The sequence below is a fragment of the Mucilaginibacter sp. PAMB04168 genome (genome assembly GCF_039634365.2).
In the GTDB taxonomy this organism is placed as follows: domain Bacteria; phylum Bacteroidota; class Bacteroidia; order Sphingobacteriales; family Sphingobacteriaceae; genus Mucilaginibacter.
The window spans coordinates 2,595,217-2,652,887 of sequence record NZ_CP155079.2 but is presented as its reverse complement, the minus strand read 5'-3'; the positions used below and the strand labels follow the sequence as shown (position 1 = coordinate 2,652,887).

Sequence of the window (57,671 nt, the reverse complement as noted above, 5' to 3'; positions counted from 1 at the left end):
AGCCGCGTATATACATTTTTACGCAGCAGTTTGTAAGTGTTATAACTAACGGTTTCTCCGGAAAGTTTTTGGTACAAAGCGTCTAAGTAAGCGTAATTGGCGTCAAGCACGTTATTAAGGTACCGGCTTAGATTATGCTTTTCCCAAACCGGGAAGATGTATGACGCCACAAGTGCAATTGCACAGCCAATTAGCGTATCATAAATTCGTTCAAATATAAAAGCAGTTTTTCCCTCACTGTAAATATGCAGGCAAATCATAACCATAGGCGTTATAAACATTACGCTGAGCGCATATTTGGTGCGGCTGAACGTAAAAAAACCCAACAAGAGAAAAAGCGAAATGGTAAGCAATACCGCTGTGCTATTGATAAATGCAATGAGCAATAACCCGACAGCCACACCTGTAAGCGTGCCAATGAGGCGCTGTTTATTGCGCTGCCTTGTAATGCTATAGGCTGGTTTCATGATTACTATTACAGTAAGCATGATCCAGTAACTGTACCCACCTAACGGAAAAGCACAAGTTAGTATGTAAGCAAATGTACAGGCTACCGCCAGCCGTAAAGAAAACCTGAACACAGGTGACCTGAAGTTGAGATGCATTTTAAACTGACTAAAGGTGCGTGGCCTGTAGGTTAAAAAATCCGGATAACTCAGGGCTTCGTTTTCAACCACTTCTATTTCTTCCTGACCGGCCATCAGAGCCTTAAGCCGGGTTATACGCTCAGAAACATCTTCAATGTTATGCTTTAAATGCCGCAACAGGGCCTGATTATTTGCGTTTTCCTTCTCTATAATATATTGCAGACGGCTATGCAGGTAAGCCACTTCTTGGCTGTGATGATTAGGCGTTACACTTTTGTTCAGATAGAATGCATTACCAGCCTGATCAATATCTAATGCCATAATTTCGATAAGCCGGCTTATAACCTCTGGCGCGCCGCTCATACCCAGTGCATCTCTAAAATGCTGATAGTCGAAATGAACTGTGGTAATATGTTCATAAAGGTCAATCACCTGCGTGGCAATTCTTAATAATAACTGCCCTTTCTTATTATCTGATCGCATGGCCAGTTTGTCGCGAAGTAAGAGGTCGCGAACGTTTTCATGCTTTTCATTTACCAGTGTATGAAGCGGTATAATATTATAGTAACATTCTTCGAGAGGAATATTGCGGTTATAAAAAGCTGTACGGGCTTGCATATACGTTGAAGTAGCTTTTATACATTCGGTTACCGCCTGGTATAACGAGCGAAACGGCCATAACCATGACTGCAGTAAACTGATCATGTAATAGCAAACCCCTCCTGTAAGTATGTAGGCGCTGAATTCGAATCCATTAAGTGGCCGCATTCCGCTGATGAATATGCAAAGCGCTATGGCTGTAGTGCCAATCATCGAAAAACGATTGCCAAACGTAGTTAGCATAGCAAAGCTAAAACAAAACATAAATAGCATAATACCCAGCAGCCAAGGATGCTGCCAGCAAAACGAGGTAACCAGTGTAACAAAAAAGAAAAGACCAATGCTAACCAGTGAACCCAACTTTTTATCACTATAGGTACCAGAACTATCGGTAAGGCTGGTTAATAATGTACCAATACCTACGGCAACGGCAATATCCGGTTTACCTAAACTAAACAACAGCCATACAGGTAAAAAAATGCTTATAGTTGTGCGTAGCGCATCAGTAAAAAATTCGCTCGATAGAAAAAAAGAAAGCTTCTTTTTATTGGTTAACCAAATCATCTAACACTAAATGACACTTATGAGAATGTAATACATAGGATGTTATTTTGTTTTACCGTTGACTATTATAGCTCTAACTGAATAGCATATTTCCAATCACGCACAGGTCTAAATACTGCCCGCTTGTACTGGTTTTTCATCATCACTCAAGAGGCAGTAAGTTCCTTAGACCGAAAACGCGTACCTGCTTTTAACAACTCACTGGTGATAGAACGTGTATAGTTTTGAATCTCTGACTGAAAATCAGCTACGGAGGCTCCTGAACGAATCTCTTCTAAACGTTTTTCCCAATTGCCGGTCAGTTCTGCTTGTGCAATTTGCTTGTCTTTAACTATACCATATACCGACAGTCCTGTCTCAGTAGGCACCAGATTCTTCTTTTCACGAATTACATAGTCACGCTTAATAAGCGTTTCAATGATGGCTGCGCGGGTAGCAGGCGTACCCAGGCCGCTTTCTTTCATGGCATAACGTAACTCCTCATCTTCAATTTCTTTACCGGCCGTTTCTAGTGCTTTTAATAATGAGGCCTCGTTGTAGAGCGGCTTAGGCTTAGTCTGCTTTTCCAGCACGGCTTTATTGGTAACGGGCAGGCTTTCACCTTTTGTTACTTTTGGTAGTGATGCATTCTCCTCATCTTTCTTTTCCTCATCCTTATCATTAAAAACTGCACGCCAGCCAGGCGTATTAATTACCGTACCGCTTGCCGCAAACTTAACGCCCGACTGTACTGTAATCTTAGTGATCTCTTTAATACAATCCTGATGAAATGCTTCCAGCATTCGTCCAGCCACCATATCATATACTGCTTGCTGATCGGGCGTTAGCTGACGGGGGGCCTCACCTGTGGGCAGTATAGCGTGGTGATCGGTTACCTTTTTAGCATTTACGCTGCGCTTGTTTAGCTTAGCACTGGTTAACAACGTAGCCTGCTTACCAAAATTTTGATGATCTGTAAGCTTTTCAATTAAACCCGGAACGGTGGCAAACACATCATCGCCAATATAACGGCTGCCTGTACGCGGATAGGTCACTAACTTATTTTCATACAAGTTTTGCAGTATACCCAACGTTTGATCTGCTGTAAAGCCTTTACGTTTGTTAGCTTCCTGCTGTAAGCTGCTCAGGTCATGCAATAAAGGTGGCGGCTCTTTACGGGGTTTAGCCTCCACATTAATAATCTGTCCGCCTTGCGGAAAGCCGGCAGCAGTGTTTTCTACCTTTTCAAGTACCTCTTGCGCCTGCTCTTTTGTTTTATAATTCTCTGTTGATATGGCTCTGAATAATTGACCATCCTTGTCTACCTGTATAGCAACCTGGTAGTAAATTTGTGGCACAAAATTTTTATTCTCAAGGTAACGGGAACAGATCATGGCCAGCGTTGGCGTTTGTACTCTGCCTAACGATAATACAGACCGCGTACCAGCAGCAAGGCTAAGTGCCTGTGTGGCGTTCATCCCAACAAGCCAGTCGGCCTGTGAACGGCAATGTGCTGAGTTAAACAGCGTATCATATTCGCTGCCGGGTTTTAAATTCCTAAAGCCTTCTTTGATGGCGGCATCTGTTTGTGACGATATCCAAAGCCTTTTAAATGGCTTTTTGCATTTAAGATAGTAATAGATATATCTAAAAATAAGCTCTCCCTCACGCCCGGCATCCGTTGCTACAATAATTTCACTTGCTTCTTCAAAAAGCGTATTTATGATGTCCAGTTGCTTTTTTACCGAAGGATCATCCACCATACCTTCTTTGCTTTTTACCTTACGGATGGCCAACTTAAATTTACCGGGTAACATAGGCAGGTTTTGAACGCTCCAACCATAATAACCATATTCTTGAGGAGTGGCCAGTTGTAACAGGTGTCCAAAGGCCCAAGTGAAGGTGTATCCTTTACCTTCAATATACCCCTCACGTTTGGTAGTAGCGCCAAACACCTTAGCTATTTCCCTTGCCACAGATGGCTTTTCGGCAATAATTACTTTCATTGCAGAATATTTATATCCGGAAGCGTAATGAGATAGCTTTTCCAATGGCATCGGCAAGCCGGTTGAAATCTTTATCGACGCTGTTCTTGAATTGCCAGGTATCACCTTCCCGAATAAGCACCTGCTCCTCACCCGAAAGCAAAATAGCCAACTCGTTTACAATCCGGTCGGCGGGTAAAGCATTGCGTAATTTAAATGTGTAATCTTTATTTTCAAAAGTAATCCTTAACAACTGTCCCATATCGGTGCCGAAATTACTTAAAGCATATTCGTGCAGCAATGGTTGTTGAAATTTAGATTTTGCCCTGACTTCGCATTACCCATAATTGGTTTTGCCATCGTAGCATATCTCATTATTAAAAAAGGCTCCCTTGTTCAGTATCAACCCCTGTTAACTCTTGTTGATAAAGCCGTATCATTGAAATAAGTTCGGCACCGTATTGCAGGGCTTTTTGTTCGCCTACGCCTTTGGTTTGACTGAGTGCTTTTATGGTTGCCGGCAGCCTCTCTGCAATAGTAGCCATTGTTTTTTCTGACAGTATCATATTCGGCATTACCTTCTCTTTATCAGCAACATTTTTTCGCCATTCTCCAAATTGCTCATACAGCTTTTCATTAGGCTTAGCGTTCAAGGCTTTTAAATATGATCGGGAAGTATCACTTTTAACTCCTGCCCAGACATCGCGTTTAATGGCTACATAAGCTTGTGATGTAAAATTGATGTTGGTGAAGTAGTCCATCAGTTTAATCTTCATCATAATGTAGCGAATCAATTCATCCGCCTTGCCAGCCAGTTCTTTCGACTGGCCTATTAGGCCGGGTAGCTCCGAATGCAAACTGTTAACCAGCGTTTCGAGCTTTTCCTTGAAATAAATTGCAGCTTTTTGAATTCGGTCTAAAGGATAGGCAGACAGCTGACGCTGTAATTTTTCCGCAACTTCAAAAATATCTTTTTGCAAACCGGTTATTAATGCTTCAAAGCCTTTGCTCTTTCTCTTTAAAACATTAAAATTAAACAATTCAGACAGCATAAACTGCCTGTGTAGTTCTATGTCGCGCTTTAAACTGGCCTCATCGGGGTTGAAAGCTTTAGCCTTTTCATTAAACCGCGATACAGCCGGATCTCCTATAATATTTTCGGGGGCTATAGGGTTGCGCAGTACCATACCAGCCAAGCTTCTACAACGGCTCAGTGCTACGTAAGCCTGCCCATGCGTAAAGGCTCCGCTCACATCAATAATAGCCTTTTCAAAAGTTAAACCCTGGCTTTTATGAATGGTGATTGACCAGGCCAGTTTTAAAGGTATCTGTGCAAAGCTGCCTGCATTTGTTTCGCCTATTTGCTCACCTTGCAGTTGGTATTTTACGTTGGTCCATTCCTGGGCTTGTACAGCCAGTTCTTTATCTTCATGCCCGCAACGTACATAAACGGTATCTGTTTCTAAACGCGTTACAGTACCAATTTTACCGTTGTAATACAGCTTTTCGGCCGAGTTATCATTTTTAACAAACATCACCTGAGCACCTACCTTAAGCTTTAGGCTGGTTTCAGTCGGGTAAGCATCTTTAGGAAACTCGCCGCGTATAGATGCCGCAAATTCCATTTCCTGTCCTGCCAATACGGTTATAAATTCTTCATTAATTTGTCGGGTAATACTATTATGTGTAGTTAAGGTAATGTATGGATCATCTACAGGTGGACGAAAGTCAGGTATGTACCGGGCGTTCAACAATGCAAGGTTTTCCTGGCTGATGCTTTGGTTACGTACTTCATTTAAAATTTCCACAAAAGCCTGCTCCTTTTGCCGATATACATGATCAAGCTCAATACGAACGTAAGGTGCTTTTTGTAGTACCTGGCTGCTAAAAAAGTAAGGTGTTTCGTAATAACGCCTCAATATTGCCCACTCTTCATCCTTAATGATCGGACTTAGCTGTGAGAGGTCGCCAATCAGCAGCAATTGTACGCCGCCGAATGGAAAGGTATTATCTTTAACATTTCGCAGAATCAAATCAATCTGATCAAGTACATCAGGCCGTACCATGCTCACTTCATCAATCACCAGTAACTCCAAACTGTTGAGTAATTCTTTTTTCTCGTTGTTATAATGTACCTCAGGCCGTTCAGCACCTCCAGGCATGATGGGGCCGAAAGGCAATTGGAATAGAGAGTGAATAGTCATTCCGCCGGCATTAATAGCCGCTACCCCTGTTGGCGCAACAATCGCCATCTTTTTTTTAGATTCCTGCCGCACCTGCCGTAAAAAAGTAGTTTTGCCTGTACCGGCCTTTCCCGTCAGGAATACAACCGTATTGGTTAATTCCAGATAATCATGTGCCAGCCGCATAGGTGCATTCATTCTGCAATATTAAAACTATCATTGAAAATTTCGTCCTTTATAAAACACCTCTTTTTTAACCGCACCCCGTTGTTGCTCTGGCGGCGGCAAGGTGGTTTCATCACCACGTGCCAGTGTAAGTAACGGTGCCTGATCCTGGTTAGCGGTAAGCTTACGTAACAAACCGTTCATATTAAAGCAGCGTTTAACTATTACATGTATTACCTGGCCTTCTATTTGTAATGTTCCTTCTACCATCATCAGTCGCGATTGGATTATTTCCTTTCGATACTCATCAAAGAATTTGCTCCAAACCACCAAGTTGGTAAAGCCTGTTTCATCCTTAATGGTGATAAACAATATGCCTTTTGCTGTACCCGGCCGCTGGCGCACAGTAATCATTCCGGCCACTTTAACCGGGTCTCCGTTTTTCATGGTTTTGAGCTTGGCCGTTGTTACTACATGCAATAAATCCAGATCTTCACGTACAAAGCTTACCGGATGAGCCTTTAGCGATAAGCCGGTAACGGCAAAATCCTGCACTACATGTTCACTTAACCCCATCAGTGGCAAAGCCATTTGCCCTTCCTGCGCACTTTCTGAAGGCTGTCCTTTAAATAACCCGGTAGGCTTATCGCTCAGCGCCGGTACTTCCCATAGCGCCTGCCTACGGTCCATTCCTAAAGAACGAAAGGCATCAGCATCGGTTAGTTTTTCGATAGCAGCCTGGAGCAAACCTGCATCGCTAAGCTGTTGAATAGTTTGATACCCCTGCCCACGCTTAGCAACCAACATATTCATATCTTCTTCGCGTAATCCTTTTACCTGCCTGAAACCCAAGCGCAAAACAAAATATTTACTATCCTTTTCTTCAAGTGTATTGTCCCAGTAAGAATAGTTTATATCTACTGGCCTAACCACAACACCATGCTCCCGGGCATCATCTACAATCTCTGCCGGCTGGTAAAAGCCCATAGGCTGACTGTTAAGCAGCGCCGCAGCAAATACATCAGGGTAATAGCATTTAAGCCACGAGGAAATATAGACTAAGTGTGCAAAAGAAGCAGCATGACTTTCTGGAAAACCATAGGAACCAAAGCCTTCCAGTTGCTTAAATATTCGTTTAGCAAATTCTTCGTCATATCCTTTTTTGGTCATTCCGTCTACCAGCTTCTTTTGAAACTGGCTTACTAAACCCTTTGCCTTAAACGTAGCCATGCTTCGGCGCAACTGATCAGCTTCGGCCGGGGTAAAGCCTGCTGCCACTATAGCAATTTCCATGGCCTGTTCCTGGAAAAGAGGGACACCTTTTGTTCGACCTAATATCTTTTTCAACTCTTCTGAAGGATAATCAATAAGACTTGGATCTTCCCTGCGCCGCAGGTATGGGTGTACCATGTCGCCTTGAATGGGTCCGGGCCTTACGATGGCTACCTCTATTACCAGATCGTAGAACACACGCGGCTTTAGCCGGGGTAACATAGACATTTGCGCCCGGCTCTCAATCTGGAAAACACCAAGTGTATCTGCCTTACAGATCATATCATAAACCTCTTCCTTGTCCTGCGGTACACTTTCCAGGGTATATTGCTTGTTATAGTGCTGCTTTAATAGATCAAAAGCTTTGCGGATGCAGGTTAGCATACCTAAGGCCAACACATCAACTTTTAAAATGCCCAATGCTTCCAGGTCATCTTTGTTCCATTCCAGTTGTGTGCGGTCGGCCATTCGGGCGTTCATCACCGGGCACAGGTCCGAAAGCTTGCACTGCATAATTACCAATCCGCCTGTATGCTGGCCCAATTGCCGTGGAAAGCCCATTAACTGATCTGTGAGTTGCAATACTTTTTGTAAATGAGGATCATCGGGGTTTAAGCCTTGCCCTATGATACGCTCACGGTCAAACCCTTCGTCGGAGAAACTCCAGATAGCACCGCCCAAGCGCTTAATGGTATCTTCGGATAAGCCCATGGCTTTCCCTACATCGCGGATGGCGCCTTTATGCCTTTCCTGTGTTACGGTTGCTACTATGGCTGCATGGTCCCGTCCATAAGTCTCGTATATCCACTGTATAATTTCTTCTCTCCGTTCATGCTCAAAGTCTACATCCACATCAGGCCATTCATCCCGTGCGTCTGACATAAAACGGGAGAATAACAGATTGGACTTGGTAGGATTTACCGGGGTTATACCCAGGCAAAAGCAAACCGTGCAATTGGCCGCCGAACCACGCCCCTGGTACAAAATACCCAGTTCTTCTGCTTTTTGTGTATATGCAAATACCCGCAAAAAATAAGGAGCCAGTTTCTTTCTGGCAAAAAATGCCAGTTCGAATTCGATTTGCTTTGACACTTTTAAAGGCACCTCCTTACCGAAAAATTTCCGTGCGCCAATTAAGGTATGTTCTCTCAGGTGCTCATCTGCCGTACGGCCATCAGGACTTACCCACTCCGGTTCGAGGTATTTGAGCGTATCTAATGAAAAGGTACAGGCTTCGGCAATTTCCAGTGTACGCGCAATAGCGTCCGGATATTGCCTGAAGAGGCGTTGCAATTCTTCAATAGGTTTAAGATAGCGCTCAGCATTGGCATGCAGCTTAAAGCCAGCCGTATCAATTGTACACTTTTCGCGAACGCAAGTTTGTATATCCTGTAGTTCGCGCCGTTGAGGCTCATGGTAATGCACATCATTAGTTGCCACCATTGGAACGCCTAATTGTGAGATACGGTACAAACGCTTGCTGTCATAACCGCTGTAAGTACGGCTGGCGGCCACATATAAAGATTCACCAAAAGCCACCCGGTATTCTGCTACTTCAGCTATAAATTTATCATCAAAGTTAAACTGCCTGTTTAGCTTGGCAGGTGGTATAATCATAAATTTAATCCCTGCCTTATGATTGTACACGTCCTGTTTATACAACTCGCATTTGCCTTTCTCCGTGCGCAGGTTACCAAGTGATAACAAGGCGCATAAACGCCCCCAGGCTGTAATGTCTGTTGGGTAAGCCAGCAAACTTGGCCCATCAATGAGATCTAGCCGGCAGGCTGGAATAATGCTAATACCTTTGGCCTTAGCTGCAATATGTGCCCGTACTACGCCTGCCACGCTGTTACGGTCGGTAATGGCAATTTTTGTGTAACCTAATTCGGCTGCACACCCGGCAAGCTCCTCAGGGTGCGAACCACCCAGCATAAAGGTAAAATTGCTTGTTACTTGTAATTCTGCATATTCCATTGTAACTCCTCTCAGGCAAAAAAACCATGTATATACCACTCCGAGCTTTCTGAATTATAATGCCCTGAACGGAAAAGCCAGTAACGCCGCCCTTCCTGGTCTTCAACTACATAATAATCCCGGTGCTGCCCCTTGTCACGCCACCACTCCCGTTCAATCCGTTCAGCATCATCTGCTTTCCGAATAATATGCCGTACACCTTTATAAATAAATAGCATAGGCGGATTATCGGGCAGCAGGGCAGTTACTTCAATCCTTTCTGGTTTGGGCAATAAAATGGTTGGCCTGGGTTTACCAATCCGCCAGTTTGCCTCAGTTCGTTCTGTAAGTGTGTTGGCTAAGCGGATAGTATGTTCGGGCCAGTAGCGTTCCTGCGGCAGGTATCGCTGTATACTACCTGTACCTAGTTTATTGGCCAACCGATCCAGTAATTCGGATAGAGCTATTGTATTCAGCCCACAGCCGTCTGAAGCCCACAGGGCTTCCTGATCGGCTGATAAGTCTTCCACCCGGGGCGCATCCAACGTGAATAATTCGATACCTAAAGCCGGCTCAATTTGTGGTATTTTCAGCTCAAATAATTTGAATAAATGTTCAATATGTACCACAGGACGATTGGTGCCAATAGCTATGTTAACCAGCTTACCATCTATCCTATAGCCTTTTAATATAGCCGAACGTAACCCTTTGCCTTCCTGTCTTAGCCGCAAGCACATCATTTCCAATAATTTCAGAATGGCTTGTGCAATGGCTTCCGGCGTGCGAATAAGTTCCAGAAAAGGTAACCTGACATGATACGGCTCGGGCGGATTTAATGGCTCCAGGTGCTCCTCTTCATGACCGAAGGCCTGATCCAGGCGGAGCAGCAATTCCATTCCAAAACGCCTTTGCAGCGCCCGGCGTGGCAAAACGGCAATTTTTTGAATGGTGTAAAAGCCTAACTTATGCAGTCGTTCTAAAAGCAATGACTCCAGTCGTAAGGCAATTGGGGGCAGTGCCAACAGCGCAGTAGCCTGGTCTGCGGGAGGGATGATCAGTTTATTTGAGCCATAGCGTGCCATAGCCCAGGCTGCACCGATAGTACTAGCCATTGCACCACGTACATGATAGCCTTTATTTTTTAAGGCGGTTAAAATAGCTTGAAGATAAGCTTCTTCGCCTCCCCATAAATGTGCACAGCCAGAGGCATTTATGATGAGCCCGTTTGGCAGATCGATTGCTACTACCGGCGAATAGCGGATACACCACCCTCCTGCTGCTTTTAATATTTTCTCGGCCTGTCCGGGCACTGCATCTATTACCAGCAAGTCAGGAATCACCGCTTTAGCATCTGCAGCTGTAGTGCCGGCAGTTATTCCTTGTGCTTCTGCCAAATTATTAGCCGCTATTATGACCATGCGGTTATGCACTGGCGCTGCCAACACAAAAGGTACTGCCTTCAATTCAGGCCGGCGCAGTGCCAGCCAATCTGTTAACAAGTGCCTAAACCATATGGAAATAAAACGTTTTGACATAACTAACCCACATTTAAATGTTGTTCGGGATATGCTGCCAGGTTTTCTTCAACCGGCATAAAACCCGTATCAGTCCATTCCAGTTTCCAAGTACCAGGGTTACCATTACGTACCCTAAGCAACTCTACCTGCCATTGTGGAAAGCCCACACCCGGCAATTCATCCTCCTGTCGGCTAGGCAATGGTTTGATTTGCCAACGGGCCACGCAAACGGTAGGGGTTAATTTTTTTAGGTTATTTCGTAAAATAAAGCCTGTTACCCGGCTTGCCTCTACAGCTAGCTGCAACCGCCTCGACTGCGCAAAACTAATTTCGGCAACTTCGGCAACTACGGCAGCTAATCCCTCACATTTGAGCGCTTCTTCTGCCGCCCAAAGTACATCCAGCTCACGCCGCGCATCAACAAATATGACCCGGTCAGCCTCTACTTCATAACCATTAAGCGATGTTGGAAAAAGTTTCCGCGAAGTACTGATCCATAGGCATACACCTTTGCCTGCCATAAGGGTAGCCAATAAGCCGCTAAGGAACCCTGCTGTAGAAGCCGTATGCTCGGCCGTAGGACAAAGCATCTCATGAATTGAACCTGTTGGAAAAACGCCATTTGGGAAAGCCAACTCCAGCGGTCCAAGCCCTATACTTTTTGCCTTGCCTGCTACCGGGGTTTGAAAACCTTGCCAACGCAAAATATCTCCTTGCAAGCGGGATATGAGACTTGCTCTACTATTTTCCATTATGCAATTTATTTTGTATGCAATAGTTTAAAAATTCAAAAAAATGTGCTTCTTATTGATAGCTTGTATATTAACGGTCACCAATAAAAAGCTTCCGATAATTATTTGTAAACTCATTTTTAAGCCTTTTTAATACTTGCTTATTATTTGTCTGGCGCGCTAAATCTAATAGTGTCATATCTGAAATTCTTTATGGTCAACAAAACTAATACTAATATTATTAGCATTTTGTTTACCTTTGAAAAATAATTTTCAACATATCTAATGGCAATAAAAACGTATTTAGACAGGGAAGCTAAAGCATGGTTAAAGCGAAAGAAAGGCCCTGATGAGATTCTGCGGATTGTACCAGACAGGTTAACCGACGGCCATATTCCTAATTATGCACTATTTACAGCGTTTGACGAAAACCCGGAATACTTAGGCTGCATTCTGTTTGATGCAAAAGGTTACTGGATTTATGATGGTGATGTATTGTCGGTTACTGAACAGGAACAGGTTGCCAAGTTTATTATAAATTATACCGAAAGGCTTTAACAATAAGATAATGGAGCAGCTATGTTTTTTTCCGGAAACAGGACAAAGTAAAGATTTACCTAACCACCTGCTGGAGTACAAACCAGGTGTATTTAACCTGCGCCAGAGCGATGCCTTGCTAAAGCAGTTTATTACTCAAACACCGTGGAAGCAACAGGTACGCATGATGTATACCAAAGAAGTAATAACACCAAGGCTTACTGCCTGGTACGGAGACCCTGAAGCATACGATTACCAGTCACTTGGAAAAACCAAGCCCTATAGCTGGACACCCGAACTGCTCCTCATTAAAGATGTGGTTGAGCATATAGCGGGCGTTACTTTTAACAGCGTGTTACTGAATTATTACCGAGATGGCAACGACTCGGTAGCCTGGCATTCAGACAAGGAGGAGATTTTAGGAAAAAATCCCATTATAGCTTCGGTTAGTTTTGGGCAGGTGCGCAGCTTTGATATCCGTAATAAGGATAATCATCATGCTAAATATTCAGTTAAACTTGAACATGGCTCATTTTTACTGATGAAGGCAGGCTTGCAAGAAAACTGGGAACACCGTATAGCCAAATCTGTAAAACCTATGAAGCCACGGATTAATTTAACTTTCAGGATAGTGAAATAATAAAGCCATGATGTTATGTATTAGATATTATAGCTACCTGGTAAGCGGTTAAAACAAAAGAGCCGGTCAGTTTATAGCTGCCGGCTCTTTTTGTTTTTCGGGTAGTGGTTATTTCCAACCACCACCTAAATATTTATAAACGTTAACGACAGCGTTAAACTGTTCTTTTTTAGTATCTATCAGTTCAAGTTTAGATTCCAGTGCATCACGCTGGGTCATCAAAACCTCCAGGTAATCGGCCCGGGCAGATTTAAATAGGTCATTAGATATATTAATAGACCGGGTTAGTGCATCTACTTGCTTCGATTTCAGTTCGTAACTTTTACTCAGGTTACTGATGTTTGATAATTGAGTAGAAACTTCCATGTAAGCGTTCAATATGGTACGCTCATAGTTATACATGGCTTGCAGCTGCCTTGCATTGGCGCTGTAAAACTCAGCTTTAATAGCACTACGGTTAACAAGCGGCCCGGCCAGGTCTCCGGCTAATGAATAAAGTAACGACTCAGGAAACTTAACCAAATAAGATGGTTTGAAAGCCTGGAAGCCTAAAGCCGCTGAGATACCGAAAGATGGATAAAATTCGGCCCGTGCAACTTTCACATCCAGCTTTGCAGCTACTAACTCTAACTCGGCCTGTTTAATATCCGGACGGTTAGCTAACAATTGCGACGGTATACCAGAATTGACTACCGTAGGCGTTAAAACCAAAAAGTTACTTCTATCCCTAACTATCTCCTGCGGATAGCGGCCTAACAGGAAGTTGATTCTGTTCTCAGTCTCCTTTATCTTCTGATGAATTTCAAACTCCAGGCTTTGAGATTTTAGTACCTCAGCCTGAAATTTTTGAACAGCCAACTCATTTACCCTGGCGGCTTCTTTTTGCACTTTTACAATCTCAAGGGCATTTTTTTGCAGGCTGATGTTTTGCTGCACAATTGCCAGCTGGTTATCCAGGGCCAGTAATTCATAATATGAATTAGCCACCTCGGCAACCAAATTAGTAAGCACAAAGTTCTTGCCCTCTACTGTAGACAAGTATCTGGTTATAGCGGCCTTTTTAGCATTGTGCAGCTTTTTCCAAATATCAACCTCCCAGTTCGCATATAGCGCAGCTGTAATGTCGGTTAAAGGGTCGGGCACCTCTCTGCCAGGAGCAATGTCCGTTGAAGCATCGCCCGCTCCCTGACTGGTGTACCTGCCTACTTTTTCTACACCAGCTCCAACCCTGTACCCAACTGTTGGTTGTAGCGGCCCTTGCCTCAAACGAATATCGTTCCTCGCAATCTCAATATCCTGCAGGGTAATCCTCAGCTCCTGGTTATTTTTCAGTGCCGTATCAATTAAGCTGACAAGATTTTGGTCATTAAAAAAGTTTCGCCATTGTATGGTCGATATATTGGTAGTATCCCGACCGGTGCCAAATGATTCGGGCACCGACCGGTTTTCAGTAGTCTGTATAATGGCCGGGGCCTTACAGCTTGCAATGGCCAGGCAAATACCTACCAGGCCAATGCATTTATGTAGGTTATATTTATACATTGTGATCGATTTCTTCGGTTAATGGATTCTCTTCTTCATCTTTTATGAGCACATGTTTTGCTGCGATGGTGCCAAACACATAGTACAATCCGGGTATGATCAAAACACCGAAGACAGTTCCAAACAGCATACCTCCAGCAGCCGCAGAGCCAATAGTCCGGTTACCTATGGCACCAGGACCAGAAGCCAGCACCAATGGAATTAAACCTGCAATAAAAGCAAATGAGGTCATGAGGATTGGACGGAACCTTACAGCCGAACCTTCCATCGCTGCTTTAAGTACCGACTCACCCGAACGATGTTTCTGAACAGCAAACTCTACAATTAGCACGGCATTTTTACCTAATAAACCGATGAGCATTACCATGGCAACCTGGGCATAAATGTTATTCTCCAAGCCTAACAGTTTCAGCAACAAGAAGGCTCCAAAAATACCAGCAGGAAGTGAAAGAATAACTGCCAAAGGCAATATAAAGCTTTCATACTGCGCAGCCAGAATGAGGTACACGAACGCCAAACAGATAAGGAATATATAGATGGCTTCGTTACCACGGGCAACCTCGTCCTTAGATATACCTGCCCAGTCTATACCGAAACCCCTTGGTAAGGTTTTTTGAGCAACCTCATTAATAGCGCTAATGGCTGCACCGCTACTGTAACCCGGTGCAGCTGCACCACTTATTTCAGAAGCATTGTACATGTTATGCCGGGTGATCTCTGATAAACCGTATACCTTCTCCATTTTCATGAAAGCCGAAAAAGGAACCATTTCATCGCGGTCATTTTTCACATACAGCTTCAAAATATCCTCGGGTAAGGCGCGGTATTGTGGTAAAGCCTGCACCATTACCTTGTACTGCCGATCATATTTAATGAAGTTGGTTTCGTAATTACTACCAACAAGCGTAGACAAAGTGTTCATGGCATTTTCAATAGTCACCCCTTTTTGCTGTGCAATATCATTATCAACACGTAGCATGTACTGCGGAAAACTGGCACTATAAAAAGTAAACACCGACGACAGTTCTGGACGTTTGTTCAGCTCCCTCACGAAATCGCGGCTCACCGTTTCCATTTTTTTGAAGTCGCCGCTTCCAGCTTTATCCAGTAGGCGTAACTCGAAACCACCGGCAGCGCCATAACCCGGAACAGCAGGTGGCTGAAAGAACTCGATAGTAGCACCGGTAATATCCTGCGATTTCTCTTCCAGCTCTTTAATAATATCCTGAACCGAGTTTTTACGATCTTCCCAGCTTTTTAGGTTAATTAAACAAGTTCCGGAGTTGGCGCCGGTTCCTTCAGTTAACACCTCATAACCTGCCAGCGATGAAACAGATTGTACACCTTCAACACCTTCCGCAATCTTTTGCAGTTTTTCGGCTACCTGGTTAGTTCTTTCCAGTGATGATCCCGGAGGCGTTTGGATGATAGCGTAAAACATACCCTGATCCTCGTTGGGGATAAACCCTGAAGGCAGGCTGTTATTCAGGAAATAGATACCGGTACAAAAAGCGATTAAAAGACCGAAAGTGATCATCCGCCGGTTAACAATAGACCCGAGTATCCTTTGGTACCTGCCCGAAAGGCGGTTAAAGCCGTTATTAAAGCCACCAAGAAACTTATCCAGAACCGTTGCCTTTTTAGTTTTTCCATGATTATTTCTAAGCATCATGGCGCAAAGTGCTGGTGTTAATGTTAGCGCCACTATACCCGAAAGAATAATAGCTGTTGCCATGGTGATGGAGAACTGCCGGTAAAATATACCAACCGGCCCCGACATAAATGCAACCGGAACAAATACTGCGGCCATCAAAAACGTAATAGCAATAATGGCTCCGCTAATTTCATGCATGGCTTTCTTAGTAGCCTTTAGTGGCGAAAGATGAAACTCTTCCATATTAGCATGCACCGCTTCAATAACCACAATGGCATCATCCACCACCACACCTATGGCCAGTACTAATGCAAATAAAGTTATAAGGTTGAGCGTAATGCCGAAGAACTGCATAAACACGAACGTACCGATAAGCGATACCGGCACTGCGATGGCTGGAATTACGGTAGAGCGCCAATCGCCCAGGAACAGGAATACGACAATACCCACAAGGATAAATGCTTCTACCAGCGTGTGAATTACTTTTTCGATGGAAGCATCGAGGAACTTGGAAACGTCATAGCTAATCTCATAGTCAAGGCCTTTAGGAAATGAGCTCTTTTTGATCTCTTCCATTTTGGATTTAATATCCTTAATTACCTGGCTGGCATTACTGCCATAAGATTGCTTTACGGTGATGGCTGCCGAAGCATGTCCGTTCAGGTTAGAATAGATATCGTACATGGAGCTGCCAAACTCTATTTGAGCCACATCTTTTAAGCGAAGTATCTCACCATCTGAACTAGATCTTAGAATGATGTTTTCGTATCCTTCTTTAGTGGTATACCTGCCGGGATACTTTAATACGTACTCAAAAGACTGTGACCTTTTGCCCGAGCTTTCACCAGTTTTACCGGGCGAGGCTTCCAAACTCTGTTCATCAAGCGCTTTCATTACTTCTTCCGAAGAGATTTTATAGGCCAGCATACGGTCGGGTTTTAACCAAATACGCATGGCATACTCACGGTTACCTAAAATATCGGCAACACCTACCCCATCAACCCGCTTAAGTTCAGATAATACGTTGATGTCGGCAAAGTTGAACAGGAACTTCTGGTCCATGTGTGGGTCCTTGCTGTACAAGTTAATGTACATCAGCATATTCGATTCTTCGCGGGTTATCTTCACCCCTTCACGCACTACCAGCGGCGGCAATTTGTTAACTACCGATGCCACCCGGTTTTGGATATTTACTGATGCCTGGTTAGGATCTGTACCGAGGTTAAATACCACCTGTATGGTGGCCTCACCATCGTTACCAGCATCAGATGCCATGTATTTCATGCCCGGTACGCCGTTAATCGCACGTTCGAGAGGTATAACTACCGATTTAATAAGGAGCTCGCCATTTGCTCCGGGATACTCAGCCGTAATATTCACTTTTGGCGGCGAAATTGACGGAAATTGTGTTACCGGTAAGTGGGTAATAGCCAACACCCCCAGAAACACTATAATGAGCGATATAACTATGGAGAGGACTGGCCTCTGTATAAACTTATCAAACATTGATTTACTTATTTAAGGATTAAAGCGCTACTCGGCCTTTAATCGCAAATGAGAAATAACTTCATTAGGCGACACAAATTCACACTTGATCTTGTCATCATCTTTTACTTTTTGAACGCCCTCAAGCAGGATTTTATCACTTACAGAAAGACCGCTTGCAACCACATATAGGTCTGGCATTTCACCGGTGATGGTAATACTTCTTGATCTTACTACATTATTTTTGTCTACCACAAAGACATAAATCTTATCCTGAATTTCGTAGGTGGCCTTTTGTGGAATAACCAACGCGTTGCGAAGTGGAACGGTCATTTGTACTTTACCGGTTTCGCCATTTTTTAAAAGCTTATCAGGATTGGGAAACTTAGCCCGAAAGGCAATGTTTCCGGTTTCGTTATTAAACTCACTTTCAATAGTTTCCACATCGCCTTTGTATTTTAGCGGTTGGTTATTAGCTAACAGCAAGCTCACCTTGCGGTCTGCACGGCCTTTTGTATTCGTTTCATAATCCAGGTATTCCGGTTCAGAAACGTTAAAGTACACGTACATCTGACTGTTATCTGAAAGGCTGGTTAATAACTCGCCCTCGTCAATAAGGCTTCCTAACTTTTTAGGAATACGGTCTATCGTGCCATCAAACGGCGCTCTGATTTCAGTAAATGACAAATGCAACCTGGCAAGTGACGTTTCGGCTTTGGCTTGGTCAAGCTTAGCCTGCGCCATAGCCAGCTCATTTTTAGATACTACGTTTTTATCTGACAGCAGCTTTGTATTTTGTACCTCAATTTGCGCGGCTTTAGTTTCGGCCTGCGCTTTCAATAATTCAGCCTCATATAATTTAGGCATAATCCTGAACAGTAACTGACCAGCTTTTACAAACTGGCCCTCGTCAACATATATATTTTGCAGATAACCCTTTTCCTGGGCTCTTAGCTCAATATTTCGTACAGAGCGTATTTGCGATACATACTCCTTGGTAAAGGAGGTATCAATTCTTAAAGGACTGGTAACGGCATACTTACCTTCTTCTTCCTTTACTTCTTTTTTTTGTGTACAGCTGGTTTGGTACAATAAGGCCAACAGGCCTGTAAACATGAGAATTCTCTTCATGATGTTAAATGAATTAAGCAATTGAATAGCATGGAATTAAAAATTCCTTTGTATGGGGAAGATATCAGTTGCCGGATGTTACCTGAGTTGTTTACAGGCAGAGTCATATTAACATTGCATCCAGCGGATGTGCGCAGGCACACCTCAGTAACTGATGTATATTAAAATCAGAGTCTCAATGATCTTTGCAGGAGGTATTTATAGGAGCTTGAATAAGATAAGTGGCTGCAAAAAGGCAGACGCTTAACAAAGCTTATGTAGAAAAAATTTAAAACGAATGTGTAAGCGAGCAGTAGTGAATACTTGTCTAGCAGTAGATGCCTGCGGGCAAGTCCGTCGCTTTCGTCTTCATCTTCAACACTAATGAGGTGTTCATTATCCTCACTTAAGTTTGCTTGTTTTATTAAGGTGTTATCCTTATTGACAGCGCCAAGGCTTACTTTTTGTACTTTACTAACGTCTTGAGCTGACGAGTACTTGGCTCTTTTGAGGTGAGCACCGGTATAAGCATAGTTATCCCCTCCTAACAACAGGAAAAACAGGGACACTAGAAAGATATACACAGTTTTCATTAACGGCCTCAAATATAACACATCAAACAGAAACTTTATGCGTCATTGATAGCTATTACGCCAGAAATTTGTAAATATTTTATTCTATTGAAGATATTGGTTGTATTATGTGATTTTATTGGTAGTTTATATATTCACCTTATTGTATAAATATCTCTTTTTTGTCACATTAACACAGCACCTGATATTCGTTTTCATTTTTCAATTAAATTCTATAATTCTGTACCTTCATTTATAATTAAGGGTGAGTGTAGCAATGAGTGATAATTTTTATCAGCATTTATTTGAAAAACAACAAAATAGTAACGGCATACCTGCCAACACTGCAATTGCAGCCTGGGCTTTAAGTGTGATACACTTACTGTATCCGGAACAATCTAAAAAGCTTTTTGCTACTTCCCAGGAGCTTAAACTGCAAGCTTATAATTTACAACAAGAGTTATCGCAAATCATTAATACGGTAAGCAACTTTAATTCAGCACGGTCTGGAGAAGTTGCCGGTCTGTTTTTTGACCGGTTGCCAGAACTTTACAATATTTTAAATACCGATATACAAGCCATTTATGAAGGCGACCCTGCTGCGCGCAGCGAGTTTGAGGTGATTCGTACCTATCCGGGCTTTTATGCAATTTCCATTTACCGGATTGCCCATACTTTGGTATTGTTGGATGTGCCACTTGTACCGCGTATACTAACTGAGCATGCCCATTCTGTAACCGGTATTGATATTCACCCGGCAGCCAGTATAGGCGAATATTTTCATATAGACCATGGCACAGGCATTGTAATCGGCGAAACTTGTACTATAGGTAAATATGTAAAAATGTATCAGGGCGTAACCTTAGGCGCTTTAAGCGTGCGCAAAACTATGGCGGGCATCAAACGTCACCCAACGGTTGAAGACCGTGTGGTGATCTACTCAGGCGCTACCATTTTAGGTGGCGACACCGTTATTGGCCATAATAGTACCATTGGTGGTAACGTTTGGCTTACTCAAAGTGTAGCTCCCTACTCTACCGTTTATCACAACCCTATGATTACGGTTCAAAACATTATTGCAGACAGATAATTTATATTTTATGGCAGGCATTATTGATTTAGTGGGCAATACCCCTATGGTTGAAATAACCAAACTTAACCCTAACCCTAACGTAAAGATATATGCCAAGCTGGAAGGCAACAATCCGGGCGGCAGCGTTAAAGACCGCGCAGCCTTAAATATGATACGCAGCGCCTTGGGCCGAGGCGAAATTAAGCTAGGCATACGGTTAATTGAGGCCACCAGCGGTAATACCGGTATTGCCCTGGCCATGATTGCACGGTTATTTAATTTGGAAATTGAATTGGTTATGCCTTCCAATTCTACCCGTGAACGTACTTTAACCATGGAAGCATTTGGCGCTAAAGTTACTTTGCTTGAAGGAATTGAGGCCTGCCGTGATTATGCCGAAGAAAAAGGAGCAACTGATGAGTACTTTCTTCTGAATCAGTTTGCCAACGCCGACAATTACCTGGCGCACGTAAAAACTACCGGGCCCGAAATTTGGCGTGATACTGACGGCCAAATCACCCATTTTGTGAGCGCTATGGGCACTACCGGCACCATCATGGGTTGCTCCCGCTATTTTAAAGAGCAAAACAGCAACATCCAAATTATTGGTTGTCAGCCAACCGAAGAATCGTCAATTCCGGGCATCAGGCGCTGGCCGGAGGCTTATTTGCCTAAAATATTTGAACCAAGCCGCGTGGACCGGGTAATGGACGTTTCGGAGACTGACGCTACCGAAATGGCACGACAGCTAGCCAGAGTTGAAGGTATTTTTGCCGGTATGAGCAGTGGAGGTGCCTGCGTGGCGGCTACTAAACTTGCGCAGGAGCTAACTGAGGGCACCATTGTATTTATAGCATGTGACCGCGGCGACCGATACCTTAGCAGTAGTTTATTTGGTTAATACATTGCTAAAATTATTAAATTGATTTTATGAGTAACGAACAGAACCTTAAGCGTTTTTTGGATGCACAAGAAACAGATTACGCTATAGCATTATCTGAGATAAAGAATGGAAAAAAGCGTAGTCATTGGATGTGGTACATTTTCCCGCAAATTCAAGGCTTAGGTCTCAGCTCAACATCGCAATACTATGCAATTAAAAACTTGCAAGAAGCTAAAGCATATTTACAACACCCTGTTTTGGGTAAAAGACTGATAGAAATATCGAGCGTTTTACTTACAATTGGTGATAATGATGCGCATAATATATTCGGAAGTCCCGATGATATGAAGCTGAAGTCAAGCATGACGCTTTTTTCATCAATTGAAAATACATTGCCGGTGTTTAAGCAAATACTAGATTTATTTTTTGGTGGTGAAGCAGATCAAAAGACCAATAACGTATTAAACAAGGCACATTAGCGCATCATATTAAATTTACCTGTAAAATTGTCGATTGCTAAATGTACATTTACTCTGCTTTTTACAAGTTTACAACTTTGGCCATTAACCTAGCGGCTACTTTGTTTAAAATGTTTAAGATATGTAGGCGCAGCATGCAAGCTCTTCGTGCCTGATTTTTAAATGTTTAAACTTTTAATGCAAAGCAAACACTTTTAGTGGCAATGCTGGTTATTGCTTTGCTAAACAGGTATCAACCGCCTGTTGATTGTATAAGTACAAATGAAGAAAAAGAAATCTGGCGAACGCACCGTAGGCCGAAAGGCTGAGGAAGAATATTTACCTAATGAACTCAACTACGAGGATGAGGTGATTTCGCGTTTTGGTTTGATGCCAAATTTCTTCCGGACTTCTAATCCAAATAAGCCGCATGATCTATGGGCTTTTACCAAATCCGCTTATTTAGATAATCCGCTACCTGCAGTATTTAAAGAGAGACTTTATGTGCACTTATCGCGTTTTTGCAGGGCGAGATACTGCATTGTTCGGCATGCGGGCTTTTTAATGGGGTTAGGCAATTCTGCTGGCGATTCTAACGCGATTCCCGAAAGCATAAGCCATGTTATTACCTTGTTAAAACGCCCTACACCTAGTGCTACAACATATGATCAACTCCTTAACCGGCTCGAAGTACAGGAGCAACCTTTGCCTATACCCCTGCCCGGATCGCAAATTGAGGCCGATCTTTTCGATGCATTAACTGTAGTTTTTTTAGAACCCCACCGGGCAGAGCGTGTACGCCAGGCCATTTGCCAATCTTTAGGTACTGCAAATTTCGAAGCACTGATCCTGCTCCTTACTTATGTTCGTACGGCTCATTTCTGGATAGAAAATCATCCTGAAGTAACTTTTGAGCCTGATATGGTAGACATGATGGATAAGCATCCTGAGCTATCGCATTTGCTGCTGAATACCTTAGAGGCTGAGATAATGCAAACCAGTGAACCAATGAAGCAGGTTTTAGACGAATTAGCCAACGCTAAGGAGCTCGAAAATAAAACTGCTAAAGCATTATCTAAATATGAAGAAAAATACCGCTCCTTATTCAATGCTATAGATGATGGGTTTGTACTGTTGGAAATGATCTACAGTGGCAAACAAGCCGTTGATATGCGCTATCTTGAAGTAAACCCGGCCTTTAAAAAGCTAAGCAACCTCTCTGACATTGTTGGTAAAACAGCCTACGAAGTGAATCCATTAATGGAGTCATACTGGCTGCAAACAGCAGATGCAGTTGCGGCAGACGGAAAACCGGTAAAGTTAGAAGCATATGTTAAAGCATTGGACCGTTGGCTGAATGTGAGCTTTATGCGTTTGGACGACGACAACACACATCTTATTGCAGCCGTTTTTAACGATGTTACCGACCGCAAACGCTCAGAGATAAATAATGCTTTTTTAGCAGATTTATCTAACGACTTTGCTCACTTAAAAAGCCCAGAACGTATTTTAAGAATGGCCGCTATTAAGATAGCCTCGCACTTTAAACTTACCCGCTGCTTTTTTGCTGATATAAATCAGGCGAATTTTACAGGCCAAATTGCCTGCGATTGGCAACTTGAAGGTGTAGCAGGCGTCAACACCAAACGTTCGTTGCCTTTAAATGACCTTATTCCGGATGGCTGCTACGAAGATCTACTAAATGGCGAAGCAGTAGTTATAAACGATAGCCATTTAGATATAGGTAATAACTTAGGGGGAAGTGCATTACTAAACAGTCAATCCTACATCATAACTCCTATTATCAAAAGCGGGCATTTGTGCTTTTTAACTTGCATACTTTACCCTTTTGCACGTACCTGGCGCAAAGACGAGATACGGATGGTGAAGGAACTTACCGAACGCATATGGTTGCGGCTTGCCCGCGCACGCGCTGAAGAAGATTTACGGCACCGCGAAGCTGAGTTAACCAGAGTGCAGGAGATAGGCGGTGTTGGCGGTGTAGATATTGATATAAGTACGGGCATACGCACCTGGCACTCGGCCGAGTATTTACGGCTGCATGGTTTACCGCCAGGTACGAAACTCGAAACACACCAGGACTGGATTAACCGCCTGCATCCTGATGACAGAGACCAAGCCAGTAAAACGCTGCAAGAGGTAATCGAAAATCCGGAAAATACTTACCAAAGCGAATACAGAATCATTAGACCCATTGACGGACAAGTGCGTTGGATATTTGCCAAAGGTGATGTTGAATTTGACAGTGATGGGCAACCAGCGCGTTTAATTGGCGCTCATATAGACATTACCGATCGTAAATTGGTAGAAGAAACACAGCGGCAAAACCAGGCACGGCATGCTTTCTTAGTAAAGTTTAATGATGCCTTACGTTTAGTGGTAGACCCGCTTCGCATCCAGGCCGTTTCTGCCCGCATGCTTGGTGAGTATATGGACGTAAACAGCGCCAGCTATGGTGAGGTTAACGGAAATAAATTATCGGTGCACGATAGTTGGACACGCGGCATTGATGCACTAACCGGAGATATCAAGTTTGCAGATTTTGGTAAAGCACTTATAGAAGATTATTTGCAGGGCCATACAGTCGTTATTGAAGATATTGAGACCGATAATCGTATAACGCCCGAAGAGCGTAATACCTGGCGCAATGCACACCTGCGGGCCTCGGTAGCTGTAATGCTTATTAAAAACGGACGGTGGCTGGCTGCATTCGGTGTTCAGGCTACCCTGCCCCGTAAATGGAGCGCCATAGAAATAGAACTGATAGAAGAAGTAGCTGAGCGCACCTGGGCAGCTGTTGAACGCGCCCAGGTAGAGGAATCTTTGCGTAAGTCCGAGCAGTTGTTCAGAACGGTGGTTGACATTGTTCCGGATTTGCTTTGGTTAAATGACCCTAGCGGTAAACCCTATTGGTACAATCAGCGCTGGTTAACCTATACAGGCCAAACTTTAGAAGAGGCAGTAGAAAATGACTGGTATGAGGTTATTTCACATGATGACAAACCATTATTAATCAATGAAATTCGCTCGGCCTTTGATAAAGGAAGACTCATTAGGCAAGAACACCGTATTAGAAGTGTTAAAGGTGAATATCGTTGGTTTTCGGTTCAGGTTGTTCCGGTATACAAAATAACCGGAGAGATATGGCAGTGGGTAGGTGCAGCTACTGATATTCACGAACGTAAGGAAGTTGAACGGCAGTTAGAGGATATGAATATGATACTCGAGCGGCAGGTGTCTGAACGAACACATGACCTGGAGGAAAGCCAAAAACTATTGTCAGCCACCCTGGATAGCACACTTGACATGATTCAGGTTTTTGAGGCCGTACGTGATGAGCATGGAAAAATAGTTGACTTTGTGTGGATCTTAAACAACGATACATCCAATAAAAACTACGGAAATGTGATTGGTAAAAGCTTGCTTCAAAACAATCCAGGCGTTGTAAAAGCCGGCATATTTAACAGTTTTGTTGAGGTGACGGAGTCAGGTATTTCGCAGCAATACGAAATACATTATGTGTATGAACAATTTAACGGCTGGTTTCATCAATCGGTTGTTAAATTAAACGATGGTGTGGCTACCAGCACAGCCGATATAACTGAGCGAAAAAAAGCAGACCAACAGTTAAATGAGACCAACAGCTTGTTACAATCGGTGTTCGACACCACTTTGATAGGAATGGCTTGTCATACAGCAGAACGTGATGAGAATGGCCAACTAGTCGATTTCAGGATAAAGATGGTTAATAAAGAACTGGAGCGTTTGAGTGAACGAAATGATATGGTAGGTAAGTTATATAGCCACGTATTTCCAGGAGTAAGAAAAACCGGCCTATTTGACCTGATGCTTAAGGTTATGGAAACTGGCGAACCAGGCCAGCTAGAGTATAGTTATCCGTACGATGGATTTAACAAATGGTTTTCGAGCATGTTTGTTAAGATGGATGACGGATTGGTTGCAACAAACTTAGATATAACTGAACGAAAAAACGCTGAAGAAGAACGCCTTAAAAGTTTAACACTACTGCAAGAGACTGAAGAAGTTGCACTACTGGGTAGCTGGGAGTATAATAGGCTTTCAGAGGTATTTAGCTGGTCTGACGGCATGTATAGCTTGTTCAATGTGGCAAAGGGCACGCTTATACAACCAGACAAATATATACAGTTTATAATTGATGAAGACAGGCCGATAGCCGAACAGATTATCGATTTCCTTAAAACAGGAACAGGAACTTTTGATGAGAGCTTCAGAATTAAAGTAGGTGGTGATATAAAAGTAGTAAAGCTAAAAGCCACAGCTATTTATGATAATGGAACACCGGTTAAGATATTAGGCATAAATATGGATACCACGGCCACACAAATGGCCGAAGAAAAAATAAAGAAGCTGGAAGTAGAACAGCAACAAGAAGTGCTTAGAGCCATACTTAGCACACAAGAAGAAGAGCGCAAGCGAATTGCAGAAAGCTTACATAACGGATTAGGACAGCTTTTATACGGCGTAAAGCTTAGCCTCGATCAAATAAATTTAACCAGGGTTAAACGCCCCGAGGAAAACAGTGATGCATTGCAGCAAACTAAGCGACTGCTTAGCGATAGTATTAGAGAAACCCGCCGCATTTCACATGAGTTGATGCCATCTATTTTAGAAGACTTTGGCCTTAAGGAAGCAATTGAGGATGTATGCCGGCAGTTAAGCGGAGCAGTACGTTTTCAGTGTACGTTTAATGGTGTAAATCGCAACCTCGACAAATATCTTGAAATAGCCATTTACAGAATAATTCAGGAGTTAATGATCAATGTTATAAAGCATGCCTATGCAACTATAGCAGATGCACAAATTGACGTGAATGAGCAAGAAGTTGTTTTAACCGTAAAAGATAACGGCAAAGGTTTCGATACATCTAAAGTGAAGGTAAAAGGCATTGGCCTGGCCTCTATCCGAAGTAAAGTAAATTTACTAAACGGCGAACTTAAAATCATATCAGAAATAGGTGTGGGCAGCACCGTTAAAATTCGCATTCCCAATAAAGTCAATAATTAGTCTGTAACTTACTTTAGCTTTTTAAAACATTATATTGCTGCTAAAATACGTTTGGGCTTAATCAAGTCTACTTAAAAAAACCTTGTAAAAACAAAAAGCACCTCACAAGAGGTGCTTTACGATTAAACTTTATAGTGTATATTTAAACTACTTTTACATTTACCGCATTAGGTCCTTTACGACCTTCTTCAATATCAAAAGTTACTTTATCGTTCTCACGAATCTGATCGATTAAGCCAGATGAGTGTACGAAAACATCAGCTCTGTTTTCTGTTTGTGAGATAAAGCCAAAACCTTTTTCGGTATTGAAAAACTTTACTGTTCCTTCTTTTTGCATTATATTATTTTAATAAGCGTGCAAGGTAGGCATTAAAATCGGCTTATTTTCTTTTTGGTGAATTTATTTAACATCTACCTAACAAAGCAGCGCACTTATATTAATAAGTCAGCGTGGTTAATTTAAAGCATAGCCAAGAGCAATGCTACTAAGGCTCCCGTAAGTGTATTGAGTAAATTAACTGCATTATTTTTAAGAATTCCGCTCTTTTCTAACGTTGCCCCAAGAAGAGAGTCGGCAAAATTGCCTGCCGTACCTGCCAGTATAATAATAAGTATATCCCAATCCCATTTAAGGCATACAGCGTAAATTAAGGAAATTAGTGCGCTTCCTGCTACTCCTATGATTGTTCCTTCTAAGCTAATTACACCGTCCAGTCCGCGGGTATCGGTGCTGAAAGTTAAAATGTTGTAAAAGCGTTTCCCGTATACGGTTCCCAATTCTGAGGATAAAGTGTCGCCGGTTGCTGCTGCAAAACTAGCTGCAACTAAAAGCGTACAAAGATTAGCGTATTGTGGAAATAAACAGGCAATTGCTCCGGCAACAGCTGCAACGCCGGCGTTAGCTAACACTTGCCCCACCTTACGTTGCCCCCGGTCGCGTTCTGCTACCTTAAGTTGCTGCTTTTCGGTCAGTTTCCAGCCGGTGGCCAAGGTGCCTGCTATAAAAAACATGGTCATGGTAGCTATACCTGTGTAACCAGTACCCTTGTATACAAGCCCGCCGCATGCAGCGCCCATAATTGCCGCGCTAAGTGTTAGTTTTTTAAACCGAACACTTAACACCACACCAGCAAGCAAAAATATTATAATTGGATAATCAGCGCCTGTTATCATACCTAGCCTCAAATATAGTGATGACCTAGTGCAGTGCACTTAACTATGGCAAATAAAGTACTTTTGCAGCTATGAAAGATGTACTCGGACAGGCCATACATGATTATCAATACAAAACAGCGCCAGGCAAGCTTTGGATACATAACCAATACGGACCAAAAGAACCCATGCCGGTTGCTGCCTATTTTAGAACGGAAGACGACATGCCCGACCTTGAATGGTTGGCACTGAACGAATGCCGGGGCAAGGTACTGGACATTGGAGCTGGTGCAGGCAGCCATACACTTGAATTGCAACAGCGCGGCTATGATGTAACAGCAATAGACATATCGCCTTTAGCAGTAGAGGTAATGCACCAACGGGGTGTAAAAGAGGCGCACGTTGGCGATATATTTACATACCAGGAGCAGCAATACGATACGTTATTATTACTGATGAACGGCATTGGCTTAGCCGGCAATTTGCTAAACCTCGAAAGATTGCTCATCCACTTGAAAACCTTACTTTCACAAGGCGGACAGCTACTTTTTGACTCTTCTAATATTGCTTATTTATACGAGGGCAAACTTCCTGATACGGGCTACTATGGTAATATCATGTACCAATACGAATATAAAAATCAAAAATCGGAATGGTTTGAGTGGTTGTATGTGGATATGCACACCTTACAAAAGGTTGCAACGGCTACCGGTTGGAATGTAGAAGTTTTATACGAGGATGATTTTGAACAGTACCTGGTGCGCTTGATAACTCTTTAACGGTTGGTTTATTGTTTTAGAAACGCCCAATCAATGTAAAAAATATGATGCACATTGGCTTGGTGGTTTAATTGCCGATTAAATGAGTAAATTCATCACAGTTTAACTTCCTAATAATAAACGAGTATATGAAAAAGACTTTTTTATGCGCCTTTTTGATATCCACAAGCGTATGGGTTAACGCCCAGGACGCCGTCAAGTATCAAATGCCGGCCAAAGCCATTACCGACTTGCTCCTGGCCAAGCCTACCCCATCGGTAAGTATCGATTCTAAAGGCGAGTGGATGCTAATCAGTGAGCGTAATGCCCTGCCATCTGTTGAAGACCTGGCCCGCCCTGAGCTCCGTATAGCAGGTATGCGCATAAATCCCAACAATTTTGCACCCAGCAGGCAGGTGATATCTTTTAGTGGACTAAGCCTTAAAAATATAAAAACAGGTAAGGTATATCCGGTTGCAGGCTTACCTGTTCCGCTTAATGCCAGCGGGATGAGTTGGAACGCCGATCAGAACAAAATTGCCTTTACACAAACGAATGCTAAAAGCGTTGACCTTTATGTAATCAACCTGTTAACGCAAAAGGCAAGCAAGGCAAATAAGCTGCCATTAAACAATGTAATGGGTGGTGGCGTTACCTGGGTTGATAACAACACCATGATGTACCGTGTTATTGCTAAGCCGGTTGCCCAGGCTCCAGTTAAACCATTGGCTCCTACCGGCCCGGTTGTTCAACAAAATTTAGGCAAAGCAGCACCAAGCGTAACTTACCAAGATTTAATAAAATCGCCGTTTGATGAAAAGCTATTTGAGTTTTATGGTACATCCCAACTGGTGATCAACAAAAACGGCGTAGAAACCCCAATTGGCAAACCAGCTATTTATGCATTAGCGGCTTTATCGCCCGATAAAAAGTATTTGTTGGTTCGCACGCTGCATAAACCATTTTCGTACCTGGTAACAGCCGGCGGTTTTCCATCTACCGTTGCCGTTACCGATCTTAAGGGTAAAGTACTGAAAACGGTAGCCAGTTTGCCGTCGAGTGAAGTTAGACCCTCAGGCTATGATAATCTGCAAAATGTGCCGCGCAGCTTTGACTGGCGTGATGATGAGGCAGCTACTTTAACCTGGGCTATGCCATTGGATAGCGGTTTGATTCGTAAAAAAGTTGATTTTCATGATGCAGTATATGCACTAAGTGCACCTTTTACCGCTGAACCTAAAGAACTGTTCAAAACAGAGCAGCGTTTCCGTAATGTGCAGTGGGGAACCGAAGATTTAGCCTTAGTTTACGAAGGTTTGCGCTCAAAGCAAAGTACAAAAGTTAGCCGCTTTAACAGCACTACCGGTAAACTGGAAAAACTTTGGGAACGCAACCAAACCGACGTTTACAACAACCTGGGCGAACCCGTAACAGATCGTAATAAATTTGGCCGCAGCGTTATAATGCCAGTTGATGGCGGCACCAAGCTGTTAATGAATAATGCTGTAGGTTCATCGCCCAAAGGCGACTTGCCTTTTCTGGCTAAATTTGACTTAAGCACCAAAAAAAGTGAAATAATTTGGCGTAGCGCTGAAGGACAATATGAGTACATTTATGATGTACTTGATCCGGCCAAGCTGGTATTAGTAACCCGCCGCGAAACGCAGACCGAGGTTCCTAACTATTTCATCAAAAACCTGAAGCTAAGGATTGCCGATCAGCCGATCACTAACTTTACCAACCCATACCCGCAAATGCAGGGTGTAACCAAGCAAAAAATACAGTACAAACGTTCGGACGGTGTGGACATGACCGGTGACTTATACCTGCCCAAGGGCTACAATAAGGAAAAAGATGGGCCACTGCCTGTATTAATATGGGCCTACCCTGCTGAGTTCAACTCGGCCGACGACGCCGCACAAATAAGAGGTTCCAAAGATCGCTTTATCACTATCAACCCGGGAGGGCCAATTTTCTTTGTAACGCAAGGATATGCGGTGTTAGATAATGCTTCGATGCCAATTGTAGCTAAAGATGGCAAAAAACCGAATGACACTTTTGTGCAGCAACTGGAAATGAATGCTGAAGCAGCAATTGGTAAACTGGCCGATTTGGGCGTCGGCGACCGCAACCGTGTGGCTGTAGGCGGCCATAGCTATGGCGCTTTTATGACTGCAAACCTGTTGGCACACACCAAATTGTTTAAGGCCGGTTTGGCCGAGAGTGGTGCTTACAACCGCACCCTTACACCGTTTGGTTTCCAAAATGAAGAGCGTACTTACTGGGATGATCCTAAGCTATACTATGAGATGAGTCCGTTCAGCTATGCTGATAAGATAAAAACGCCGTTACTTTTAATACATGGCGACGCTGACGACAATACCGGTACTTATCCTATTAATAGCGAACGTTTGTTTGCTGCTATAAAAGGTTTTGGCGGAACTGTACGCTTTGTGTTCTTGCCGTTTGAGGCGCATGGCTACCGTGGTAAAGAGAACCTGCTTCATAAGTTATGGGAACAAACACAGTGGTTAGACACTTATGTAAAAGGTGCCAAATCAACACAAACAGCGCAAGCTAATTAGTATAAGATACTTTTTATAGCAAAAACGCCTCAAACAACTACAGTTGTCTTGAGGCGTTTTTGCTATATCCCCTTACTTTCATTTGCATGGTGTATATAGCTTTTGAGGCTGTAATGAATAGCATATCGCGGTTCTTACCGCCAAAACAAATATTGGCTGTCCAAGGTTCCGGTATAGCAATAAGCCCTATTTGCTGTCCGTCAGCATTAAAAATATAAACCCCTTTATTGCCTGTTAAATACACATTTCCCTTATCGTCTAAAGTCATACCGTCCGATCCTTTGTCGGTAAACAATTGCTTATCAGTTAGCAAGCCATCTTTTGTGATAGTAAACCGGTATGTTTTATTGGCTTTTATATCGGCAACATACAAATACTTTCCATCGGCTGTACCAGCTATACCGTTTGGTTTTTGAAGTTCACTACTGGCAAGCATGGCTTCTTTTTTGCCAGCAGGCAAATAGTATACTTTTTCGCCATCTAATTCGGTTTGGGTACGTGTCCAGTATGAGCGCTGGTAGTAAGGGTCGGTAAAGTAAATACCACCCTTGCCATCCATCCACAAATCATTCGGGCCATTAAACTTGCGCCCGTTTACACCGCTTAATATAATGGCTGTTCGTTTACCGCTCTGATCGAATTTCCAAATTTCGTTTTGCTCGTCAGCACAGGTAAACAGGTTGCCTTGCTTATCGAAATACATACCGTTAGACCGACCGGCTGTGTTAGAAAAAAGGCTGAGCTTACTATCTAAGCCATATTTCCAAATGGCATTGTTGGGTTGATCGGTAAAAAAAACGTTGCCTTCCTTGTCTGCCGCCGGCCCTTCAGTAAACTCAAATTGCTTGCTAATCAGTTTAGGTTGCGTGTTTTGATCAAATAAATCCGTTTTGCTGTAAGAACTATCTTGCATATTTAATGAGTTAACTACCTTTGCGGGCAGTTTGTTTACATAAGTGATATTAAGAAATAAAGCTGCGGGCAATACTGCTGCAATGCCAAGTTTACTAATGATGTTCATAACTGGTATGGTAGTTTAAAGCGAACATCGATATTACCGGGCAATAAAACAACAGTGTTAGTTAAGCATTAGTTTACACATGTACTCAAAAGAACAGGCATCACAGTTACGGCAAACTTTTTGGACCACCTTTGGGCAGTATATAGCTCCGCAACCATCAGCCGATGGTTTGAAAATTAATTGGATAAATTACAAAACGGGCATCAAGCACGTTAACTTCAAAATGCTGGCAGAAAGCCGGTCGGCAATCATTGCCATTGAGCTATCTCACCCTGATGCCGGTATACAGGAGTTGTTTTTTGAGCAGTTTAAAGAACTGAGACTTGTTTTAGCAGATGCGTTGAATGAAGATTGGGAATGGGAGTTGCACACGACCGACGTAAACGGAAAAACCATTAGCCGAATTTACAAGGAAATGGATGGTGTGAGCATATTTAATCGTAACGACTGGCCAGCGTTAATTTCTTTTTTCAAGCCCCGTATTATAGCGCTCGATGACTTTTGGGGCACTGCAAGGTACAGCTTTGAGGCATTGCAGTAATAATGCTTAAACATTTGGCCTTTAAACTGTTATGTATATTATGCTAAGAACACTATTTACAGCATTAATATTTTTAAGCACTACTACTTTTCGCGAGAAACGAATGCTCCTTATCTTCGCTGATAAACCCGGCAATCAGCTTGTTAAAAAACAGAAGGATATACTTGATGCCAATGCTGCAGGCATTAAAGAACGTGACATTGAAGTGCTTACTTATTATGAGGGTAAGGACAGGGTTCAATTTCAGAAAAGATCTGTCAAAGACACGTTTACAGTAATTTTGATAGGTAAAGATGGTGGCGAAAAATATCGGGCCACTCAGCCCATAACACTTTCTAAACTTTTCGGCTTTATAGACGCCATGCCAATGCGTGTACAGGAAATGAAGAGCCGGCCGTAGTGTGTGTTTCTTAAATGCTTAAAATACCTATCTTTGTGGGCTTTAATTAATACGATCAGCTATGCCGGAGTTATCAGTTGTTATAACTGTGATGAATGAAGAGGAAAATATTAAACCTCTTATTGAAGAAATAAGAAAAGCTTTACCGGCTATCGATTACGAGGTGGTTTTTGTTGATGACGGTTCTGAAGACGGCACCCGGCGCGAAATTATTGCCAACGCCGACGAACGCATTAAATTAGTAGAGCTGCGTAAAAATTATGGGCAAAGTACCGCAATGACAGCAGGCATTGACCACGCCAGCGGAGCTTATATAGCTTTACTCGACGGCGACTTACAAAATGACCCTAACGACATCCCATCGATGCTTCAAAAATTAAAAGATGAGGACTGGGATGTGGTAGCAGGCAACCGTGCTAACCGGCAAGACGGCGTGCTGCTGCGTAAAATTCCAAGTAAAATAGCCAATGCACTGATACGCCGCATGACAGGGGTTTATATTAAAGATTATGGCTGTACGCTCAAGATTTTCAGACGCGAGATAGCCGAAGATTTAGGCCTGTATGGTGAGTTGCACCGTTTTATACCGGTATTGGCTAAATTGCAAGGAGCACGTATAACACAGGTTGATGTGCGTCACCATGCCCGCATGTTTGGCAAATCCAAATATGGCATTAACCGTACTTTTAAAGTAATCAGTGATTTAATACTGATGGTATTTTTCCGTAAGTATATTCAAAAGCCAATGCATTTGTTTGGCAGCATTGGGTTCATTGCTTTTTTCTTAGGTGTGCTAATTAACGCCTACCTGCTTGTACTCAAAATAATGGGACATGATATTGGCGGCAAACCTTTGTTAATACTGGGCTTGATCTTTTTGCTGGGAGGTGTTCAACTAATTACCTTAGGTATTTTAGCTGAAGTAAATGTACGTACCTATTTTGAGTCTCAGAACAAGAAAACCTACCAGGTGCGCAAAGTTTTTACGGGTGCTAAAACTGCATAAATAAAAAAGGCCCGGTAGTCCGGGCCTTTTCTCACCATTATTGTGGAGGATTAGTTTTTGTTGTGTCTCTACGCGCGGTATCCCGTGCTGTAGTATCGGTTGTTGTTGACATTGTGCCTGCAGAATCTACAGTTGCTGTGCTGTCTGATCCGCTTGCTGCCTGCTGTGAGCTGCATCCTGCAGCCACTATAGCTATTAACGCCGTTGCAAAGGCAAAACTCAAAAATTGCTTTTTCATAGGATTGATTATTTGTTGTTTCTGCATTAACCTTTATCGGGTTGGTTTTGTTTATGTTATATTCTTTTCGGCTCGTTGTGTAACTAGCAATTTACGTTTCCTTGTTAAATACTAACCGCCTAACGCTATAAGTGTTTTTACCATTTTATTTATATTAGCGTTTTAACCGCCCTTTGCTATGGATACGGCAATTAACGATGCAGATTTTTTGAACAACGGATACACCGTATCGACAGATAATAACCTGCTTCCATTTGATGTGATTTATAATTTCTTAAATAATGAATCATACTGGGCAAAAGGAATACCGGTAGATAAGCTGCAAAAAGCTATCGACAACTCTTTATGCTTTGGTATTTATAAAAATCATAATTTATGTGCCTTTGCACGCGTTGTTACTGATAGGGCAACCTTTGGTTATATATGTGATGTTTTTGTGTTAAAAACGTTCAGGGGGCTAGGCTTATCAAAATGGCTGATGCAAAACATTAGACAGCATCCGGAGTTAAAGACATTAAGGCGTTGGGCACTTGCTACCGCCGATGCGCATGAGCTTTACGTACAGTTTGGTTTTAGTCCGTTAAGTAAAACAAATAACTGGATGGAAATTTTTACACCCTATATACCCCAGGCAGAATCGGGAAGTTAAAATGAATATTAAAAGGCTGATATTAGAGGGTGAGGGCGTTTCGCTGGATTTTAAGAAGACCATTACCAGTTGTGAAAAGATAGCTAAAACAATGGTTTCCTTTGCTAATAACAAGGGAGGCCGCCTGTTGATAGGTGTTTTGGATAACGGCAGCATAAAAGGCGTAAAATCTGAGGATGAGGAGCGCTACATGATTACCAAAGCAGCGCACTTTTATGCCCGCCCCGCACTTGAACCAGCCTTTGAAGAAATTTATGTAGATGATAAACTGGTTCTGGTGGTTGATATTGAGCCTAGCATTACCAAACCTCATTATGCATTAGGCGATGACGGCAAGTGGTGGGTTTATATACGCATAAAAGACAAAAGCGTACTGGCCAGTAAAATAGTGGTGGATGTATTAAAGCGCTCGGATAATAATGAAGGTGTCCTCATCGAGTATTCATCCAAAGAAAAAGCTTTGCTAGAATACCTGGATAAGAACGAGCGCATAACCGTGAGACAATACTGCGAACTGCTTAACATGAGCCGCAGGCGCGCGCAACGTATACTGGTTAATCTGGTACTTTCGGGCGTTATTCGTGTGCATACAACCGAAAAAGAGGAATTCTACACAGCTGCATAAGGTTCTTTCCTTTATATAAAAGCTTTATCTTTGCCCTCCCCTGCATCTATTCGCCGTTCTATGTTATCTTACTTTGAAGCCTATAAGCCCTATTATCGCGAAAACTTGAAGTTGGCCATACCGGTTGTGATATCGCAGTTGGGCCATACGCTGGTACATTTGTCTGATAGTGTAATTGTGGGTCACTTCGCGGGCACAGTTTCGCTGGCTGCGGTATCACTTGTAAACAGTGTTTTTGTGGTAGCCATGGTAATGGGACTTGGTATTGCATACGGTATTACGCCTTTAATAGCACAGTTTAATGGGCAAAAAAACTATGAAGCTTGCGGACGCCTGCTATCCAACAGCATATTACTCAATTTAATATTTGGCGTGGTTCTTTTCATCGCCATGTATTTTGGCGCGGGAAACCTGCTTGATCATTTGGGGCAATCTCCTGAGGTATTAAAACAGGCTAAACCTTTCTTGCTGTTATTATCGGTTTCCCTTATACCTCTAATGTTGTTTAGTGCATTTAAACAGTTTGCCGAAGGATTGGGCTTTACTAAACAAGCTATGAAAGTTTCTATATGGGGTAACGTTCTTAATATTTGCCTGGGCGTAATATTTGTAAAAGGACTTTTTGGCATTAAACCTATGGGTGTGAGCGGTGTTGGCTACAGCACACTGGTTGACCGAACAGTAATGGCCATTGCAATGGCTATTTATATCTTCAGGTCTAAGCACTTCAAAGCCTACTTAAAGGATTTTAAAATAACGTACATTAATCGCACAAGGTGTATGGAATTGATACGCATAGGTGCACCGGTGAGTTTACAGGCAACGTTTGAGGTAAGTGCATTTAGTGCCGCAGCAGTATTAGTTGGCCAAATTGGCCCTGTGCAGCAGGCGGCGCACCAAGTGGGCATTAACCTGGCATCTATGACATATATGATTGCCAGCGGCGTCTCGTCGGCAGCGGCTATAAAGTCAGGCAATTATTTTGGCGCTAAAAGTTTTGGCGAATTAAGAGCATCGGCTATTGCCAGTTATCACATTGTACTCATATTTATGAGCACTACCGCAATCCTTTTTATTCTATTCAACCAATGGCTGCCCTGGATTATTACTTCTGATGTACGTGTGATTGCCATAGCCTCGCAGCTGTTAATCATCGCAGCAATATTTCAGCTTTTTGATGGTGCACAAGTAATTGGGTTGGGTATTTTGCGTGGCGTAGGTGATGTGAATATTCCGACAATAATAACATTTTTAGCCTATTGGGTAATAGGTTTGCCTTTGGGTTACTGGCTGGGCTTACATCTAAAGTTAGGCGCTAATGGAGTTTGGTATGGGCTTGTTGCCGGGTTGGGTGTAGCCTCTGTATTATTGTACTTCAGGTTTACACATACCACTAAAAAGCATCTTGAAGATTATATTTTTGACGACACCTTAAAAGTATAAATCAACGGCGACACGGTAAGTATTGCAATGTGCCTCAACAATATCTTTAATATGCGGTGAGTAGCCCCCGCCCATACTAACCTGCACCGGTATACCTGCTTGCTTGCATTGCTGAAGCACAAAACGATCACGCTCCTTGCATCCCTCTTTGCTTAACGCCAGTTTGCCCAGTTTATCGGATGCTAACACATCTACGCCCGACAGATAGAAAATAAAATCTGGCTTGTGTTCTTTAATTAGTCGCGGTACAGTTTCCTTAACTATAGCCAGGAAAGGCTCGTCCTCTAAGCCATCGGGCAGCGGAATATCCAGGTCAGACTTTTCTTTTCGGTAGGGAAAATTGTTAGCACCGTGCATGGAAAAAGTAAATACCCTAGGCTGCTGTGCAAATATCTGTGCTGTACCGTTACCTTGATGCACATCTAAATCTATAATTAAGATACGTTTAGATAAACCCGTATTTAATAAGTAGTTAGCAGCTATAGCCTGGTCATTCAGCATGCAAAACCCTTCACCCCAGTTTGTACCTGCATGATGAGTGCCACCAGCTACATTAAATGCCACACCGTTATCCATTGCATACCGGCAACCATCAATAGTTCCCTTAGCTATCCGTATTTCACGCTCTATCAATTTTGCATCTAAAGGGAAACCAATGCGGCGTTGTTCCTTTGGCGGCAAAGCTAAATCGCGTAGTTGCTCCCAGTAGTTCTTGTCATGCGTTAGCAGTATAGTCGGCTCGTCTAGTGGCTCGGGCGAAAACAGGTTAACGTGCGTGATTAGACCCTCATGTAGTAATTGAGCCGGTATTAACTCGTATTTCAGCATAGGAAAACGATGGCCCTCAGGCAGAGGATGCGCATATATGGGGTCGAAAGCTATTTTGAGCATATGGCTTACTAACCCAATATTTCGTTAATATGCTTTTTTATATTGGTTGACAGCCGCTCTAAAGGCAGATCATTTTCATCATAACCAAAAGGATCTTCAATTTCTTCGGCAATTAATTCAATGCTGGCCAGCACGTATAACACAAATGCAATAACAGGCACGATATAATAATGCAATTCAAACGCCCAGGTTAAAGGCAGTGTCATGATGAAGAAGAAAATGAATTTTTTTATAAAAACGCCATAGTTATAAGGAATAGGCGTATTCTTAATCCGTTCGCAGGCACCGCAAATATCGGTGAACGACATGATTTCAGCATTGATACTCATCAGCTGCTCGGTGTTAATCTGCGCGTTATTCAGTTTATACGCACGCTCAATAATACGCGATGCCACCTGGTTAGGTACATGTTTCTCAGCATCTAACTGGGCATTGTAATCGCCTTTAATGGCATCGCGCAAGTGGTCTTTTAAAACCTCGGCATATAAAGGTATATGCTGGTTGAAAAAAGCAGCATCAGCTTCATTACCGAGGTGCTTTACTTTCATGGCTAAATTACGGCTGTTATTTACCAGGCTGCCCCATAATTTGCGCCCTTCCCACCAGCGGTCATAAGCTGAGTTTATGCGAAATGCAAGTAATAACGATAACACAAAGCCTAGCGTTTGATGCACTACGTTAGTTTTGTGTATCACACTGGTATCAGGTACGTGTACATAGTCAAGCAATATCCAGGTAATCACAGCTGCGTACAAACCCACGCCAATCATTAGCGGAAAAAGCTCTCGCAGGGTGTCAGATTTATGAAATCTGAACAGAAAAGTAAACCAGTCTTTAGGATTGTAACTAATCATGAATTTAATATTGTTTAGCGGCCTCAGCTAAATGTAAGGCAGCAGTATAAACATCGGTAAAAGTGTTGTACAGAGGCACAGGGCTTAGTCTGATTACATCAGGTTCGCGCCAATCTCCAACCACACCTTTACTCACGAGGTAATCAAATGTAGCTTTTCCGTTTTGCTTGCAAACAATGGATAGCTGGCAGCCGCGCTCCTGTTCGTTTGCCGGTGTTATGATGTTGAACAATTGCTGACCTTGCTTTTTGTTAATCTCATTAATTAGATACGCAAGGTAACCCGTGAGTAGTAAGCTTTTTTGGCGCAGGGCAGATACACTGCCCGCTTCTTCAAATATATCTAACGCAGCCTTATGGGCGGCCATTAAAAGAATCGGGCTTGTACTAACCTGCCATCCCTCCGCTCCAGGTTCCGGATCAAAGCCGGGAGCCATCTTAAAGCGCGTATCATTACGATAGCCCCACCAACCAGCAAAACGGTCCAGTTCCTTATTATGATGATGTTTTTGGTGAACAAATATGCCGCTAATACCACCGGGCCCCGAGTTCATGTATTTGTAGGAACACCAACAAGCAAAATCGGCTTCCGAATTGTGCAATTCGAGTGGAACATTACCAGCGGCGTGAGCCAAATCGAAACCCACGTAAGCGCCTGCCTTTTTTGCGGCTTTGGCAATAGCCTGCAAATCAAAAAACTGCCCTGTATAATAATTAATACCGCTGAATAAAACTAAAGCCAGTTCATCGGCATTATCGTTTATAACTTGTGTGATGTCGTCGGTCCTTAGTGTGCTTTCTCCTTGGCGAGGAAAGATCTCAATTACCGCGTCGCCCGGCTCAAAGCCATGAAATCTTACCTGGCTCTCTACCGCATACTGATCTGATGGAAATGCGCCGCCTTCCATCAGTATTTTGTAACGCTTACCATTTGGTTTGTAAAAACTTACCATGAGTAAGTGCAGGTTAACGGTTAGTGAATTCATTACCGTTACCTCTTTAGGGTGCGCTCCCACAATGTTTGCCAGAGGCTGCAATAACTGCTTATGATAAGACAACCAGGGATCCCCACCCTGAAACCACCCTTCTACTGCCAGCTCTTGCCAGGCGCTTAGTTGCTTGTTAACATGCTGCTGTACCGCTTTAGGTTGTAATCCTAACGAATTACCACATAGGTATATAATATCTTGTCCTCTAAACTGTGGTATCAAAAACTGTTGGCGGAACGGACCAAGCAAGTCTTGTTCATCTAGCTGTTTGGCAAAAGCAGCACTATTTACATATTCCATCAGCCAATAATACAAAAAAGGCAGATTTTATCTGCCTCTCATGTTTATAAATCAACTTTATCGTGCTCGCCAGGTTCGAATTTCGAGCCTGTTATAACCGACTTGATCCATTTAAATGCAATGCTTACGGCACCGGCACTGTTGTCCCAATACTCAGCATCTGTGATGTTTACACGCAATAAAGCAAGGTTTGGATCTTCCAATCCGTCTTTAAAAAATGCTTCAACAAACGGATCCCAAAGTTCCTGCATCTTAACGCGGTCATCTACCACTTGCGCTACGCCGTTAATAGTGATATAGGTGGTAGCACTACCATTTGAATAGGTAACGTTAACTTTATTATCGTGCGATATTTCGGCAACTTTGGATGAAAATTCATTGGTGAAAAACCACAAGCTACCTTCTACATCTAACTGTGCAGTAGCCATTGGGCGGCTGTGAAAGCCGTTGTTTATGGTAAAAGTAGTGAGCATAGCGGTTTTTGATTTGTCGATCATGCCACGCAAGTGCTCTATATCTTCTAGTTTTTTCAAGTCTTTTTGGTAATCCATAGCGAATGTTTTTAAGTATGATAACTTATAAACCCGAAAAAAGTATTTTTGATTGAATTATTACCGATTTGGTTTGCTCACGTATACGTTACCTTTTACGTAGAACCGGTATGGCAACAGTGCATCCTCTGCCGCATAAGCAACACCAATGCGCGGAACGGCAGCAATTTGGTCATCGCTAAATGTTAAACCTTGGTCTTCAATCCAAAGTTGATCGCTTTGAAAGCTTATACCGTTCAGTTTTCGGTTAATACCTAAAGCCTTACCTACCGACCCCGGACCAGCAGTGATATTAGGTTTTACAACTGCCATGTTACGGCGGTAAAGCATAGTATCTAAGCCAACGGTAGGATTAACTGCCCTAATAAGCACTGCATGCGGCTGCCCGGCAACAGAAGTTACCACGTTTAGCATTTCATGTATGCCATAACACAAATACACATAGGCTACGCCGCCATGCGCAAACATGGTTTGTGTACGCGGCGTTAGGCGGTTACCATAGGCGTGAGATGCCTTATCTATAACGCCATTATATGCTTCTGTTTCAACAATATAACCACCCGTAATTACACCATCAATAGAGGTAAACAAGTATTTACCAAGCAAATTACGGGCTACTTCTGTAACCTGGCTATTTAGGTAAAACGACTCATGTAGTTTCATCTGTTAATATTCCTTGTATAATTTTGCTTATTTCTTTGCCACGCGTATAAACCATATCATGGCTGCCGCGCTCTATAATGTATGTAGCATCCTTAATGCGGGTATGGGAAAAGATCAAGTCCTTATTACCGATAATATGATAAATTTTATTGCGTAACGGCTTAGGTTGCCAGTTTACTATGGCATGCATAGCCCACCGCATAAATACAGGCGATGTGTTTTTTATCATATCTACAAAAAGGAAGCCTGATTTACCACGCAATTCGCCAAATAACGGCTTAATTAATAAACCCATTGAGGTGTAAAATCCATGCGGTATGATCTTGTAAATGGGAACCCTTTTAAAAAACTTAAAGTAAGGGGGGAATTCGTTAACTGATTTTATGCTGGAGATAATAACAGCCGTACGCAGTGGCATCAGACTGCTAATCTCCACCGTTATCATTCCACCCATTGATACACCAACTACAGTAGACTGTGGCGTAATGCCATATGTTTCTACCAATTTCTGCGCATAGGAGCTCAACGTGTCTTTTGCCTCGGGTTCAATCCAGTTAACGTGTACCAAGTCACATCCCGGCAATTCGAGCTTATCGAACAATCGATGATCGGCACCTAAACCTGAGATCAGAAATACTTTCTGCATTAAAACACTATCATTTTTACCAGCTCTTCCAGATAAAGCGCATCTGTTTCATCAAACTGATCCAGCAATTCACTATCCACATCAAGCACGCCTACCACCTCGTCGCCTTTAAAAAACGGCACAACAATTTCAGATTGTGATAACGAACTGCAGGCAATATGACCGGGAAAAGCTTCCACATCGGGCACTATCAATGTTTTACGTTGCTGCCAGGCTGCGCCGCAAACGCCTTTACCTAAGCAAATGCGTGTACAGGCCACAGGTCCCTGGAACGGGCCTAAAACTAACTCACCGTTTTTTACCAGATAAAATCCTACCCAAAACCACTTAAACTGTTCTTTTAACGCCGCAGCTATATTAGCCAGGTTAGCGGTAAGATCGGTCTCGCCTTGTATTAACGCCTCAATCTGCGGTAGCAAAGATTGATATTGAGCAGCTTTATCGGCTGATTGTAGTATTTGTAAGTCTTCGGCCATATTGCAAAAGTAAGCAGGGTAAGGTAAAACTTAATAAGCCAAATCTCATTTTTAATGAGTTATTTCGCTTAGTCAAATATGATTGTCAGCCTCACTATAGTACGTTACCGCAAAGCCTTTATCCCATTTGCCCTGCTGGCTATGGCCCTGCACCGCCTGCCGCTTTCATTACAAAAGGGCTGCACCTTTTGGAAATTAATGGGCTGCGGCCGTAACGGCAGTTTTGACCTTACACCCGACTGGCAACAATGGGGCTTACTGGCAACCTGGAACACCAGAGCAGATTTTGACAGCTTCTATCAGAAATCGTTCATATCATCCTGGTGGAAAAAGTTGACTACGGAAAGCTGGACCCTTTTGGCCGAGCCACTACAGAGCCACGGCAAGTGGGATGGCAAAGACCCCTTTGGAAAGCCCGAGGTAAAGGACTACAACGGCGCTGTAGCGGTGTTAACCAGGGCTACCATAAGGCCAAGTCGCCTTAAAAACTTTTGGAGCCATGTAGATGAGGCGGCCAGTATGATGGCTGCTTCGCCAGGATATATTACATCCGTTGGCATTGGTGAAGCTCCCGTATACAGGCAGGCAACGTTTTCGGTTTGGGAAAGCATCGACAACGTTAAGGCATTTGCATATCGTTCACGCCAGCACGCTGATATTATTAAGAAAACACGTGCGGAGGGCTGGTACAGCGAGGAGCTTTTTGCACGGTTTAAACCACTTGCTACCTGGGGTACCCTCAATGGTGCCGACCCGCTACAGGGTAGAATTAAAATTGAAACATTATGAGAGTTATAGCTGAATTACCGCATCCTGAATTTAAGGTTTCCATATTTAGCATGAATCGTAAGTTCATTATAAAACTGGAACAAGGTGCTTTGGAGCAAACTTATAAAGTGGCAGAGGCCGACTTGATGGACGGCGTAAACAGCGTTTTTGAACTACTGGACGAAGCTTTTTATGCCACCGTTGCCGCACGCTTTACAGAAATGCGAAAGGATTGGCGAGATGCTTATAACAAATATAACTAAGATAACATCATTGCCAGCTTAAGACTGATCTCAACAAGCTGGAGAGTCCGCTTTATTCCTTTGGCATTCCGTTAAGTATGGATTTAGTTAGTTCCAAACTCAAACGATTTCTTAAACTTCCATGGCCCGCCTTGATACTCATGAACGCCAAGCCCTAAGCCCCTGGCAGTAAATGGTTTAAAGTCTTGCTCGAGCTGTGCTTTCAATAACATGGCCTGGTTAGGCTCAACTTTATTTTGAATGGTAATGTGCGGCCATAGTGTTTGCTTATCCTGCGGAGTTAACCAGGGTTGCCACAATTGCTGTAGATACCGGTGTAATTGCATTAACGGTATGCTTTCAATCTTAAAGGCCACACCGCTTCCAATGCTTTTAATTTCGGTAACGGCAAGCTGCATGATTTGATAGGTCTGTACTGCCAAAAAAATGTCTGAAAAAATTTGGTCCTGATCTGACGGCAAATGATGAAAAAGCGTTAGGTGTGCGTTCAGGTAATTACGCTCGGGCGGGAAATGTTCACGGCGCAGTTCGTTAAAATATTGTTGGCTATCCTCGTCCAGCGTAAGTGTAAGTATCAGCGGAGTATCACTCATTCTTAATAAACGGCTGTGCTGAATAACTGTTTAGCAGATTTGTAGCTTCTGCTTAGCTATTATAAGGCCCTGTGCTTCTCTTATCTGAATAAAATGCCTTTGCTGGTGTATAACCAATACGCGTAACACATCGCCCAGCTTTAATTTGATGAGGTTACTAATGCTCATTTTAATACGCACCTTATTTAAGTCGTAAAGGTGTGCTTGCCTAATTAATAACAGGAATTGCTCCTGCCCTGCTACAAAGCCTTGAAGAACCGTTTTCGCATTTAGTTCGGCTACAGGTATATGTTTCTTAAATGCTTTTGTTTTGCTGCTTATATTCCCGTTAATATCGGGCTGCATCATTTTAGTGAGGTATCCACCAATAAGGCCGGTCTTGAATATGCCATTTGCATGGCATGAGCCGGTTGGATAGTGTTGAAGTGCTTTGGCTATTTCAGGCAAATAATAATCATTATAAGTGTTCAGGTGTTCAATCACCTGAGCAATGGTCCATTTGCCGGGCTGTGGAATGGTGTTTAGATAATGTGTGGCTATTAACAACTGCTTTGCCCATTCGGTAATTTCAATAATATCTATCTGCAGATCTGCAAGCAATTGTTTGGATTTAAATTGTGACATGGTTTAGGATTTTGGGCAAAGTACCGGATTTGCCCTGACAAAAATCTTGATCTATACCATCGTTTTTATTTCTCAAGCCTACTGTACATTTTACTAAAAGTGGCCGGATCTACACCTATGTATGATGCTAAGTACTTATGCGGAACCATGTTGAAGATAAATGCGCTACGCCTAAATAACGCCGCTAGCTTGTCGGCAGCGGTATAAACACTAAGCTCTTTTTGCCGTTCCAACAAACCGGCCAAAGTATGGCTCAGCATTATACGCAGCCACTTTTCAACCTGCGGAAATTCGTGTGCTATCTGCATAAAGTTGTTGTAACTAATACGCAGCATACGGCTTGCGGTAAGCGTCTCAAAGTACAAGGCAGATGGGCGCTGCAATAAAAAACTATCGGCAATACCAGCAAAAGAATTTGGATAAAAGAAAACCAGCGTGACATCTTTATCCTCGTAGTTACAAAAGCCACGTTGTATGCCTTCGGTTATCAAGTACAGATAATGCTCTGTTTCGCCTATTTGTGTCAGGATTTGTTTGCGTTTACAGGTTAACGCACCCCAATGTGGAAGCATGGCATTGAAGGGCTCATCATCGAACACAGCAATGCTGTTGAACACCTGATGAAGGCGCTGTATATCTTGCTGATTTATAGCTGTAGTTATCAAAGATATTTCTTTACAAAAGTTTAACTTTAATATGCATTTTTTACTTGCATAAATAAAATTATTTTGGATACTTTGCACAAAAATTCACAAACAGAGCATATTAACAAAAAATGAACATTCAAAGCATAAAAAGGACAGTAACCGCAGCAGTAAATGCATGGTTCGCCGCTGCTTTGAACGCTGTTGTTTTAGTTAACTTCCCGTCACGACGACGATTGTATATCCCCCGGGTTTGATAAACACTGTTTCATCGCCACAACCCAAACTGAGGTTTTTTCAAACTTCTTTTATACAAAACCATTAATTACATAAGGCTTAAGCCAATAATTTAAGGTAATCGTTTTATTACTCATGACCTTACAAGATTTTGATATTATAGTTGCTACCGAAAATCACGCCGATTACGCACCGCAGATATGCGATGAAATGGCATCATCGGCTAAAGCACGCGGTACTGGTATTGCACAACGTTCTCCTGAGTACGTTGCTAATAAAATGCTGGAAGGTAAAGCTATTATTGCCCTGCATAAAGATGGCACCTGGGCTGGTTTCTGTTATATAGAAACATGGAGCCACGGCGACTTTGTGGCTAACTCGGGCTTAATTGTAAACCCGGAGTTCCGGAAGGTAGGATTAGCCAAGGCCATAAAAAGGGCTGTGTTCGATCTTTCCCGTACTAAATACCCACATGCCAAAATATTCGGTTTAACTACGGGCTTGGCGGTTATGAAAATTAACTCAGAACTGGGTTACGAGCCGGTTACCTACTCAGAACTTACTCAGGATGAAGATTTTTGGAAAGGTTGCCGCAGCTGTGTTAACTATGATATTTTAACGGCCAAAGAGCGCAAGAACTGTATGTGTACCGCCATGCTTTGGGACCCGGTTGATAAGCAGCAACAGTTTGAAGAGAAGATGAAGAAGCTGACACACAAGGCTACGCTATTGGAGCGTATTGAAAATGCAATTAAAAACAGCGTAAAAACCATTACATTTTAATATTAAGTATCACCCTTTTTGGTTAACCCATCATAATGAAGAAAAAAGTAGTATTAGCCTATAGCGGCGGATTAGATACCTCATTTTGCTGCATCTACTTAACACAGGATTTAGGCCTGGAAGTACACTCGGTTATTGTAAACACCGGCGGTTTTAGCGACGAAGAGTTAAAACAGGTTGAAGAACGTGCCTACAAAATGGGTGTTACATCGCACCATGTGGTTGATGAGACGGAAAACTTTTACAATTCTTGCGTTCGTTTCCTGATCTATGGTAACGTTCTGAAGAACAACACCTATCCCCTTTCGGTAAGTGCCGAGCGCGTGAGCCAAGCAACAGCTATTGCTAACTACGCCAAAGAAATTGGTGCCGAGTATGTTGCTCATGGCAGCACCGGCGCCGGTAATGATCAGGTACGCTTTGATATGATCTTCAACATTCTGATTCCGAATGTGCAGATACTAACTCCTATCCGCGATTTGAAACTAAGCCGCGAGGCAGAAATTCAATACCTGAAAGACCACGGTGTGGAGATGAATTTTGAAAAGAATAAATATTCTATCAACAAAGGCATTTGGGGAACATCTGTAGGCGGTAAAGAAACCCTGACCTCAAACCAAGGCCTGCCGGAGGACGCATGGCCTACTCCCGTTACTTCAAACGAAACCAAGAACATTGAGCTGGTGTTTGAAAAAGGCGAACTTGTAGCCATTGATGGTACTAATTACGATCACCCAACCAAAGCCATTCAGGCCTTACAGGCTATTGCCCAGCCTTATGGCATTGGCCGCGATATTCATGTTGGCGATACCATTATAGGTATTAAAGGCCGCGTAGGTTTTGAAGCCGCCGCACCAATGGTTATTATCAAGGCACACCATACTTTAGAGAAGCACGTATTAACCAAATGGCAGTTGTCATGGAAAGACCAACTATCTTCTTTCTACGGTAACTGGCTGCACGAAGGGCAGTTTCATGACCCAATCATGCGCAACATCGAAGCCTTCCTGAACGATACACAGCAACAGGTTAGCGGCAAAGTGTTTGTTGAATTAAACCCATACCGTTTCCAGGTAACTGGTATTGAGTCAGACCATGATTTAATGTCGAGCAAGTTTGGCAGTTACGGTGAAATGAACAACGCCTGGACCGGTGATGACGTTAAGGGTTTCTCTAAGATATTTGGTAACCAGGTTATGATATACCACAAGGTAAATCAACAATCATAAATGGAATCGCTGCTTTCAAAAGAGAACTGTTTAAGCCATTATAAATGGGGTGACAACTGTGATGGGTGGAACTTTGTGGATACTGAAGCACTATCCATAAAGCAGGAGCTAATGCCGCCAAATGCGACTGAGCAACTGCACTATCACGAGCATGCAACACAGTTCTTTTTTATACTAAGCGGAACAGCCATTTTTGTTATCAACGGTCAAGTTACTGTGCTTAACCGGCAGCAAGGCATAGAAGTCAAATCCGGGCAAAAGCACCGGATAAGTAACCCTGCCGAAACTGATCTGGAATTTTTATTGTACTCACATCCATCCACAAAAAACGATAGAATAAACTGTGAATAGCCAACAAGAAACAGACCCCATTCCGCCGGTTGGCGGAGGAAGCAAAATAAAGGCAGGTATAATTGGCGGGGCCGGTTATACAGGCGGCGAACTTTTACGTATTCTGATTAACCACCCGGCGGTTGACATAGCCTTTATACACAGCAACAGCAATGCAGGCAATTTTGTGTACGAAGTGCACACTGATCTGTTTGGCGATACCGAACTACAGTTCACAGGTGAGCTATCGCACCATGTGGATGTGCTGTTTTTATGTGTTGGCCACGGCGATGCACGTAAGTTTTTAGATGCCAATCCTTTTCCAGCCAGTGTTAAGATCATTGACCTGAGCCAGGATTTCAGGCTGAAAGACAAATCGAGCATCTCCAACCCGGCTACGAAAAACTCAGAATCTACAACACGCAACTTCACATACGGCTTGCCGGAACTTAACCGTGAGGCTATAAAAGGGGCTCATAACATAGCCAATCCAGGTTGTTTTGCTACTTGTTTGCAATTAGGCTTATTGCCATTGGCTGCCAGTGGCAATTTAAACAGTGAGGTGCATATTACTGCTACTACAGGTTCTACAGGCGCTGGGCAAAGCTTGTCGCCAACATCACACTTTACCTGGCGTAATGATAATCTTTCGGTTTACAAAGCTTTTGATCACCAGCATTTAAATGAAATTGGCCAGTCGCTTACGCAACTGCAAGCCAGCTTTAACAAACAGGTGAACTTTATTCCGTACCGCGGCGACTTTACCAGAGGTATTATTGCTTCTATTTATTTGGACAGCGATCTGTCGGCCGAAGAAGCGGTGAAACTTTACACTGAATATTACGGCAGCCATCCATTCACTAACGTTACCACCCGCAACATCGACTTAAAGCAGATTGTGAACACTAACAAATGCTTTATACAGGTACAAAAAAAGGGTGACAAGTTATTTATAATCAGCATTATGGATAACCTGTTAAAGGGTGCATCAGGCCAGGCAGTCCAAAACATGAATCTGATTTTTGGGTTAGAGGAAACCGCTGGCTTGAAACTGAAAGCCGCAGCTTTTTAATTGATTATATTTTTTAACGTTTTACATTTTTAGCAAATGAAACTATTTGATGTTTACCCCATCAATCCGATTGAGATTGTAAAGGGTGTTGGTAGTTTGGTTTACGATGCTCAGGGTACCGAGTATCTGGATCTATATGGCGGTCATGCCGTAATTTCTATTGGTCATACTAACCCACGATATGTAAAACGATTGGAAGATCAGTTACATCAGATAGGTTTTTACTCAAACTCTGTAGAAATACCCTTGCAAAAGCAACTGGCCGAAAAATTGGGCCGAGTATCGGGCAAGAACGACTACCAGTTATTTTTGTGTAACTCCGGTGCCGAGGCTAACGAAAATGCTTTAAAGCTTGCTTCTTTTTACAACGGTAAAAAGAAAGTTATTGCCTTTAGTAAAGCTTTCCATGGCCGTACCTCGCTGGCTGTTGCAGTAACTGATAATCCTAAAATTGTAGCGCCGGTTAATGAGACCGACAATGTAATCTTTTTGCCCTGGTGCGATGAAAGTGCATTAGAGCATGCATTTTCCCAAAACGAAATATCATCTGTTATAATTGAAGGCATACAAGGGGTTGGTGGTATACAGGTAGCAACCGAAAGCTTTTTGCAAAAAATAAGAGCGCTGTGCGATCAGTATAATGCGGTATTTATCGCCGATTCGGTTCAGTGCGGTTATGGCCGTACGGGCAAATTCTATTCACATGATTTTGCAGGGGTTGACGCTGATATTTACAGCATGGCCAAAGGCATGGGTAATGGTTTTCCTATTGGTGCTATCAGCATCTCTCCTAAAATTAAGCCAGCTTATGGTATGTTGGGTACTACTTTTGGCGGTAACCATTTAGCCTGCGCGGCTGCTTTAGCGGTTTTAGAGGAAATAGAAGAAAATAACCTAATGCAGAATGCTGCCGAAGTTGGCCAATACTTGATTACTGAACTTAGGAAGTTTGAGCAGGTCATAGAAGTTCGTGGTCGTGGTTTGATGATTGGCATCGAACTACCGCAGGAACTGGCCGACGTTCGTAAAGAGCTTTTGTATAAGCACCATATTTTTACAGGCGAAGCTAAACCCAATGTAGTTAGATTGCTACCTGCGCTAAACTTAACCAAAGCACATGCCGACCAGTTTTTAGAAGCATTTGCACAAACCCTGAAAGCTGCGCACGCCGTAGCTTAATATATAAACTAAAACACTTTCCCGTTAGGGACGACCGGAAAAGATAGATGAAGCAATTTACATCCGTACACGACGTAACCGATATTAACGCCTTAGTTGCCGAAGCACTGCAGCTAAAGAGCGCCCCTTACGCCTTTCAGCACTTAGGCAAAAACAAGACCATAGGCTTAGTGTTCCTTAACCCAAGCTTGCGTACCCGGATGAGCACACAAAAGGCGGCTCTTAACCTGGGGATGAACGCCATGGTGCTCAACATTGATAAGGAAGGTTGGGCTTTGGAACTACAGGATGGCGCCATTATGAACGGTACAACAGTTGAGCATATACGTGAGGCGGCGGCAGTTTTGGGTCAGTATGTGGATATCATTGGTGTGCGTTCGTTTCCGGGACTGAAAGACCGTGAAGCAGATTACAGCGAAACTATCTTCAATAAGTTTGTAGAATTTTGTGGCGTACCGGTGGTAAGCCTGGAATCAGCCACCCGCCACCCGCTGCAAAGCCTTACCGATTTAATAACCATTACAGAACTTAAAACGGTTGAGCGACCTAAGGTAGTACTTACCTGGGCACCACACATCAAAGCGTTGCCTCAGGCAGTACCTAATTCTTTTGCTGAATGGATGTGCCGTGCCGACGTTGATTTTGTAATTGCACACCCCGAGGGGTATAACTTAAGCACCGAATTTACAGAAGGTGCAACTATTACCCATAACCAACAGGAGGCCTTAGTTGGTGCCGATTTTGTGTATGTAAAGAATTGGTCGGCTTATGAGCCTTACGGTGAGATGCCTGGCAGCTACCCGGAGTGGATGCTTGATAACGAAATGCTGCAAGCTACCAACAACGCCAAAGTTATGCATTGCTTGCCTGTACGCCGAAACCTGGAGCTTTCAGACGAAGTTCTTGACGGGCCACACTCAGCCGTTATACATGAGGCCGGCAACCGCGTATGGGCTGCTCAGGCGGTATTAAAGCAGCTTTTAGAAAGCTTATAATCCTTGATTTTTAGCAGAGGATGAGTGGCTTGGCTGCTTATTCTCTGCTTGGCCTTATCAGCTAAATATAGATAGCTGCTTACCCTGCTCCGGCTACCTTGCTCCCTCGCCTACCACCTCATTTTAATATACACACCTGTAATTAAATTTCTGTTTGGCACTCTTGCTAAATAGCAACACCCTTATCTCATGTACATCCCTAAACACTTCCAAATTACTGATACCCAAGAGGCCGTAAGCTTTATGCAGCGGTACAGTTTTGCTACGCTGGTTAATAATACTAACGATGGCTTGCCCCAGGCTACACACCTGCCATTTCTAGTAAAGCACGAAGGAGATGCGGTTGTTTTGTCCTCACATCTTGCTGCAGCTAATCCGCAGGCCAGCGATGTTATTAAAGGGCAATCGCTCGTTATATTTACAGAGCCACATGCTTACATTGCACCCAAGCACTACGAAAAAGATTTAAACGTGCCAACATGGAACTATATTGCTGTACATGCTTACGGCGTAGCTACGATTGTAACAAACGAAAGCGAGCAACTAAAAGCCTTAGAACACATGGTATCTTTTTACGATGCCGACTACCTGAAACAATGGAACAACATACCCTTAGATTATAAGTTGAAAATGTGCAAAGGCATTGTAGTGTTTGATATTAAAGTAACCGACCTGCAAGGCAAAAAGAAATTGAGTCAAAACAGAACTGATACCGACCAGCAAAGTATCATTACTGCGTTTAGCCACAGCAATGATGTAACTGAACGGGTGATAGCTGATTACATGCAGTTGGAAGCAACAAAAAAGCCGGTTAAAAATCTAATTTAACCGGCTTTTTATTTTCTTGAAGATGTAATTGATTACTCACTTCCTTCTAACTTAACCACTTTGTTGTATAAGCCCAACAGCAGGAATGGTGCTGCCCATTGTCCAACAAACAATGCAGTCTTGTCTTTTTTCATAATTTTTAAAGTAGCAGAAACTGCCATTGAACCTAACGCCGCCCACAAAAATAGATCAGATGGTAGCTTGGCGGTTTGCTGTTCGATAGCTTTGGCTACTGGGCCTTCGCTATGTTCAGGATTGAAATTTGTTGCCATGATTTGAGTTATTAGTTATTTATTGTAGTAATAACACATTGCCTCAAATATTGTTAACAAATTTTAACTAAAAGTTTACGAATACACCTCACAGGAATAATTTATTTAGCTGTGGGTTCAGTCATCATGGTATTGGTGTCAAAATAACGGATGATAAGCCGGTTATCGGTATTCTTGGTAAAGTAATTTATGAGCCAGTTGCTAAACACTACTAATTTATTACTAAAGCCAGCCAACGACATAATGTGTACAAATAACCATATAAACCAGGCAAAAAAGCCTTGAAAGTGTAGCTTACCCAAATCGGCCACAGCGCGGTTGCGCCCAATGGTAGCTAAAGATCCTTTGTCATGATACTTAAAAGGTTGGGTGGCTTCTCCCCTTACCAGGTGCAATATATTTTTAGCCAAGTGCGCACCCTGCTGTATGGCTACCGGTGCAACACCCGGATGCCCTTCGGGCGAGTCGGGTGTGATCATGGCAGCCACATCGCCAATAGCAAATATATTCTGAAATCCCTTAACGCGGCTTATCTCGTCGGTCTGTATGCGCGCGCCTCTAATTACTACGTCCTGCGGTATACCCGGTGGCACCTCACCCTTAACGCCAGCAGCCCAAAACACGTTACGTGTTTTAAGAGTTACACCGTTGTCTATCTTTAACTCATCGCCGTTAAAGCTGGTTACGTGCACATCATTATAAATGATTACCCCCATATCAATCAAAAACTCTTTGGCCTTAACCGATGCCTGTTCAGACATAGCCGCTATAAGTTTAGGTTTACCCTCAGCCAAATACACTTTCATATCTTCGGGTTTTAGGTCAGGATAATCTTTGCATAACATATTCATGCGCATTTCGGCCAAAGCACCCGAAAGTTCTGCACCTGTTGGTCCGCCGCCAACCACCACAAACGTTAGCAATGCTGCGCGTTCCACCGGGTCGGTAGTTACAGCCGCCTTTTCCAGGTTCTGCAATATCAAGCTTCTGATATTTAATGCCTCCGGAATATTCTTCATGGGCATCGTAAAGTGCTCAATCTCCTTGTTACCAAAAAAATTGGTATTTGCGCCTGTAGCAATTGCCAAGTAATCGTAATGTATATCGCCTAGCGTGGTACTTATCGTGTTACTGGCCGGGTTGATCTGCTGCACCTCAGCCATATGAAAGCTAAAGTTTTTATGCCCGGTAAATATGCGCCTGATAGGGAAACCAACGGCATCGCTTTCAATAGCGCCCATAGCTACCTGATACAACAAAGGCTGAAAAGTATGATAGTTGTGTTTATCAACCATAACTACCTCCACTTCTTTATCCCTCAAATGCCTGCCTAAATTGATGCCACCAAAGCCACCGCCTATAATTACAACACGCGGTTTACCCGATGTTTTGCCTAAATACATGTTTGCCATCGGCTATTATAAATTTACAATAGAACCTCCTTGACATGGTATATGTTTGCCAGAAGATAAAACTGTGATGCGCAATGATAGCTAACGTGCCGCTTAAAAACAAAAAGCGATGGTAACCATCGCTTTTTGTTTAAATCTTTTCATAAAACTTAAAAAAGAAATCGGGATTCTTAATACCATAGTCTTTCACATCTGCGCTTATCGATATCCAATCATTCACGGTGTACTCTTTTGCACCGGTTTTCACCTCATGCACAAATCTGAAACGCACGTGATCGCCTTGTGCTATATCGTCAAATTCTGGGGCCGATGGCTTAACGTTGAATTTGATTTGATAACCGTTTACTGCAATGATTGCGGTTTTCCATTTGCCGTTAGGATACCTATCAACGTTGGTTAAAACGCCATCGGCAAAGCGTACACGGTTGGCTTCGTACAAAAATGCATAGTCAGGGGCAGGTTCAGGCTTTGCTTCATATATGATTACATTGTCCCGTTTAATAAAGCTGGCTTGAATAACAAGCGGACCGTTTTTACCATACAGTACAGATGAAGGCTTTATATCTATTACATCACCGGGCTTCAGTAAGGCATGCACATCTTTGTCACGGCCAAAATTATCTCCCAAAATATAATTTTTTCCGTCACGCTGTATTAAGGTGCCTTGTTTTATAAATACGTTATCGCTGGTAATACTGCCAACTACCTTAAAGGTTCCGATTTCATTCTTTAATTTTTCGGCAGCTCTTACTTTTGCCTGGTAGTCGGCAGATTTGGTCCAGGCAATAAAGGCTGCATGGCCTTTGATCTGCCCAGGTGTTCTCTTAACCTTTTGTCGGTAAGGATTAACGGAGTCGGGACGTAAACGCTTTCCATCGCTTAGCTTTAGATTCAGTTTATGGTTAACTTGTACATGTTCAAATCTTGCAAAGGCAAGGCAGCTTATCACTACCATAGGTAGCACAAGCACGTAAATCACTTTTTTCATATTGGATGTGGGTTGGTTAAACAGCATGTATATCCGTTTCTTAAGCGGCGCTTTACTAAAGCCCTGAAAAATGGTTGCCTGGTTTGCTACCGTTAATTTAAGCAGCAGTGAAGCATACTTACCTTTTTCATCATTACCTGCAGCAATACGGTCAACCTCAAACTCATGGTTTTCTTCTATGGAGCGGAGGTAGCCGTATACAAACGGATTAAACCACAATACAATCCTTGCCAGCCAGGCAATAATTCTGTCTACAGAGTGCAGCAATTTAACATGCAGTAATTCGTGCGAAAGAATTTGCTTTACCTCATTGGCATCCAGCTCCTCATCATTTATAAATACTACATTTAAAAACGAGCTGTTACCAAAACTTTTATCTCCCTGCATCACAGTTACAAACCCTAGTTGCGCCAGCCTTTTACCATTTAGTTTGCGGCAAAATATTACAAGCACAATCATTAATCTTATAGATAATAGCAAGGCTCCTGTAAAGTATAAGGCTTTAATTACCATAACCCAGGCAACACCCGGTTCATAAACCACCTTGTGATTTATATGCAAAGAGTTTACTTCCAGCCGTTGCATCTGCTGTATGTACATAACCGGCTTTAATACATTAACATTGGGTGCCTCTACCGGCATTTGTAATTTAGGTATAACAAAACTAAGCAGCAGCGTTACCAGCAAATACCAGCGGTTGAGGGTAAAGAATGTTAGCCTGCGTAGAAACAAAAAATAAAAGCTATAGAAAAGGCCGGTACAGGCCGATGCCTCCAACAGATAAATGACAGTCTTCATTTCTTTGAGTTTTTGCTGATCAAGTCCTTAAGCTTTTCTATATCCTCATCACTCATCTTCTCTTCTTTTACCATAAATGACAAAAGGCTTTCTACAGAGCTATCAAAGTAATTGGTAAACATCTTTTTAAAAAAGGTTTTACGATAATCGGCTTTGGAGATAAGCGGAAAATACTCGTAGGTTTTGCCATAAGCCTTATACCCCACGTAGTTCTTTTTCTCCAACAGCCTTACAACCGACGATATAGTATTGTACGGTGGCTTGGGATCATCAGGCATCGCCTCAATTATATCCTTTACAAAAGCTTTCTTCAGCTTCCATAAAATCTGTATTACGCGCTCTTCGGTGCGGGTTAGCTCTTCCATAAATCAAATCTATAACTTATTTTTTAGTTATACAACTTATATTTCAGTTTTAAAACTGAAATATAAGTTGTCATCTTTGTCTATCATTTTAATAGATATTTATCAGATTCTATAAAAATTTGCCTATAATAGCCGCCGTTCAATAATTTGGATTGGGTAAGGCATTATGAAACCTCTGTACGTAATTAAAATAGGCGGCAACGTCATTGATAATTCTGAAAATCTCTATCACTTTCTGAAGGACTTTACGGCTCTTGACGGTTATAAGATATTAGTGCATGGAGGCGGCAAAATAGCTACTCAAATATCAGAACAAATGGGTATAGAAGCCCAATTGGTTGATGGCCGCCGTATAACAGACATAGAAACGCTGCGCGTGGTTACCATGGTTTATGCTGGTTTAATTAACAAAAATATAGTAGCACAACTACAACGTTTTGGCACCAATGCCATAGGCTTAACAGGTGCCGATGGTGACTTTATCAGAGCGGTAAAAAGGCCGGTAAAAACAATAGACTACGGCTTTGTAGGCGATTTAAATGAAAATTCGGTTAATGCTCAAAACCTGACTAATTTATTAGAAGCCGGCTTTACCCCTACCTTTTGCGCTTTAACGCATGATGGGGATGGCCAGATGCTAAATACTAATGCAGATACTATAGCGTCGGCCCTGGCAGTTGCAATGGCACCCCACTATGAAACCACTTTAATTTACTGCTTTGAAAAGAAAGGCGTATTACAAGATATCAATGATGAGGATTCACTGATACGTGATATTGACCCTTTACGCTATGAAGAACTGAAAAAAGAGCAAATTATTCATAGTGGTATGCTACCCAAGCTGGACAATGCATTTACAGCAATTGCTTGTGGTGTAAAAGCCGTGGTTATTGGCAAGGCAGACGAACTGAACAAGCTTCAACAAAACGAACCTTTTGGTACACGATTAAGTAAATAGATCATGAATAATAAAATTGCCATTTTAGGCAGCGGTAACATTGGCCTGTCATTAGCTAAAGGATTAATTAAGGCAAATAAATACGAACCCGAACAAATCGTTTTAACCCGCCGTAATGTAGCCGCGCTGGCCAGCTTGGCTGAGGCAGGTTTGGATACAACAGCCGATAACGCACGGGCGGTAAGCGAGGCTAATATTGTAGTATTAGCTATTTTACCACAACAGCTAAATAAATTGTTAGATGAAATAAAGCCGGCTATCAATATTGAAAAACAGCTGTTTATATCTGTTGTATCTGGCGTAAGCTGTGAGGATATCCGTAAACAATTAGGACTGGATGTACAAGTGGTTAGGGCCATGCCAAATACAGCCATTGCAATAGGCCATTCCATGACCTGTATTGCAACAGATACAGCCACAACCGAGAGTCTGCAGCTGGTGAAATCTATTTTTGATACCGTTGGCATCACCGTACAGATTAACGAAGAGTTGATGACCTCGGCTACTGCCTTATGTGCTTGCGGCATTGCTTTCTTTTTACGCTCCATACGCGCGGCTTCACAGGGTGGCACCGAAATCGGTTTTCATGCCCATGATGCTTTAAAGATGGCAGCGCAGACGGCTAAGGGAGCTGCAGATTTATTATTGCAACTAGCCTCACACCCCGAGCAGGAAATAGACAAGGTGACTTCGCCAAAGGGTTGTACCATAGCTGGCTTAAACGAGATGGAGCACCACGGCTTTAGCTCCGCTTTAATTAAGGGTATTAAACTCTCGGCCGAAAAAGCGGGCGCGTTATATAAGACTGAGTAACACTCGGTAAGTCCGTAAGAATGAACAATTGTCTATATCAGGCATATATATTTTTTCAATTCGTGAGCCGGTAAGTTTTACTTTAAAGGCTCTGTAACGTATTACTTATTCATGTTAACTGTAGAAAAAATAGGCGGCACCTCTATGAGTGCCTTGGGCGATGTAATTCAAAAC

The 57,671-nt window shown here is 42.8% G+C and carries 55 protein-coding genes (2 of these 55 only partly in view); 26 read left to right on the top strand and 29 right to left on the bottom strand.

The window, feature by feature from the left end:
• The 7 genes from ABDD94_RS11265 to ABDD94_RS11235 all read right to left on the bottom strand — a co-directional run.
• Window positions 1-1,751, bottom strand: the 5' portion of a protein-coding gene (locus ABDD94_RS11265) for an FUSC family membrane protein (RefSeq protein WP_345955954.1). Its footprint begins 379 nt before the window's first position; only the first 1,751 of its 2,130 coding nucleotides appear in the window; the start codon lies at window positions 1,749-1,751; its stop codon lies off the left edge, out of view.
• A gap of 146 nt (window positions 1,752-1,897) precedes the next feature.
• Window positions 1,898-3,736, bottom strand: coding sequence for a DNA topoisomerase 3 (locus ABDD94_RS11260; RefSeq protein WP_345955953.1), 1,839 nt, complete (start codon window positions 3,734-3,736; stop codon window positions 1,898-1,900).
• 10 nt (window positions 3,737-3,746) lie between these two features.
• Window positions 3,747-3,977 (bottom strand): hypothetical protein, encoded by a 231-nt coding sequence (locus ABDD94_RS11255; RefSeq protein ID WP_345955952.1) that lies wholly within the window; start codon window positions 3,975-3,977, stop codon window positions 3,747-3,749.
• 115 nt (window positions 3,978-4,092) lie between these two features.
• Window positions 4,093-6,096 (bottom strand): HRDC domain-containing protein, encoded by a 2,004-nt coding sequence (locus tag ABDD94_RS11250; RefSeq protein WP_345955951.1) that lies wholly within the window; start codon window positions 6,094-6,096, stop codon window positions 4,093-4,095.
• A gap of 18 nt (window positions 6,097-6,114) precedes the next feature.
• Window positions 6,115-9,312 (bottom strand): error-prone DNA polymerase, encoded by a 3,198-nt coding sequence (locus ABDD94_RS11245; protein ID WP_345955950.1) that lies wholly within the window; start codon window positions 9,310-9,312, stop codon window positions 6,115-6,117.
• 11 nt (window positions 9,313-9,323) lie between these two features.
• A complete protein-coding gene (locus ABDD94_RS11240) occupies window positions 9,324-10,826 on the bottom strand; it encodes a DNA polymerase Y family protein (RefSeq protein ID WP_345955949.1) in 1,503 nt (500 codons plus the stop codon).
• A gap of 2 nt (window positions 10,827-10,828) precedes the next feature.
• On the bottom strand, window positions 10,829-11,560 hold the full coding sequence (locus ABDD94_RS11235) for an Error-prone repair protein ImuA (protein ID WP_345955948.1): 732 nt from the start codon (window positions 11,558-11,560) through the stop codon (window positions 10,829-10,831).
• A 264-nt stretch (window positions 11,561-11,824) separates the two neighbouring features.
• Here ABDD94_RS11235 and ABDD94_RS11230 point away from each other — a divergent pair, with 264 nt between their 5' ends.
• Both ABDD94_RS11230 and ABDD94_RS11225 read left to right on the top strand, forming a co-directional pair.
• On the top strand, window positions 11,825-12,097 hold the full coding sequence (locus tag ABDD94_RS11230; protein ID WP_345955947.1) for a hypothetical protein: 273 nt from the start codon (window positions 11,825-11,827) through the stop codon (window positions 12,095-12,097).
• A gap of 10 nt (window positions 12,098-12,107) precedes the next feature.
• Window positions 12,108-12,716 carry an alpha-ketoglutarate-dependent dioxygenase AlkB gene (locus ABDD94_RS11225; protein WP_345955946.1) on the top strand — a complete coding sequence of 203 codons (609 nt, stop codon included), beginning with the start codon at window positions 12,108-12,110 and terminating at the stop codon, window positions 12,714-12,716.
• Window positions 12,717-12,824: 108 nt separating this feature from the next.
• On the opposite strand, the gene ABDD94_RS11220 is transcribed toward ABDD94_RS11225, so the two are convergent.
• From ABDD94_RS11220 to ABDD94_RS11205, 4 genes are all read right to left on the bottom strand, one after another.
• Window positions 12,825-14,258, bottom strand: coding sequence for a TolC family protein (locus ABDD94_RS11220; RefSeq protein WP_345955944.1), 1,434 nt, complete (start codon window positions 14,256-14,258; stop codon window positions 12,825-12,827).
• On the bottom strand, window positions 14,251-17,418 hold the full coding sequence (locus ABDD94_RS11215; RefSeq protein ID WP_345951999.1) for an efflux RND transporter permease subunit: 3,168 nt from the start codon (window positions 17,416-17,418) through the stop codon (window positions 14,251-14,253). Before ABDD94_RS11215 ends, ABDD94_RS11220 begins: the two co-directional genes overlap by 8 nt.
• Window positions 17,419-17,445: 27 nt before the next feature.
• Window positions 17,446-18,528, bottom strand: coding sequence for an efflux RND transporter periplasmic adaptor subunit (locus tag ABDD94_RS11210; protein WP_345952000.1), 1,083 nt, complete (start codon window positions 18,526-18,528; stop codon window positions 17,446-17,448).
• 167 nt (window positions 18,529-18,695) lie between these two features.
• Window positions 18,696-19,100 (bottom strand): hypothetical protein, encoded by a 405-nt coding sequence (locus ABDD94_RS11205; RefSeq protein ID WP_345955943.1) that lies wholly within the window; start codon window positions 19,098-19,100, stop codon window positions 18,696-18,698.
• Window positions 19,101-19,356: 256 nt separating this feature from the next.
• Between ABDD94_RS11205 and epsC the strand changes: the two genes are divergently transcribed.
• From epsC to ABDD94_RS11185, 4 genes are all read left to right on the top strand, one after another.
• On the top strand, window positions 19,357-20,169 hold the full coding sequence (epsC, locus tag ABDD94_RS11200) for a serine O-acetyltransferase EpsC (protein WP_345952002.1): 813 nt from the start codon (window positions 19,357-19,359) through the stop codon (window positions 20,167-20,169).
• 10 nt (window positions 20,170-20,179) lie between these two features.
• Window positions 20,180-21,052, top strand: coding sequence for a cysteine synthase CysM (cysM, locus tag ABDD94_RS11195; RefSeq protein ID WP_345955942.1), 873 nt, complete (start codon window positions 20,180-20,182; stop codon window positions 21,050-21,052).
• A gap of 29 nt (window positions 21,053-21,081) precedes the next feature.
• Window positions 21,082-21,513: a DUF1810 domain-containing protein gene (locus ABDD94_RS11190; RefSeq protein WP_345955941.1), complete on the top strand. Its 432-nt coding sequence runs from the start codon at window positions 21,082-21,084 to the stop codon at window positions 21,511-21,513.
• A 261-nt stretch (window positions 21,514-21,774) separates the two neighbouring features.
• Complete coding sequence (locus ABDD94_RS11185) at window positions 21,775-26,559, top strand: PAS domain-containing protein (RefSeq protein ID WP_345955940.1); 4,785 nt, start codon at window positions 21,775-21,777, stop codon at window positions 26,557-26,559.
• A 142-nt stretch (window positions 26,560-26,701) separates the two neighbouring features.
• Here ABDD94_RS11185 and ABDD94_RS11180 read toward each other — a convergent pair whose 3' ends face one another.
• Window positions 26,702-26,896, bottom strand: a complete 195-nt coding sequence (locus ABDD94_RS11180) for a cold shock domain-containing protein (protein ID WP_345952006.1) — start codon at window positions 26,894-26,896, stop codon at window positions 26,702-26,704.
• A 122-nt stretch (window positions 26,897-27,018) separates the two neighbouring features.
• A complete protein-coding gene (locus ABDD94_RS11175; protein ID WP_345955939.1) occupies window positions 27,019-27,732 on the bottom strand; it encodes a DUF92 domain-containing protein in 714 nt (237 codons plus the stop codon).
• Window positions 27,733-27,803: 71 nt separating this feature from the next.
• Between ABDD94_RS11175 and ABDD94_RS11170 the strand changes: the two genes are divergently transcribed.
• Window positions 27,804-28,490 carry a class I SAM-dependent methyltransferase gene (locus ABDD94_RS11170; protein WP_345955938.1) on the top strand — a complete coding sequence of 229 codons (687 nt, stop codon included), beginning with the start codon at window positions 27,804-27,806 and terminating at the stop codon, window positions 28,488-28,490.
• 128 nt (window positions 28,491-28,618) lie between these two features.
• A complete protein-coding gene (locus tag ABDD94_RS11165; RefSeq protein ID WP_345952009.1) occupies window positions 28,619-31,054 on the top strand; it encodes a prolyl oligopeptidase family serine peptidase in 2,436 nt (811 codons plus the stop codon).
• A 37-nt stretch (window positions 31,055-31,091) separates the two neighbouring features.
• Here the strand turns inward: ABDD94_RS11165 and ABDD94_RS11160 are convergent, their stop codons facing one another.
• A complete protein-coding gene (locus tag ABDD94_RS11160) occupies window positions 31,092-32,075 on the bottom strand; it encodes an SMP-30/gluconolactonase/LRE family protein (RefSeq protein ID WP_345955937.1) in 984 nt (327 codons plus the stop codon).
• Window positions 32,076-32,154: 79 nt separating this feature from the next.
• Here ABDD94_RS11160 and ABDD94_RS11155 point away from each other — a divergent pair, with 79 nt between their 5' ends.
• The 3 genes from ABDD94_RS11155 (at window position 32,155) to ABDD94_RS11145 (ending at window position 34,022) form a co-directional block, all read left to right on the top strand.
• Window positions 32,155-32,616: a DUF4268 domain-containing protein gene (locus tag ABDD94_RS11155; protein ID WP_345955936.1), complete on the top strand. Its 462-nt coding sequence runs from the start codon at window positions 32,155-32,157 to the stop codon at window positions 32,614-32,616.
• A 40-nt stretch (window positions 32,617-32,656) separates the two neighbouring features.
• On the top strand, window positions 32,657-33,016 hold the full coding sequence (locus tag ABDD94_RS11150) for a DUF4174 domain-containing protein (RefSeq protein ID WP_345955935.1): 360 nt from the start codon (window positions 32,657-32,659) through the stop codon (window positions 33,014-33,016).
• Between the two features lie 61 nt (window positions 33,017-33,077).
• Window positions 33,078-34,022 carry a glycosyltransferase family 2 protein gene (locus ABDD94_RS11145; RefSeq protein WP_345952013.1) on the top strand — a complete coding sequence of 315 codons (945 nt, stop codon included), beginning with the start codon at window positions 33,078-33,080 and terminating at the stop codon, window positions 34,020-34,022.
• Window positions 34,023-34,059: 37 nt separating this feature from the next.
• Here ABDD94_RS11145 and ABDD94_RS11140 read toward each other — a convergent pair whose 3' ends face one another.
• A complete protein-coding gene (locus tag ABDD94_RS11140) occupies window positions 34,060-34,260 on the bottom strand; it encodes a Vmc-like lipoprotein signal peptide domain-containing protein (RefSeq protein ID WP_345955934.1) in 201 nt (66 codons plus the stop codon).
• Window positions 34,261-34,438: 178 nt separating this feature from the next.
• Here ABDD94_RS11140 and ABDD94_RS11135 point away from each other — a divergent pair, with 178 nt between their 5' ends.
• From ABDD94_RS11135 to ABDD94_RS11125, 3 genes are read left to right on the top strand one after another with little or no spacing between them, the layout of a single operon-like run.
• Entirely contained in the window at window positions 34,439-34,909 is a 471-nt protein-coding gene (locus ABDD94_RS11135; protein WP_345955933.1) for a GNAT family N-acetyltransferase, read from the top strand.
• A gap of 1 nt (window position 34,910) precedes the next feature.
• Complete coding sequence (locus tag ABDD94_RS11130; protein WP_345955932.1) at window positions 34,911-35,534, top strand: RNA-binding domain-containing protein; 624 nt, start codon at window positions 34,911-34,913, stop codon at window positions 35,532-35,534.
• A 60-nt stretch (window positions 35,535-35,594) separates the two neighbouring features.
• Window positions 35,595-36,977: an MATE family efflux transporter gene (locus ABDD94_RS11125; RefSeq protein ID WP_345955931.1), complete on the top strand. Its 1,383-nt coding sequence runs from the start codon at window positions 35,595-35,597 to the stop codon at window positions 36,975-36,977.
• Here the strand turns inward: ABDD94_RS11125 and ABDD94_RS11120 are convergent.
• The 7 genes from ABDD94_RS11120 to ABDD94_RS11090 are packed head-to-tail and all read right to left on the bottom strand — an operon-like array spanning window position 36,966 to window position 42,346.
• Complete coding sequence (locus ABDD94_RS11120) at window positions 36,966-37,868, bottom strand: histone deacetylase (RefSeq protein ID WP_345955930.1); 903 nt, start codon at window positions 37,866-37,868, stop codon at window positions 36,966-36,968. The genes ABDD94_RS11125 and ABDD94_RS11120 overlap by 12 nt on opposite strands.
• 8 nt (window positions 37,869-37,876) lie before the next feature.
• Window positions 37,877-38,722, bottom strand: coding sequence for a bestrophin family ion channel (locus ABDD94_RS11115; RefSeq protein WP_345952019.1), 846 nt, complete (start codon window positions 38,720-38,722; stop codon window positions 37,877-37,879).
• 4 nt (window positions 38,723-38,726) lie between these two features.
• The gene (gene kynU, locus ABDD94_RS11110) at window positions 38,727-40,010 is read right to left on the bottom strand and encodes a kynureninase (RefSeq protein ID WP_345955929.1); all 1,284 of its coding nucleotides are present in this window, start codon (window positions 40,008-40,010) and stop codon (window positions 38,727-38,729) included.
• A gap of 44 nt (window positions 40,011-40,054) precedes the next feature.
• Window positions 40,055-40,561, bottom strand: coding sequence for a pyridoxamine 5'-phosphate oxidase family protein (locus tag ABDD94_RS11105; protein ID WP_345955928.1), 507 nt, complete (start codon window positions 40,559-40,561; stop codon window positions 40,055-40,057).
• A 60-nt stretch (window positions 40,562-40,621) separates the two neighbouring features.
• A complete protein-coding gene (locus ABDD94_RS11100) occupies window positions 40,622-41,224 on the bottom strand; it encodes a DNA-3-methyladenine glycosylase (protein ID WP_345955927.1) in 603 nt (200 codons plus the stop codon).
• Complete coding sequence (locus ABDD94_RS11095; protein ID WP_345955926.1) at window positions 41,211-41,870, bottom strand: alpha/beta hydrolase; 660 nt, start codon at window positions 41,868-41,870, stop codon at window positions 41,211-41,213. The genes ABDD94_RS11100 and ABDD94_RS11095 overlap by 14 nt, the downstream gene beginning before the upstream one ends.
• Window positions 41,870-42,346, bottom strand: a complete 477-nt coding sequence (locus ABDD94_RS11090) for a GAF domain-containing protein (protein WP_345955925.1) — start codon at window positions 42,344-42,346, stop codon at window positions 41,870-41,872. Before ABDD94_RS11090 ends, ABDD94_RS11095 begins: the two co-directional genes overlap by 1 nt.
• 78 nt (window positions 42,347-42,424) lie before the next feature.
• On the opposite strand from ABDD94_RS11090, the gene ABDD94_RS11085 reads away from it, so the two are divergent.
• Together ABDD94_RS11085 and ABDD94_RS11080 are read left to right on the top strand one after the other, a co-directional pair.
• Entirely contained in the window at window positions 42,425-43,135 is a 711-nt protein-coding gene (locus tag ABDD94_RS11085; RefSeq protein ID WP_345955924.1) for a DUF3291 domain-containing protein, read from the top strand.
• Complete coding sequence (locus ABDD94_RS11080; RefSeq protein WP_345952026.1) at window positions 43,132-43,377, top strand: hypothetical protein; 246 nt, start codon at window positions 43,132-43,134, stop codon at window positions 43,375-43,377. Before ABDD94_RS11085 ends, ABDD94_RS11080 begins: the two co-directional genes overlap by 4 nt.
• Window positions 43,378-43,460: 83 nt before the next feature.
• Here ABDD94_RS11080 and ABDD94_RS11075 read toward each other — a convergent pair whose 3' ends face one another.
• The 3 genes from ABDD94_RS11075 to ABDD94_RS11065 form a co-directional block, all read right to left on the bottom strand.
• Window positions 43,461-43,970, bottom strand: a complete 510-nt coding sequence (locus ABDD94_RS11075) for a 2'-5' RNA ligase family protein (protein WP_345955923.1) — start codon at window positions 43,968-43,970, stop codon at window positions 43,461-43,463.
• A gap of 30 nt (window positions 43,971-44,000) precedes the next feature.
• The gene (locus ABDD94_RS11070; protein WP_345955922.1) at window positions 44,001-44,594 is read right to left on the bottom strand and encodes a DinB family protein; all 594 of its coding nucleotides are present in this window, start codon (window positions 44,592-44,594) and stop codon (window positions 44,001-44,003) included.
• A gap of 65 nt (window positions 44,595-44,659) precedes the next feature.
• On the bottom strand, window positions 44,660-45,259 hold the full coding sequence (locus tag ABDD94_RS11065) for a Crp/Fnr family transcriptional regulator (protein WP_345955921.1): 600 nt from the start codon (window positions 45,257-45,259) through the stop codon (window positions 44,660-44,662).
• A gap of 351 nt (window positions 45,260-45,610) precedes the next feature.
• Here ABDD94_RS11065 and ABDD94_RS11060 point away from each other — a divergent pair, with 351 nt between their 5' ends.
• The 7 genes from ABDD94_RS11060 (at window position 45,611) to ABDD94_RS11030 (ending at window position 51,891) form a co-directional block, all read left to right on the top strand.
• Window positions 45,611-46,258, top strand: a complete 648-nt coding sequence (locus ABDD94_RS11060) for a GNAT family N-acetyltransferase (protein WP_345952030.1) — start codon at window positions 45,611-45,613, stop codon at window positions 46,256-46,258.
• A gap of 35 nt (window positions 46,259-46,293) precedes the next feature.
• Window positions 46,294-47,487, top strand: a complete 1,194-nt coding sequence (gene argG / locus ABDD94_RS11055) for an argininosuccinate synthase (RefSeq protein WP_345955920.1) — start codon at window positions 46,294-46,296, stop codon at window positions 47,485-47,487.
• Entirely contained in the window at window positions 47,488-47,838 is a 351-nt protein-coding gene (locus tag ABDD94_RS11050) for a cupin domain-containing protein (RefSeq protein WP_345955919.1), read from the top strand.
• Complete coding sequence (argC, locus tag ABDD94_RS11045) at window positions 47,831-48,889, top strand: N-acetyl-gamma-glutamyl-phosphate reductase (protein WP_345955918.1); 1,059 nt, start codon at window positions 47,831-47,833, stop codon at window positions 48,887-48,889. The genes ABDD94_RS11050 and argC overlap by 8 nt, the downstream gene beginning before the upstream one ends.
• Before the next feature lie 36 nt (window positions 48,890-48,925).
• Window positions 48,926-50,068, top strand: a complete 1,143-nt coding sequence (locus tag ABDD94_RS11040; protein ID WP_345955917.1) for an aminotransferase class III-fold pyridoxal phosphate-dependent enzyme — start codon at window positions 48,926-48,928, stop codon at window positions 50,066-50,068.
• Window positions 50,069-50,115: 47 nt separating this feature from the next.
• Window positions 50,116-51,063: an N-acetylornithine carbamoyltransferase gene (locus ABDD94_RS11035; protein WP_345955916.1), complete on the top strand. Its 948-nt coding sequence runs from the start codon at window positions 50,116-50,118 to the stop codon at window positions 51,061-51,063.
• A gap of 189 nt (window positions 51,064-51,252) precedes the next feature.
• On the top strand, window positions 51,253-51,891 hold the full coding sequence (locus ABDD94_RS11030; protein WP_345955915.1) for an FMN-binding negative transcriptional regulator: 639 nt from the start codon (window positions 51,253-51,255) through the stop codon (window positions 51,889-51,891).
• A gap of 32 nt (window positions 51,892-51,923) precedes the next feature.
• Here ABDD94_RS11030 and ABDD94_RS11025 read toward each other — a convergent pair whose 3' ends face one another.
• The 4 genes from ABDD94_RS11025 to ABDD94_RS11010 form a co-directional block, all read right to left on the bottom strand.
• Entirely contained in the window at window positions 51,924-52,163 is a 240-nt protein-coding gene (locus tag ABDD94_RS11025; protein WP_345952038.1) for a hypothetical protein, read from the bottom strand.
• Window positions 52,164-52,264: 101 nt separating this feature from the next.
• Window positions 52,265-53,575, bottom strand: a complete 1,311-nt coding sequence (locus ABDD94_RS11020; protein WP_345955914.1) for an NAD(P)/FAD-dependent oxidoreductase — start codon at window positions 53,573-53,575, stop codon at window positions 52,265-52,267.
• A gap of 130 nt (window positions 53,576-53,705) precedes the next feature.
• On the bottom strand, window positions 53,706-55,361 hold the full coding sequence (locus tag ABDD94_RS11015) for a M56 family metallopeptidase (RefSeq protein ID WP_345955913.1): 1,656 nt from the start codon (window positions 55,359-55,361) through the stop codon (window positions 53,706-53,708).
• Window positions 55,358-55,726, bottom strand: a complete 369-nt coding sequence (locus ABDD94_RS11010; RefSeq protein ID WP_345955912.1) for a BlaI/MecI/CopY family transcriptional regulator — start codon at window positions 55,724-55,726, stop codon at window positions 55,358-55,360. Before ABDD94_RS11010 ends, ABDD94_RS11015 begins: the two co-directional genes overlap by 4 nt.
• 166 nt (window positions 55,727-55,892) lie before the next feature.
• On the opposite strand from ABDD94_RS11010, the gene argB reads away from it, so the two are divergent.
• The 3 genes from argB to ABDD94_RS10995 form a co-directional block, all read left to right on the top strand.
• Entirely contained in the window at window positions 55,893-56,684 is a 792-nt protein-coding gene (gene argB / locus ABDD94_RS11005) for an acetylglutamate kinase (RefSeq protein ID WP_345955911.1), read from the top strand.
• Between the two features lie 3 nt (window positions 56,685-56,687).
• A complete protein-coding gene (gene proC / locus ABDD94_RS11000; protein WP_345955910.1) occupies window positions 56,688-57,497 on the top strand; it encodes a pyrroline-5-carboxylate reductase in 810 nt (269 codons plus the stop codon).
• 111 nt (window positions 57,498-57,608) lie between these two features.
• Window positions 57,609-57,671, top strand: the 5' end (the start) of a protein-coding gene (locus ABDD94_RS10995) for an aspartate kinase (protein ID WP_345955909.1). It continues 1,311 nt past the right edge of the window; 63 of the gene's 1,374 nt are visible here — the first part of the coding sequence; its start codon is at window positions 57,609-57,611; the stop codon falls past the right edge of the window.

What these genes read in the sequence shown, in the direction of transcription:
- ABDD94_RS11260 (WP_345955953.1), bottom strand. Translation starts at nt 3,736, where the DNA reads ATGAAAGTAATTATTGCCGAAAAGCCATCTGTGGCAAGGGAAATAGCT.
- ABDD94_RS11255 (WP_345955952.1), bottom strand. Translation starts at nt 3,977, where the DNA reads ATGGGACAGTTGTTAAGGATTACTTTTGAAAATAAAGATTACACATTT.
- ABDD94_RS11250 (WP_345955951.1), bottom strand. Translation starts at nt 6,096, where the DNA reads ATGAATGCACCTATGCGGCTGGCACATGATTATCTGGAATTAACCAAT.
- ABDD94_RS11245 (WP_345955950.1), bottom strand. Translation starts at nt 9,312, where the DNA reads ATGGAATATGCAGAATTACAAGTAACAAGCAATTTTACCTTTATGCTG.
- ABDD94_RS11240 (WP_345955949.1), bottom strand. Translation starts at nt 10,826, where the DNA reads ATGTCAAAACGTTTTATTTCCATATGGTTTAGGCACTTGTTAACAGAT.
- ABDD94_RS11235 (WP_345955948.1), bottom strand. Translation starts at nt 11,560, where the DNA reads ATGGAAAATAGTAGAGCAAGTCTCATATCCCGCTTGCAAGGAGATATT.
- ABDD94_RS11230 (WP_345955947.1), top strand. Translation starts at nt 11,825, where the DNA reads ATGGCAATAAAAACGTATTTAGACAGGGAAGCTAAAGCATGGTTAAAG.
- ABDD94_RS11225 (WP_345955946.1), top strand. Translation starts at nt 12,108, where the DNA reads ATGGAGCAGCTATGTTTTTTTCCGGAAACAGGACAAAGTAAAGATTTA.
- ABDD94_RS11220 (WP_345955944.1), bottom strand. Translation starts at nt 14,258, where the DNA reads ATGTATAAATATAACCTACATAAATGCATTGGCCTGGTAGGTATTTGC.
- ABDD94_RS11215 (WP_345951999.1), bottom strand. Translation starts at nt 17,418, where the DNA reads ATGTTTGATAAGTTTATACAGAGGCCAGTCCTCTCCATAGTTATATCG.
- ABDD94_RS11210 (WP_345952000.1), bottom strand. Translation starts at nt 18,528, where the DNA reads ATGAAGAGAATTCTCATGTTTACAGGCCTGTTGGCCTTATTGTACCAA.
- ABDD94_RS11205 (WP_345955943.1), bottom strand. Translation starts at nt 19,100, where the DNA reads ATGAAAACTGTGTATATCTTTCTAGTGTCCCTGTTTTTCCTGTTGTTA.
- epsC (WP_345952002.1), top strand. Translation starts at nt 19,357, where the DNA reads ATGAGTGATAATTTTTATCAGCATTTATTTGAAAAACAACAAAATAGT.
- cysM (WP_345955942.1), top strand. Translation starts at nt 20,180, where the DNA reads ATGGCAGGCATTATTGATTTAGTGGGCAATACCCCTATGGTTGAAATA.
- ABDD94_RS11190 (WP_345955941.1), top strand. Translation starts at nt 21,082, where the DNA reads ATGAGTAACGAACAGAACCTTAAGCGTTTTTTGGATGCACAAGAAACA.
- ABDD94_RS11185 (WP_345955940.1), top strand. Translation starts at nt 21,775, where the DNA reads ATGAAGAAAAAGAAATCTGGCGAACGCACCGTAGGCCGAAAGGCTGAG.
- ABDD94_RS11180 (WP_345952006.1), bottom strand. Translation starts at nt 26,896, where the DNA reads ATGCAAAAAGAAGGAACAGTAAAGTTTTTCAATACCGAAAAAGGTTTT.
- ABDD94_RS11175 (WP_345955939.1), bottom strand. Translation starts at nt 27,732, where the DNA reads ATGATAACAGGCGCTGATTATCCAATTATAATATTTTTGCTTGCTGGT.
- ABDD94_RS11170 (WP_345955938.1), top strand. Translation starts at nt 27,804, where the DNA reads ATGAAAGATGTACTCGGACAGGCCATACATGATTATCAATACAAAACA.
- ABDD94_RS11165 (WP_345952009.1), top strand. Translation starts at nt 28,619, where the DNA reads ATGAAAAAGACTTTTTTATGCGCCTTTTTGATATCCACAAGCGTATGG.
- ABDD94_RS11160 (WP_345955937.1), bottom strand. Translation starts at nt 32,075, where the DNA reads ATGAACATCATTAGTAAACTTGGCATTGCAGCAGTATTGCCCGCAGCT.
- ABDD94_RS11155 (WP_345955936.1), top strand. Translation starts at nt 32,155, where the DNA reads ATGTACTCAAAAGAACAGGCATCACAGTTACGGCAAACTTTTTGGACC.
- ABDD94_RS11150 (WP_345955935.1), top strand. Translation starts at nt 32,657, where the DNA reads ATGCTAAGAACACTATTTACAGCATTAATATTTTTAAGCACTACTACT.
- ABDD94_RS11145 (WP_345952013.1), top strand. Translation starts at nt 33,078, where the DNA reads ATGCCGGAGTTATCAGTTGTTATAACTGTGATGAATGAAGAGGAAAAT.
- ABDD94_RS11140 (WP_345955934.1), bottom strand. Translation starts at nt 34,260, where the DNA reads ATGAAAAAGCAATTTTTGAGTTTTGCCTTTGCAACGGCGTTAATAGCT.
- ABDD94_RS11135 (WP_345955933.1), top strand. Translation starts at nt 34,439, where the DNA reads ATGGATACGGCAATTAACGATGCAGATTTTTTGAACAACGGATACACC.
- ABDD94_RS11130 (WP_345955932.1), top strand. Translation starts at nt 34,911, where the DNA reads ATGAATATTAAAAGGCTGATATTAGAGGGTGAGGGCGTTTCGCTGGAT.
- ABDD94_RS11125 (WP_345955931.1), top strand. Translation starts at nt 35,595, where the DNA reads ATGTTATCTTACTTTGAAGCCTATAAGCCCTATTATCGCGAAAACTTG.
- ABDD94_RS11120 (WP_345955930.1), bottom strand. Translation starts at nt 37,868, where the DNA reads ATGCTCAAAATAGCTTTCGACCCCATATATGCGCATCCTCTGCCTGAG.
- ABDD94_RS11115 (WP_345952019.1), bottom strand. Translation starts at nt 38,722, where the DNA reads ATGATTAGTTACAATCCTAAAGACTGGTTTACTTTTCTGTTCAGATTT.
- kynU (WP_345955929.1), bottom strand. Translation starts at nt 40,010, where the DNA reads ATGGAATATGTAAATAGTGCTGCTTTTGCCAAACAGCTAGATGAACAA.
- ABDD94_RS11105 (WP_345955928.1), bottom strand. Translation starts at nt 40,561, where the DNA reads ATGGATTACCAAAAAGACTTGAAAAAACTAGAAGATATAGAGCACTTG.
- ABDD94_RS11100 (WP_345955927.1), bottom strand. Translation starts at nt 41,224, where the DNA reads ATGAAACTACATGAGTCGTTTTACCTAAATAGCCAGGTTACAGAAGTA.
- ABDD94_RS11095 (WP_345955926.1), bottom strand. Translation starts at nt 41,870, where the DNA reads ATGCAGAAAGTATTTCTGATCTCAGGTTTAGGTGCCGATCATCGATTG.
- ABDD94_RS11090 (WP_345955925.1), bottom strand. Translation starts at nt 42,346, where the DNA reads ATGGCCGAAGACTTACAAATACTACAATCAGCCGATAAAGCTGCTCAA.
- ABDD94_RS11085 (WP_345955924.1), top strand. Translation starts at nt 42,425, where the DNA reads ATGATTGTCAGCCTCACTATAGTACGTTACCGCAAAGCCTTTATCCCA.
- ABDD94_RS11080 (WP_345952026.1), top strand. Translation starts at nt 43,132, where the DNA reads ATGAGAGTTATAGCTGAATTACCGCATCCTGAATTTAAGGTTTCCATA.
- ABDD94_RS11075 (WP_345955923.1), bottom strand. Translation starts at nt 43,970, where the DNA reads ATGAGTGATACTCCGCTGATACTTACACTTACGCTGGACGAGGATAGC.
- ABDD94_RS11070 (WP_345955922.1), bottom strand. Translation starts at nt 44,594, where the DNA reads ATGTCACAATTTAAATCCAAACAATTGCTTGCAGATCTGCAGATAGAT.
- ABDD94_RS11060 (WP_345952030.1), top strand. Translation starts at nt 45,611, where the DNA reads ATGACCTTACAAGATTTTGATATTATAGTTGCTACCGAAAATCACGCC.
- argG (WP_345955920.1), top strand. Translation starts at nt 46,294, where the DNA reads ATGAAGAAAAAAGTAGTATTAGCCTATAGCGGCGGATTAGATACCTCA.
- ABDD94_RS11050 (WP_345955919.1), top strand. Translation starts at nt 47,488, where the DNA reads ATGGAATCGCTGCTTTCAAAAGAGAACTGTTTAAGCCATTATAAATGG.
- ABDD94_RS11040 (WP_345955917.1), top strand. Translation starts at nt 48,926, where the DNA reads ATGAAACTATTTGATGTTTACCCCATCAATCCGATTGAGATTGTAAAG.
- ABDD94_RS11035 (WP_345955916.1), top strand. Translation starts at nt 50,116, where the DNA reads ATGAAGCAATTTACATCCGTACACGACGTAACCGATATTAACGCCTTA.
- ABDD94_RS11030 (WP_345955915.1), top strand. Translation starts at nt 51,253, where the DNA reads ATGTACATCCCTAAACACTTCCAAATTACTGATACCCAAGAGGCCGTA.
- ABDD94_RS11025 (WP_345952038.1), bottom strand. Translation starts at nt 52,163, where the DNA reads ATGGCAACAAATTTCAATCCTGAACATAGCGAAGGCCCAGTAGCCAAA.
- ABDD94_RS11020 (WP_345955914.1), bottom strand. Translation starts at nt 53,575, where the DNA reads ATGGCAAACATGTATTTAGGCAAAACATCGGGTAAACCGCGTGTTGTA.
- ABDD94_RS11015 (WP_345955913.1), bottom strand. Translation starts at nt 55,361, where the DNA reads ATGAAGACTGTCATTTATCTGTTGGAGGCATCGGCCTGTACCGGCCTT.
- ABDD94_RS11010 (WP_345955912.1), bottom strand. Translation starts at nt 55,726, where the DNA reads ATGGAAGAGCTAACCCGCACCGAAGAGCGCGTAATACAGATTTTATGG.
- argB (WP_345955911.1), top strand. Translation starts at nt 55,893, where the DNA reads ATGAAACCTCTGTACGTAATTAAAATAGGCGGCAACGTCATTGATAAT.
- proC (WP_345955910.1), top strand. Translation starts at nt 56,688, where the DNA reads ATGAATAATAAAATTGCCATTTTAGGCAGCGGTAACATTGGCCTGTCA.